Origin of the sequence: Mycobacterium sp. shizuoka-1 (genome assembly GCF_002723835.1) — a bacterium.
In the GTDB taxonomy this organism is placed as follows: Bacteria; Actinomycetota; Actinomycetes; order Mycobacteriales; family Mycobacteriaceae; genus Mycobacterium.
On sequence record NZ_BEWG01000055.1, the window covers coordinates 1 to 57,671 of the forward strand.

The window sequence follows — 57,671 nt, forward strand, 5'->3', positions numbered from 1 at the left end:
CAGTACCAGGGATCGGCGCAGTAGCCGGGATACACCGGGCCGGCAATCGGGGCGGTGGGGCCGCCGCCGCGTACTTCGCCCTGTGCGCAGACCGTGGCGGCGCCGGCGTTGTCGCAGTCGGCCGCGGCGGGGGTGGCGGTCAGCAGGGTGGCGGGCACCAGGGTGATGATCAATCCCAGCGTGATCTGCCGTTGACGTGTGCGCATGGCCACCGCCTCGATTCCCCCGAACCAATTGTTCGGTGATTGTAATCCCCGGCGGGCGGAATCAGAACGCTCCGGGCTCACCCGGTTCGCGCTCGAGTACGTCGCGGCGGTACGACGTCATCATTGCGAAGTACAGCCCGCCGAGCGCGGCGGCTCGGGGCCGTTTGCGCAGGTCTGGATGGTGCGGGTGGCTTCGGTGAGCGACCGCCGTGTTAACGCTCGCGCAGGTGGCGGCGATGTACTGGCTGACAGTGCGGGGCTGTCGTGGGTTGGCTGGACCGTCTCGCGCTGCCGCTTTGCAGGTTGTCGGGTTACCGTGGACAGCTGTCAACTGTCCGCGGGGGTACGAGCAAGGGGTTGTTCATGCGCGCTGGGCGTGTTGCGGTGGCCGTGTGCGGACTCGCGTTGGCGTTGGCGCCGACGGCCAATGCTGCTGACGACCTGATGAGCGGCACTTTTACGGTCCGGGGCCCGAACGAGGTGATGGACACCTGGACCATCTCCAACCTCTGCAACGTGATCCAGGTGGGCTGCCTGGCGAACGTGACCTCGCCGCTGATCGAAGGAAAGGCCGTCTTTCAGGGCGCCCACACCTGGGCGATGAAAGTCGTCGGTCAGGTGCCGGTATGCCCGGACAGGTCCAAGACCAAGGGCGCGATGATCTTCATGTGGAACAGCCAGACTCTGCAGGGTCAGGTGACCGAGATCCAGCAGGGCAACTGCCAGATGACCCGGCCCGGGCAGTCGCAGATTCCGATTACGTTGGTGCCGGCTTAGGGGGCTGGCTTCGCCGGAAAGGCCGCTGATCCGTCGGTCCACCGCATTACTTTGTGCCAATGCGTTGGTACGCCCGCCCCCAAAACGAACCCCTCGCTCTGAGGGTCGCGCCTCGTCTCGCCTCTTGGAACAAAACCGACGATCCAGATCAGGTTCGGCTGCGGGCGTATCTGGCTGACACAGAGGCGCTTCTCGCGGAATCAAGGACAGACGGCGAATGGGCGCTGAGGCTCGACGTTGGGTTGCCCGCGGACCGGGACCTCCTCGGGATGTCAGATCTCGACAACTTCGCCTACCCCCTCGCGTACCACCTCAAGGATCCCGGGTTGGTCTCCGTCTGGTGCACTAAGCAGCATGGCGAGCGGTCCTTTGTGCGGATCGACGCGGCACGTGAGGTAGCTGCACCGTCGACAGCAGTGTTGGTTGCTAAGACGAACGCGTCAGCGACCACCGTTGCTTACAAGGAGCAGATCCACGCCGCCGTCGCACACGCCGCCGAACTCCCAGACGGACCCGTCAGGCTCGAGCTGTCGTTCGTGGTCGGTCGGCGCAGGAATTGGGTGAACCTCTGGAAGCAGACAATCGACTCACTCGATCCCATACTCGGGCGTACCAACCCAGATCGTGCATGGCATCCCCGTGACGGCAGGATCACAGAACTCGGCATGCACGTCGCCGTTGATCCTGCCGCCGGTAACGAAATTGTGGTGGGAATCGCTGCCACGGAATCTACAGCTGGCGACGTAGTGTCGGCGCCTCAACGGAAGGTGGTCTTCCAGAGTCACGGCGTGTGCCTCGGCAGACGCGAGTTGCCGGACGGAAAGGCGACGGCGTGGGATGTCTCGTTCCCGCACTGGCCCGCTGCAATGACGATGTCCACCGGGCAGGCGCAAGCGTTGCGCGATGCCCTGGTCGGGGTTTTCGGTGGCGAGGACGCTCAATGACAAAGTTTCGGTTCGATCTGGCTGAGTGGTTTGCCCGCAACGCGGACCAAGTCCGCAGTGACCTTGTCGGGTACTTCGGAGGAGGAAAGCAACCCTTCACCGGGCGATGGTTTGAACAGTTCGCGGCGATCAGTGACCCCAATCGGTTCGAAGCTTCCGATTTACTCGCAGCTGAAGCCCTCAGCGTGACAGTGCCGACCGAGGCGGCAGCGTCGCTTCTGATTGTTGATAGCGATCGGTTCAGCTCGTTACTCAAGGAGATTCCGCGCGAACAGAACCTCTGGGAGGTGGACCGATCAGATGTGGGTGCAGGAAGTGCCGCCGACAAACTGCACGGAGAGTTGCGGACCTTGTCAGGAATCGGATGGGTTGTCGCGGGCAAGCTCATGGCGGCGAAACGTCCCGAACTGATCCCAATTCTCGACAATGTGGTTCGTGACTATCTGCAACCACCGAAAGGATTCTTCTGGGTGACGATGCGCGACGAGTTGTCGGATCCTGCACGTAGGAAGGTCATTTCCGAGGTTTGCAAGGTTGCCCCGTCACATGTGAGCCTGCTTAGACGGATAGACGTCGCACTCTGGAGGGCAGCGAAGCGTGGCGCCAATCTGTGAGCTCGACTGCCTCGGCGACGTGCCAGGTGGCGTTTGAGCTTCGATGAGCGGCACAAGAACTTTCAGCTCATTTCCGCCAATCGGTGGTCCAGATAGCGAGCGACCGACGGATTGGCGATCAGACGCTTTTTCCCGTCCGGTCCGTGAATCTCCCAGTGGGACTTCGAGTGTTCGACCACAACGGTGTGCAGAGGATCGGTGCCGATGAGCATGCCACGTTTGGACAAGAGCCGCCCGTGTTCGCGGGCTTCTTGACGGGTAGGCGGACGCGTCGATGAACATCCTTGGCAGAGCCACATTCCGCTGACTGGCGTGTCTACGCATCTCTTGCAAATGGCGATACCACAGCAATCGCACCCAACAATGCCGTCTGCGCACGCGGGGCAAACTGGCTGTTGGCAGTAACCGCATTGGGCGGCAACTGATCCGAAATGTCCCTCGCGATCGATTCCGCCCCAATCGAGGATTTGTCTGCTGATCTGATCGACGCGTCGGGCGTCGGTCTGACCGGGCGCGAGGACAACGTGATACCGCCACTCGTGGCCGTCGCTATCAGAGACGGTCTGTGCTACCGATGCGCCAATATCCAGCCGGCTCCGGGGCGCCGGCGGGATCAACTTCTGCAAGAGACTCCGAAGCCCTTGCGGAAGGTCACCGAGATGCGGGATGACGACCAATTGGTCCGGCATCCACGCGGCAAGCGCATCGCTCGTGCCGCTAGCAAGCGACCTTGGACCCGTCTTGATCTGCCCGCGTGGCGCGATATGGATTGAAGTCGCCGTGGCGTTCGAGATGGTGGACAAGGTGACCTTGCTTGGATCGGTGTAGACCCCGACCTCGTCGACATCCCCCAGGTCCATGTGCCGCGACAGCAGGGTTGCTGCGGGAGCGTGCTCCGACGCTGAAATCAGATACCAATGCACCTCCTCGAGTCGGCGAACACCGAGGGCCACCAGGTTCGCAAGGTTCGCGATCACCGCCTCGGTGTCACTTCCAGCGGCCAACTTTCGGACCGTGGGCTGTGGGTTCCATGCATCAATCACCCAGGGCGGCATCAACTCGGTCGCGCCCCACTCTGCGATGACCTCCCGGTCATCCGAGTCATCAATTGTTACTTCGCTGATCCCGTCGGGTGTGACCGCCACCTCGAAACCTGAACGCTCCCAACGCATGATCAGCTGAGTGGTCGAAGGGTGTTCCAGGCCGCTCAGGACAGATTTAAGCCGATTCGGAGTTTGGAGGGCCGCTTCTGGAAAATGTGCCAACGGCGGGAATAGTTCTACGACAGCTGCAGCCACGTTGTCCGCAGGCGACGAGTTCGATACGGGGCTTCTCCCGGAGGCATTGAGTTCTGGTGCCGACCAGACAGATCGGAAACTGCGTGTCGAGTGAACGACGAGCCGGCGGTCTGTCTTTACCGACTCGGGTTTGAGTATCTGAGTGGTGGGAAGGACCTGTGTGTGCAGAGCGCGGCTTGCCGCCAAGCGCACCCGGTACGAGTCGTCGATATGACTGCGGTCGAAAGCAACCCACCGCGTGATGGCGCCGTGGCGGACGATCGCTTGCTCGTAGGCTCGCCCTCGGTTGATGAGCACGACAGCAGCATGGCCGTCTGTGCCGGCGTGAACTGTTGCCCCATGCGCGGCGAGACCTGCCGGGAGTGCTGCCCTCTGCTGGTCAGTTATTGGTGCGATGCTGCTGCAGGCTGGGCAACGATCATCGACTCGGCACGACAGGCACATGGCGCGTTCGCACATCACACAAGCTGTTACCTGCGGGTCGCGACCACAATCCGTACAGGCGTGGTCACTACAGAGAAGGCACCGCAGATTAGACACCTTGTGAGCAGTTGATGCGCACCGTCGGCACACCTCGTGTGAACAGCCTCCGCACGTAAGCGAGGCCAACTGGCCGAACTCGTCACATGCACGGCACGCCCACGAATCGCATGATGAGCACAGTGCCGCAGCTCCGGCGGCGTAGAAGTGACCGTCCCGGCATACTCCGAAATTAGACTGCCGGATCCCGAGGTCGTCGACCTGGGGAGCGAGCGGAAATCCGTCGAAGGTTTGATAAGTGTGCGTTGCGATGCCGTGCCCGTGCCACGTCTCCGAAACTGCCAGGCCGTTGCGCATCGCAGCAGTGAAGCTACGGTTGCTCTTCGTGACCAGAGCCGCGGCGAGTGCACTCGGCAGCGATGCGATACCCCGTAACGCAGACGGATTGGAAAGCACGCCCAAAGCCGCCAGTGATTCGCTGTCAGCCTGCACGATTTCGGCATCGGCCGTGAGCTCGACCAGCTTTGCAACCGGACGAATATCGCGCATTTGGAGCGTGCACTCCGCTGGTGAGGGGAACTCGCCGCCGATCTGAACTACCTCTTTGGTGGTCTTGCCTAGCCTTCCACCCGGCATTCCGATCGAGGAGAGGTAGTCGTAGGCACCCAACTGTTCGGCGGGTGAGAATCCCGGCGGACAACCGATCCACTTAACCTCCCCGGCCCCGTGTCGAGAGGTGACGAGAACTGCCTCGTTCCTTCGTTCCAATGTGACTCGGATATCCGGAAGTTCCGCTCCGCCGATCGTCGAGTCTTCAGTCGAGGGTGTCCGCCATTGAATGTCTGCAGCCCGCACATCGGATACTTGCGGGAAACCTTCATCGTTGATGGAGGAGTTCTCCTGCACGATGCTGTCTGCTTCGAGGTATGTGTCTACGAAATATGATCGGCGAGTCACCAATACCGCTAAACGCGGTGGCGGCGCGACATCGCTGCGCAGCTTTCTTAGCAGATGGGCAATTCCGGACTCCACTTCGGAGACAACAGGAATCGCCGGTGCCGATATCGGAAGGTCGGCTAGCGCCTTACTGTCGATCGAAGAACCACCGTCGGAAGCAACCGACAATTCGACCGCGACCCTTTCTGTGCCAGCTAGCCGCGCACGAGCGTCGCTGTGCTGCAATCGCCGCCCGGTTAAGTCGCGCGTGACCAGACCACAGTCCAACGGCAAGCCGTTCTGTCTCGCATACGCACGTACGCGGGCCCGTTGCGGATCGTCTGCGTCTTCGTCAACAACGACCGTCGAAGTCGACGTTGGCCGAACCAATTCGGCAACTCGTTCGCCCACCCGAAGAATGTTGTGGCCATTGAGCCTCCAGGCAATCGAGTACTGATCGTCCAGTTCGGGAGCGCGTTCGGGCGAGGTGCAGGTTCGGCACAGCCCCCCGGTCTCGCGCCGGCACCTTCCGCAACTTGGCTGTCCGCATGCTGCGCATTGCGCAAAGACTGCGTCCTCGCCGCACGCCTGGCACAGTACATGGCTGCAAGACTCACAGCTGGTCGCTTCAGACTCGTCCACCCAATGCATTTCGGAGCAGAGGGCGAGGATGCCGATGGTATTGCCAGAAGCGTCACTCTCCACGACGATGGGCTCATCAGTGCCCCACTCATATGTGATAGAGGTTTCGTCCCCACTTGGCCCCGCCCAAGTCTCCTCGACCAGCCAGTCATCTTCGTCGAGGGTGACGGCGAGTACTTTCGCTCGAGCGCGGACATCGGGGCGTCGGCTGAGACGATTCTCTTCTGAGCGTAACGCCCGTTGAAGACGAGCGCGGTCTTCCCCGGTCGTGTCGGCGATCTGTGCCTTGTAGCCGCTCACGACGCGCGCGAGCTCTTGGCTTTGTTCTTTTTCAATGATCTTCGAACGTTCGCGGCGAAGCTTCTCGAGTTGAGCTGTCGCTGCGCGTTCGAACTGGGCGATCACCTTCTGCGCAGTACCGAATGAGAGCGGCAGCGACTCGCCGTCGTGGAGTGGGCGCCGAGGCAGCCGACCTTCGTGATGGCCATTGATGTCTGCAGTGATGAGATGTTCTGTCGTCTCTGCCTCGCCGACAGTAGCTCGGAATGTCGCTTGACCATTCCACGATCCAGAGGGAATAAGGCGTCGACGGACCAGCCGGATGGAGGCCGAATGTCGATAGGGACTGGGGCCAATATCGTCGGGGATCACCGGGACGGTGGCATGCATGTCGCCGCGGACGCGGAGGAGGCCGAGCAGTTCGTCGAATACCGGGGAGCCGACGGCACAGAGCTCAGCGTCGGAGTGGTGTTCGAGACCAAACCGGTCGAAGGCCAGATGCATCACCGTTCGGCCACCGAGTTCCTGCTCGAACTCTTCATCGAACTTCGCAGTCAGGAAGGCGCCATCACCGTCGCCGGTGTCGTGCAGGATCTCGGCGTTAAGCGCGTCGAGAACGCTGCGCACCCAAGTCTGTACGCGGCGCTGTCGCATCCGCGCCCGTTCGCTCACCTCAGGTGCGAGCTCCGTGCTGCCAGCCTTGGTGAGCCCCTCGCGATGGTCGAATGCCGTCGCCATCCATTGGCTCATGCCGCTATCGGCGGCAATCAGTTCGGAGGCCTTCTCACGGGCGTGCACCAGCTCGGTGCCAAGCTGGTTGAGGAGGTTTTGCATCTTGGAGTCGTTCTCGGCGAATAGAGCTTCCATGACACGTGTTTCGAAGCTTGCGGTCTTCGAGTCATCGAGTTCGCCCAGAATTGTGGTGACCTGTCCGAACAACAGCTCAAACATGCGCAGTTTGTGGGCTAGCAGTCCGTAGACGCTCTCATCGATCGTTCCTCGCGCGTAAAGGTTGGCAACAAACACCTCGTCCTTAGGCTGGGTGAGGCGGTCCACTCGGCCGATGCGCTGCTCAATTCGCATGGGATTCCAGGGAAGGTCGTAGTTCAGCACGCAGTTGCAGAACTGCAAGTTCTGACCCTCGGCACCAGCGTCGGTCGAGATCATGATTGGCGCGTCACCGGACTTGAAGGCGGCGATAGTCGCAGCGCGCTCACCCGCTGACATCGAGCCATGGAACGACCGGGCGTTGAGCCCCTCTAGTTCCATGCGTCGAAGCAACCCCGTGACAGTGTCGGTGTGCTGGGTGAAAATCAACACCCGGCCGTGTTCTCGCAACCAGTCTCGGGTGATGTCCAGCGCGGTGTCTTCACGCGCTGACTCGTTGATGTCCATGGCGCGATGTCCGATTTCGAGGAGCACTTCTCGAACCCGAGGGTCAGGATGACGCTCGGCCATCCGTAGCGCTGTCGTCCCCATCGCGAATGGGCTTGCGGTGAGACGGAGTGCCAGGCTTCGACGACGCATCGCGTCGCCAGGGTCGCGCATCACCGCGCGCAGCAATTGAGTTGCTAAGACGTAAAGCTCCTGCTCCCGGGAGCCCAGGTTGACGGGAACATCTACCGCGCGACGCACCACTCGGTCCACGCCGGCCTGAGCGCGAGTGGTGCGGATCATCACGCTGCTAATGAGCCGGCGCAGCGCGGCTGGGTCATTTGGCGTGCGGGGGTCGTATCCCTTCATGAACTGGCGCTTGAAATCGGTGACTGAACTGAATGTGCCGGGTCTGAGCAACTCGACGAGCCGGTAAAGCTCGAGTAGGTCGTTCTGTACGGGCGTCGCGGTCAGGAAGAACGCGTAGCGGCATTTCGTCGTCAATGAAGTGATGACATCACGAGTCTTCCGCGCGCCACTACCGGCAGCGCGATGAGCTTCGTCCACGATGACGATGTCCCAAGGCTTCTTGGTGAGTTTCTCAGCATTGCTTCGACCCAGTGTCAGACTGAGGATCAGTCTGTCCTGCTGCTGGATCTCGGGACCACGAGCCGCGATGTCGAAACTCATGTCGAACTTACTGTTCATCTCCTCGCGCCACTGATCGCGCAACGGTGCCGGGCACAAGATGAGCACTCGCTTCGCGAGCCCACGTAGCGCGAGCTCCTTGACTGCTAAACCGGCTTCGATGGTCTTGCCGAGGCCAACTTCATCGGCAAGTACAGCGCGGCCCCGTAACCGAGACAACGCATGCCGCGCAACAGCCTCTTGATGTGGCATCCGGTCGACGTTTGAAACATCGACCGCTAGAAGTTCCTCGAAGTCGTCGAGCGTTGCAAGCTCTTCCCCTTGCAGACGCAGTTCCACCAGGGAGAGTTCATCGAATCCCGCAGCCTTCAGTTGCTCAGCCAGGAGTTCACGTGCGGTGCTGAGGAACCCAATTGTGCGGTCACCACCTGCGCCCCAGTCGTATTCGGTGTCAGCGTGAAACTGGCGGTCGACGGTGGCGCGACGCTTCTTGGCCTTCGCTCCACTCGACTTGGCGATCGGGACAGGCGGTGGCGTAACGATACTGATCTGGCTCGGCGTCCCTGGCGGCAGAAGCTGCAGCCGGTACACGGTATCGACGAGTCGCAGCCGCAACAGGCCACCTTCTTGACCCCAATCTTGCAGACGTTCGGTGAGCAGTTCACCGCTAAGTTGTCGGCTACGTCCGCTCCACTGCGCCAGAAACGGTTCACTCTCGAGTTCGAGCTCGATGGCTGAACTATGTTCCGGCAGTGCTAGCGCTGCCGACTCCCGCTCAGTAAGCGCGAGCAGGCCAGTTTCTAGGATTTGGTGGGTGATTCGCTTCTCGATCATTCTGGCTCCGTCATACCAAGTGATTGCCAGCCGGCAGATGTCAGGGTGAGGGACTGGTAGGAGGACTGGGACCCTTCGCGGACGGCAGTTCGACGTTCGACGAGGCCCCTCTCGATCAGCTTGCTCACCGAGTCGTCCCAGCGGCGTTCGCTACCGCGGACGTGACGCAGCGCACCAAACTGAGGGCAGTTCAACACGCCGGCACCAAGCGGACGTCCCTCGCCCAGTGATTCACGCCCAAGCACTGCTGCCTTGAGACTGGCTTCGCCGTACGCGCCGCCACGAAATCGAGACGCCCACGCGATCGCCTGAAGAACAATAAGTTCGACATTGACCAGCAACTCGGGATCGGGCACCATCCGGTCGGGAAGAGCGGACCATGGTGCCGCCTCGCCGCTGCACACGTCGCACAGTTCGACATCTCGGCTCTTGCAATCCAAGACGGTGTCGCCGAAGTGGCTTCCGACTACCGTTCGGCGGCAGTTAGAGTCGTTGGTCGCGTAATCGATCATTGCCTGGAGACGCCGCTTCTGCCACCACTTCCATTTAGCAGACTCACTTTCGAGCGACTGCTGAGGCGCGACGCGCGACAGTACGCGTACGCGACGCAGTCTCTTTGAGCTGTAGAACGTGATCAGCCGGTCCAGCGACCAGTTGATGAGCTGCTGCTCGAGCTCATCCGGGTCATGGCCGTGCTCGTCCTTCAATTGCTGAAAGTCGAGCTGCACCCGGACGTTCGGCCGAGCTCGGTGCGCCTGGTAGAAGAGCTCACGGAATAGCCGGCGTTCGTCTTCATCGCTGGGATCCCTAAAGCCGACTTCGACAGTGCCTCGTGCCGAGCAGTCCAAACCCTGTTCGATGGCGTGCACGCGTTCCAATTGGGCCAGATGCACGTTGATCTCATCATCGTCGATTCCGAGTTTGTCGGCAATGTCATCGATGTCAAAGACACGGCTGCTGCCACGTTCGGGACACTCCCACAGTGCGGCCAGGAGCTGTTGTGTAATTGCCGCGTCGGCCTTGGTTCCGTGTGCCTCGATGAGCCGGCGACGGCGTGCAAGGTCGGAGTTCGTGTACAGCAACACGCATTCACCGGAGACGTCGCGCGCACGAGCGGCGCGGCCTGCTTCTTGGGCGTACCCGTCTAGAGAGTCTGGGAGGTCGTAATGGGCGACCCATCCGATATTCGGCTTATTGATACCCATTCCGAATGCTTTGGTGGCGACGATGATTCGTGTTGTGTCGGAATCGAAGTCCTCTTGGACCGCATCGCGTTGTTCGGGAACCATGCCCGCGTGGTACGGCCGGGCGGCGTGGCCGGCTCGACGCAAGAGCGCGGCGATCTCTTCGGCGAGCGCGCGTTTGGAGACGTAGATGATCCCCGACTTATCTCCGGCCCATGTCACAAAGCGTAGTAGTTCCCGGGCTCGGTCCCGCTCGTCAGCGCACTTGACCACCCGGAATCGAAGGTTGGGCCGATCGCTTGGCTCGCGGATGGCGATGGGCTCATGCATGTCCAACGCGACCGTGATGTCCTTTTCGACCTCAGGTGTGGCTGTCGCCGTAAGCCCTGCTCGTGGTGGACGGGTCTCGAAGGTGGCCACGGAAGCGGGAACCTGGCGAAACTCCGGTCGGAAATCATGCCCCCACACTGAAATGCAGTGCGCCTCGTCAACGACGACGCGGTTGAGCTGCTGGCGCCCTAATGCACCCCTTAGCACCGGATCTCGGGCTAGTCGTTCTGGAGAGACGTAGAGCAGCCGCACTTGGCCATTCGCCGTGTCGCGCAGTATTTCGGTTTGCAAGACCCGTGATGTTGTGCCTGTGATGCCTTGAACGGGTCTGATACCGCGCCGGCCACGCAAGTCGTTGACCTGATCCTTGATCAAGGCGATCAAGGGGGACACGACGACGGTAGCCCGTGCTTCGGGGGCGAGTAGCGCGGGAAGTTGGAAACACAGCGACTTACCGAAGCCGGTAGGTAGCACGGCTACGACGTCTCTTCCTTCGATGATCGCCCGCATTACTTCAAGTTGTTTGGGCTGTAGTTTGGTGATCCCAAACAACTTCTCTGCGGCCTCGGTGAGTTTCGCGGTGGGATCTTCGCCTTCGACGAGCCTGAGGCTTTCAAGAAGTTGGGTGACGTCATCACGGCCAAAGGAGATGGCGTCGGAGAGGTCGGGTGGTGTGCCCGTGACGAACTCGATGGCGCGGGTCCACGCGTCATCCCGGTCGATGGCTTCGTGGATGGTGGGCTCCGGCAGCGATTCGAGGATCACTCGTTGAGCCAGAGTCGGTGAGTGCAGGCGACGGTCACACACAAAAGCTGCGCCTCTGTCCTTCTCAGAACGAATGAGTCGACCAAACCCTTGGGTGAAGAGCATGGCCGTCATCGGAAGGACGTATTCACGGAACGGGTCCCCACCGCGCTCCGCTATGGCGCGCTGGCGAGCAGACACCAGGGGGTCATCCGGATGGGGATAGGGCGGCTTCTCAAGGAACAGATACGAGAGTGTGTCGCCGGGTGCGTCAAAGCCTTCCCAATACGACTTGAGGCCATAGAGCACAGTGCCGGGTTCTGTTCGGAAACGGTGGGCGATCTGCGCGCGGCCTAACTCACCTTGGACCAGCAACTCGACCCCGCGGTCGGCGAGTTCGACCGACTTCGTTCGAACACCGTGTGCGACGGCCTCCATACGTTTTCGGGCGGCAAAGAGCGTCAGCGTCTTCCCGCCGGATAACGACAGGAATCCAGCTTGGTCGGCAGCCATTTCCTCGCAGAACTCACGCTCGTTGATCGGCACGGGTACGGGTAGGTGGTTGGTAAGCACCACGATCGACTGGTTCTGGTAGTCGAACGGGGAGGCGAGACGCAGTGCTCGAAATGCCTCACCGTCGGCGTCGGGACTGATCTGGATACCGAGCCGGGAGGCGAGGTAGTCGAAGTGGCGCTCCACCGTTAGCGTCGCTGAGCAAAGGACGGTGGAGTGGGTGCGATCGACCACCTGTTGCTTGAACTCAGGGAAGACGTGGATGGGCAGACGCTCGAACGTCCATACTGCTGGGTCGTCTTCTTCGGCGGCGAGGCGGTAGACCCAGAGGTGACTATCGGGGAGTTCACCAACCGCCTCCAGAAGAGCGATGGCGTTGTCGAGGCGTTCGGAGAACCCGCGGAGTCGCTGCTTCGCCGAGGAGAGTTTCTTCATCTCCGCCAGTGAACTTCGAAGGACGGTAACCGCTTTGGCGAGCTGAATAAGCCAATAACGGACGCTCGACGCAGCTTGGCGCAAAGCCCGGAACTCCGGGCGGTTGTTGACCACTCCCGCCTGCAGGACCACGGCGTCGGCTTTACCCGCGTACTCATGGAGATAGGTGTCGATTGCCTCGGACAGTTCCTTACCGGTCGATCGCACTTGGGTAGATGCTGTCGCGATCGACTCCATGGCGTCGCCGACGGCCTGGTCGCCTTTGGTCTTGGTGCGGATGTCTCGCATCAGCCGGGACCGGTTCGCGAGGCTGTTGACAAGAATCTCCAGCTCGAGCGCGTCGACGCGTTCGGTCCAGGCAGCTGTCAACGAGTCCTCGAGTGCATGAGCCTCATCGAAGACCAGGTCGGCCCTACCTTCGGCCAGCACATCACCAGGAGCTCGAGAGCCCTGCTGTTCGAGTTTGATCCAGCTGGCGATCAGTGCGTGATTGACAGATACCACGCCGGGCTTCTTCTCAAGGTTCACCAGCTGCTGCATCAGCGGACACACGGTGGCCCACAGGCAGTTTCGTCGGTCACACCCGCCTGAATTCGTACGCAGGCGCGCGCGGGTTCTGGCGTAGTGGGCATCGGAGCTACTTATCGCGTAGTCGGTGACGTCATCCCATGTTCCCGACGACGACGTTGCCAACGTTCGAGCAGCAACAGCCAGAGCCAGCCCGGAAGCGTCCTTGTCGGTCAGGACGCCTTCAAGCTCCCTCGCGCACACATAATTGCCAACTCCCTGGATCTGTCGGAAAGGCGCGCGCAGTAGGCCGTCTTCATGGAGCCGGGCGGCGTCGGCACGAAGTTGGTTTTGAAGCGCCTTTGTCGCGGTTGCCACGAGGACCGGTCGGCCTGCTTGCGATGCGCGGCCGAGGGCAGGCAACAGGTAGGCGAGGGACTTACCGGTTCCCGTTGGTGCTTCCACGGCCAGACGACCACCGCCGTCAAAGACCTGTGCGACGGCGTGCGCCATTTCCTGCTGGGCAGGTCGGGGCAGCAGGTGGCGTTGCTGATGCAAAACAGGAAAGTCATCACGTACCGCCGACCACGCGTCAGGAGCTGGCGAGCCGGTGGCCTCGAGTAGCGGATCGGCAGGGCGGTCGAGCGTCGACAGGTCAGGCACTTCGGTCAACTGGGGTAGGAGCTTGGCGAGGCTATGGCCGGTCGTTTCGAGTGCAGCGATCGCGAGATTCCAGCTGGGCTCACTCAGGTCTACTGAGGCAAGCAGTTCTCGCACGACTGCGGCGGTCGCGACGGCATCCGGGAGGGCTCGGTGAGGATTGTCGTGGCTGATCTTGTGTGCCATCACGAGGTCGGCGAGCTGGCGGTTGGGCATCGCGACATCGACCAGTAACGACAGCTGCATGCTGTCGGCAACGGGAGGGAATCTGACCGCCTCGACGCCGGCACGTTCAGCTGCCTTTAGGAGAAACGGAAGATCGAAGTCGAGGAGGTTGTGGCCGATCACGAGGTCAACGTCTTCCAGGTGAGCCTGCAGCACCCGCAGTGCCTGGTCGAATGAGACGACGTCGTCGGTGGCCGGCGTCGGTCGCTCAATACCGTCGGGTAGGTCGACTGCGAGGTCGACCAACGGCGTGCCGTCGAGGCGCACGACGGCAATTTCGGTGACGAAGTCTTTTGTGCGGTTCAGACCGGTGGTTTCCAGGTCGAGCACGGCCACGCGGTCCATTCGTACGCGCTCGGGTCCGGGGCGATACCACTCCGCAGTGTCTGAATCCTCTTCGTCGGGCTCCGCCGGTGCCTCGCGATCGGTAGTCGCGATGGAAAGGCGGCCATTGGCGGAAACTGCGAATCGATGGGGAAAACGATCGGGGAGCTGGAGGAGCCGTTCGATGGCGAGTACGAATTGGTCTGACCGCAGCCGGTCGCGAAGTTCCATCGCCGTGAGCGGGCCGTGCTCGGCCAGGATGCGGTGCGCAGCTTCCGCAGCCGGAGGCAGAGGGCGGTTCTCGGTGCTCATGGTTTGTCCGTCACTACGGAACTACGGGTGCGATTCGAGAAGGCGTGGAGTCTGACTGGCACCGTCAGTTGTCTCGATCTCTGCTCGTCGACTCCTCGTTGTCGGACTCGTCTCCTGGCGGCAATGGTGATTTGGCTGGGGACTTCTCGGCAAGGTACTCACCCATCCGAATCAGTCGCTGTCCAGCTGCGCCGACGACTTTGAGTGCCGAGTCCGCGACGGCGTCGATCACGGCCTCCGCAGCGTCCAAGACGTTGGGAGTGTCTGGATTCGACCATTCCTCAATCTGGTGGCGCCGCGCTGTAGCGAAGCGATCTAGTTCGTCACGCAGGGTTGACCGATACTCAGCAAGCTCCCGCACCTTCTGAAAGCGAAATCCCTCTATGGGGGCTGGTTTTGCGAAGTCGTCCAGCAGGCTCTTCGCCTCGCGATAGAGCTTGCCGTCCTCAGCAAGCTGATGGCGGATCAGTTGGTTGAGATCGTCGATTACGCGCTGTCGATGCTGTGGTTCCTTCTCCCCAATACGGGCCAGTCGAAGGAGTTGCCAGCGATACAGCGCATCCTCCGCGACGACCAGGAGGCTCAGGGTTTCGCCGAGCTGCTTCTCCTCGACCGCAGCGCGCAACTTGGCTGCGCGCTCCTGTACAGGCCGGTTGGGTTCGAACGAGTCGAGGACTCGGCTCACGTGGTTTCTGAGTTGCTCAACAGTCACATTGAGTGCTGGTCCTAGGCCAGCCAACGCATCCCAGTCCGCATCCGGTAGCTCGCCGTGTTTGTCGAGGAAGTCCGTTGCCCGGCGGATCGACAGGTGGTTGCCGAGCACATCACCCGCACGGGTCGCCTGGGCGATGTTGAGGACGGACTCGACTTTGCCTTCGACGCGGCGCACGGCGGTCTCGACGTCGGCGATCGCAGACTTGAGCGCCAATTGTGTCGCGATCAGTTGCACGGCAAGCATTTGTGGCGGTGCGATTGGCGTCGGTGCCCACTGCAGCTGCTGCAGGAATAGCCCGTTGTCGCCTCGTGTCATCATCCGGAAGTAGCCGTCTGTGCCTGGTATCCAATTGCCGACCCGCAAGGCGTTGACGCTGTCGGGGTGGAGCCGGACGTACTTCCCGCTATCGGCGAGGATTCCTGCCATTCCGGCCAGGAGGCCTGCGGCGTTGCCGATTGAGGACCGATTGATGCCGGTGACCTGCATTGTCCTCCCGGCGGCGTTTCGCAAACGCGACAAATAGGCTTCGACAGCTTCGGGTTCACCGGAAACGACGAGGCCGCCGGGTTGAACCGATACCTCAACCGCATCGCTGTCCACCGGCGCCGGGAGGTTGTCGGAAGTGTCGTCTGGCATAGCTACTCCTGGTTCTGCGATATCGACGCAAAACGACGCCGGATTCTCAAAATTGCGTCCGTCTCGAAGGTGGTCATGGCGTATACCCGAACTGCTCGAGCCGCCGCCTAGCGATCTCAATCTCGTCCTCGGTGAACAACCCAGAGAACTGTGGCTCAACGACGACGGCCTCCACCGTCAGGTCTAGCCGGCCCCGTTCCCACAACTTGGCAAACCCATCAGAGACCGCTGGCGAAGCCAGTAGCTTGTGGGCTGTTTCCAGCGGACCGTACTGGGAAAGCATGTTCACGTAGTAGGAGGCGTTGTAATCCGCCTCCGAACGGCCTCGTAAGTAGACATTCTTCATTCGATGCGCAAAGGCCGCCTCGATTTCGCTCGTCTCCGAGTCGTTGGCGTTGGCGACAGTAACTTCTTCCTGCGAGCCTGCCGCCATTGCGGCCTCGCTGTCGACGAACCGTAACAGCGCGTCTACTGAGGTGAAGACCCGAATCTTCAACTCTTCCAAGCGGGGTAGGTCGGCATCGTCGGGATCGAGTTCGAGGACGACGGGATCCCCCAACTCCTCCTGAAGACCCTTTGGCCAGAACGCTTCAGCGACGGCAAGAACCGCACCGGTATCAGGGTCTGGAATCTCGGCGTCGACCTCTGGCTCGGCGTAGCCCCTGCGACTCAGCTCCGCGATAAGTGCTTGCACCTGTTCAGCGCGGGGGTCGTCTATCTCCTCATCGGCGACCTGCAGACGTTCCAGGATGACGTCGTCATGCGGCGCCTGCGGATTTCGCAGACTCTCGAGGAAGGATTGTGCAGATGCCGCCAGTAGTTCACGACGCGCGGCCAGAAAGTCTGAATACCGCTCCACGCGCCAAAGTTCCGGGTCAGTCGGAATCCACTGAGACTCAAGCACACCGGGATGCTTAGCCTGCACCTCTGGTAGATACTCCGCCGGATCGCGCATGCCAATCTTGATGTTGGTGTCCTGAGTGAGAAAGCAGAAGTTCGCGAGAGCGTTGATGTCGTTGCGGTCGAAGCCGTGCTCGCGCAGCAGAGCCTTTGGGAAGATGTGATGAACCTGCAGGGAAGTGAGCTTGCCGAGAAGTTCGGCTCGCAATTCGAGCCCGCTGCCGAAATCACGGGCGCCGTCGACTCTGGTCAAGAGGTACAGCAGCGGATAGAACCGTGATCCACGCGTGGATCCGGTGAAGTCGTCCGGGGTGACGACCAGTTTTCCACCCCGGACGCGTTCTAGCGTGGAGATCAGCGCGTCGACGCCACCGCGTTCCACTGCGTCGTAGTCCTGCTGGAGAAAAGTCTCTGTTGAACCGCTGAATCGGCCCCACAGCGCGGAGTGCACGTACCAGTAAAGGACTTTGTCCCGGTGGGTGCTATCGGTGAATCCGCCGCCGTTTGTTTGAAGCAGCCGTGTGACAACGGGCGTGGCATAACGGCCCATCAGCACGCGGTCATGGTCGAGGCCAAGACGGCCGGAGGCGGCGTCGAGGAAAGTACCGACGTGGCTCACCGACTTTGCGAGCGCAGTCTCGAACTCGTTAGCGGACACCTCAGTGAGAGACGAGAACAACGCCCGGCCTGTTGCGACTGCCGTCGCGTTCCGCAATAGCCAATCCAACGAGAATTTGAATCCGACCTTCTTCCAACGGTCGAGGTTGTTTCGCAGCTCTTTTCGGGCGTCGGGCCACTCTGCGCACAGCCGGGCCAGCGCAAGGTCGCCCTTGGATAACTTCGTGCCGCCGGAGTTGACCTTATTGAAGATGTCGACGACCTCGTCGACGGTCTTCTCGGCGCCGGTGATCTTTTCGGAGTTGAAGTTGCGGTTCTCGATCTCCTTGATCCGGTTCAACCGTTCAAGGTAGGTATTGAGTACTTCGCGTTCGACATTGGGGAATGCGGTCAGGTACTCGAACGGCCCCTTCCGGAACAATTCGGTCACGTTTACCCACGTTGGGTCGCCGGCCATCTTGCTTGGTGCGTAGAACTCGAATGATTCGGTCTCGACGTTGAAGTGCAACCCGGTGAACGCGCTCTTGTCACCTTCGAAGAAGGGCGGCGGGGTTCCTCGAACAACCCCGTACATCGATGTGACGCGCTGTTGTCCATCTAGGAGCAGCTGACGTGTGCCACCCCCACCCGATGCCCCGCGAACGGTGATGCCTTCCGACGTGGTCTCCCACACCAGCAGACCACCGACTGGGTACTGCTTGTAGAGCGACCGCATGAGGCCGCGGACCTGGTCGCGGTTCCAGACGTAGCCCCGCTGGAACTCGGGGAGAAGGACTACACCCGAATCGATTTCGTCCAGCAAGGTAGACAAGCGGGTCACTTGAAACTCCTTTTCAGTTCTTCTCAAGGGCGGTCAGGAACGGGCTGGGTTCGCCATGCCAGGTCACGAGCAGTTCTTCCCGCGCCCTGGTGCACGCGACGAACAGCAGGCAGCGCTCGCGTTCTAGGTCTTGTTCGTGGGTGTGCCTGTCCTCATCGATAGGAGTCAGGGCCTTTGCCTCCGGAACGTGTTTTGCGCTGACGCCCGCTACCGTGATGCAGCGGAACTCCAGCCCCTTCATGCGGTGCATAGTGCCGACGCGTACCGACTCGTCGTTATCCGCTGCCTTGGCGAGGTCGACCGATCGAACGCGCGACGTCTTGAGTGCCTGTTGAATTTTCGCGGTGAGCCACTTGGCGCGAACAGCGACGCCAATCTCAGACGGCGCAACGCCTGCGGCAATCCATTTCTTGATGGTGTCGGCGATTGCCTGCGCCTCAGCTTCGGCGTTCGCAAAACTCTGCAACGTGGGGGGCCGTCCGTGGACGTGGGACCTGCAGCCGGCGATGGAGTCCAGGCCGCCCTCCATGTCGTCGATGGCTTGCCCACGCAGCAAGCCAAGACTCCAGGCGAGGATCTCGGCGGTGGTGCGGTAGTTGATGCTGAGCCGTGACGAACGACCGGCGATGTTGATCCCGACTTCGCGCAGGCTGACCCGGTTGTCGTAGATGCGTTGATGGGTGTCGCCTGCGATGAAAATGTCATCTGGCGCTTCGGCAACGGCGGCTCGCAGCAGACGCCATTGGTCGGGGCTGAGGTCTTGTGCTTCGTCGATGATGATGTGTCGGAAAGGCTTCTCGGAGGAATGCTCTAGCAGGTGAGTGGCCTCGCGCCGGATGGTCTCGTGCGTCCAGAAACCCCGGGTGGCAAGAGCGCGTTCGAACTCGTTGACGGCTTGCCAAACCTGGGCTCGTTGCGTGGAACCCAGGGCTCGGCCGCGGCCCGTTCGCTTCGCTGCGAGATACGCGTCGGCCGAGCTGATCCGGCGTGCCAGCACTACTTGTCGCCATTCTTCGGACAGGAATGCTGGAGTGAAAGCTAAGCCAAGCTGATGGATCAGTTCGGCCCACAACGCCTTTTCGTCGTCATGTCCTAGCAATAGGGGTGCGCCGTGGGCCTTACGGAAGACGCGGTGGGCAATCCGATCAACGTGCGACACCTCGATGCGGCTCTGAACATCGTCCTCGACGAGCATGTCGAGCCCGGACTGTAACGTCTCAGACAACGTGGAGGTGAACGTGGTGACGAGGACCTTGCCGTCATTGCGCTTAGCGAGCATGCTCGCCCGGTGTAGCGCGACGACAGTCTTGCCGGTGCCGGGGCCGCCGGTGACGCGGGCGGGTCCCTTGTAGGTGGCGTTGACGACAGTGCGCTGGGTTGGGTGGAGGTACACCCGCCACGTGGCGAACGGGTACGCGAAGACGTCCATCAGCTCGTCGGGTCCGTCGACGAGGACGACGCGGTCATTGCTTCGGAGGATTGCGGCGTCGATGTCTTCGGTGTCGACGGGCTCGTTCAGAATTTGCGTGCCAAGATCGGCCCACACTTCATCAGGAGTGAATCCGGCGGCAAGCCCGAACAGCACATCCCACTGTGTTTCGGGGAGAAAGGATTTCGCAGCGTCGAGCTGGACAGGGTCGGTGACGGTGCGCGCGAACGCGAGGACCTTCTCGTCGATGCCGAGCTTCGTCAGCTCACCATCCTTGATGTTGGCGAAGATCGGTGCGCCGGCAGACTTGGCGGCGTGAGCCATTTCGGGGATTTGGCGTTCGAGTTCGGCTTCGTCACGGATTTCTATGCCGCCGGTCGCGGAGTTGACAGACACATTGCTCCGTTGAGCCCAGGCGTATGCGTCATCGTGGTGTAAAACCTTCAGCAGGGTGTAGACGTCTCCCGTAACGGGCGCTAACACGATGCCGCGCCAGGCTTGGTCGATGCGGATGGATCGGAACCGCGGGTTGCGCGCGTTGGCGATTTTCTCCAGGTGCAACCCCGTGTGGGTGGCAGCGTCGAACTCGTCGAAGACCTCGGTAACCCGTTTAACGACAGGCTTTTCCATCTTGGCGAGGTCGGCGATGAAGCCCTTATCGATGGCGAGTGGCATTGTTCTTCCGTTGCTTGACTATTCGGGGTGACGGGGTCCGTGTCCGGCGGGTGGGTCGGCTAGCGGCTTCCAGCCCCTCCCGCCATTGGCGATGGCATCGGCCATGCGCTCATAGGCTGTCAGGACCAGGCGCTTGGTGCGGTACTCGCCTAAGTCCCGTTCCTCGTGCTTGCGGACAACGAAGAAAGAGTCGAGTACGTGATCGGCTTCGGCACGATCAATGCCGTAGATATGGAGGAAGCCGGCGTCGAGGTCGGCGCGGAGCAGAGCGCGGCGCTCGGGTTCCCATACGAAAGGTGGCCCCTCGTCGCCGAGGTCCATGGCGTAGGACATCATTCGCGTGGAGGTGTACGACAATTCGACGACGTACGGCCTGAGCCATTTTGCGAGGTCCTCAAGGTTGTGCCAGGGCGTAGGCCTTGCGAACTGTTCGGGAACGGGACAGGCAAGTTGCCTGACGATGAAGTACGACATCGAAGCACTGCTTAGCTTCTGGCGGGACACGTAGTCGAAAGCCATGCTGGACCACGTCGCATGAAGGAAAAGAGCTAATGCGGGGTCGTCCGGCGTGGCTAGTAAGAACTTGTGGCCCACCGCTGACGCCGGCAACACGGACGGCATAAAGGTCCGCTCGTCGGATGACCGTGCAATATCGCGCCAGCCCAGCAGCCACTTCCGGTCCCAGCGTTCGGCCAGCCGTGCGTCGAACTCCTTGCGGTCCACCCAATATCTAGCCAGTGGTTCCAGCTCGGGATCGCGGTGCTGGTCGTCGGTCAACCGCGGCAAAGTACCCTTGTTCAATTGAGCCTGGGTTGCGTTTTTATACGTAGCGAATCGGTGATCGAAATGGCTGAGCATCTTTGCTTCGTACAGCGGCACATACTCCTTGTTTCTGAGGGTAAATGACCAGCCGTTGAAGCGGCCGTCTGTGAGATCCTCAGCAGTTTTGAACAGGCCGGAGTCGTTGGACATATCGAATAACCGCTCGAACGATAGCCCCCAAGGATTGCCGTCGAGCTTGTCGTCACGGATAAGCACTGGGTGGCGGGCGTAGATACCTAGCGTGATGTCAGCGTCTTTGCGGCTTCGGAACATAGGGAGGGTGCCGGTATTTGGGTTCAGAGCGAGGACTTCCTCGGAAGTCAACTCGAACCGCTTCTCTGCGATATCCGAGATGCGACGGGCCAGAAAAGCAAATTTCGCGCGTCGCGAAGTGCGGTTGAATCCGGTCATTGTCGTCACAGCAAAGCGAACTCGATTTGTGATGGCAGGAAAGATTTTTGGAGCTTCGTTCTCGAAGTCATAGAACGCATACAGTCGCTGATTACTAAGTGTGTCGGCGAAGAACGGTGAGGTCGTCTTGTCGGTAGCGAGGCCAGTGGGGGTGATGATGCCTGCGGCGCCATCTGGATTGATGACGGTCCGCATGGTCTCGGCGAACACGCTGTAGGTGTTCACATCGCCTTGGCCGGTGAACGGGTAGCGGCCGGACTTCAGCAGCAGGTGCGCGGTACCGTCCGACTGACGCAGCGCCTCGAGGTAGGTCTGATGGAAATCCGGGTCGGTGTCGACGAGTTTGTCGATCATCTTCTTTCGGATGGCGGCGGTGGCTGCACCTTCTATGTCGGATCGCCCGGCGTTGCCGAAGAACTCTTTGTCCTGGATCTTCACCCGCTCCCAAGGAGGGTTACCGACGACGCAGGAGAACCCGCCCGTCCAACCGGTGCCTGCATCGGCGCTTCCGTCGTCGGGCACGGTGAAGATGCCGGGAAACTCCAAGTGCCAGTGGAAGAATCGATACTGTCGAGCGAGCACGTTGATCTGTGCGATCAGAGTGTCGGGTACCGATTCGGGCGTCTCGGAGAGCGTACGGATGGTCGCGTGGGTGATGCCCTGCCCGGATGTAGTGGCCCCGGTCTTGGGTTGCACGAAGGCCGCGCACCACGCATCGGCGACGAGTTTGGCAGCCACCAGATCTGGGTCGGTTTCCAGCCGGCGCCAGGCGTCCGCGCGGGCTCGGAGGGCTGCTACCGAGGCCACGGTACCGGTGTCGGCTTCGCGGGCTGCTTTGGTGAATTGGCTGGTTTCGACGTTCAGGGTCTCGGCGCCGAAACTGAGCGTCAGTTGGTTGTCGTCAGCCTGGCGTTCTTTCTTGTTGCGAGCCTTGAGCTTGGACGTCCACTCTTTGTCGTCCTCACCCAACGGAACGAATGCTGTATCGGGGATGTTGTGCCGCAACAATTCCGGTGTCGTTCCTAGCAGGGCGTTGCCGACGCGGAAGTGCGCATCGAGGAACGGGAATGGTCGGTCGGCGTCGAAGGCTTCCAACCACAGTGCGACCTTGGTGATCTCGATCGCCAAGTCGTTGAGGTCCACTCCATAGACGCACCGCTCGATGACATCGGCGGTAGCCGACCGCAGCGCGGCAGGGGTGGGTTCGGTTTCCCCGGTGCGCACGGTTGCCAGCGCGGAGGCGATCCGTCGAGCCGCTGCGACAACAAAATGCCCACTGCCGCAGGCCGGATCGACCACAGTAAGCGCGAGGAGCGCCTGTTCCGGCTCTGCCTCTCGGATAGCCTCATCGATCAGTGGATCAAGCGCCTCGTCGAGGACAAGCGCGATCAGATCAGATGGGGTGTAGTAGGAGCCAGACTTCTTTCTGTCGTTGCCGGTTGTCACATCGAGTGTGAAGGCCCGTTCATCGGTATGGTAGCGGGGCGTATAGGCCAGCAGGCCCTCGTACATGCCGCCGAGTTCTTCGCTGTCGAGGTTACGGTAGTCGACAGGGCGCGGCAGGCCGGTGACAGGGTCGTCGATCTGTGCCAGCGCCCGTACCGCGGCGAGCAGCGCGCGATTGGGCAGCTTGGCGCCCTCGAGAATGCTCAGTGCCTCCCGCGAGAACAGGCTGGCCCCAAGGCCACTCAACCCGAGATCGGGCAGGCCGTCACCGGCGATCGCGTCGGTGACGATCTGGTGCGCCTCCCATAAATCGGTGTGCCATCCGCCAATCGGCTCCGCCGCCAGTCGGCGTAAGCGTGCCGTTGAGAAGTACTCCGCATACAGGGTGCGAGCACTTTCGGGGATATCAGAGCGGTGCAGCAGATCGCGGTCCTCGACCACGAACAGCACGATTAGCCGATAGGCGATGCGTAGCAGTGCACGCTGCAGATCGCGGTCGGCGTCGGCGGCCCCGGCCAGGGTCTCGCGTAGTGCGGCGTTGGCAGGGTGTGCGACGAAGCCGGTGCCGAGTTCCTGCAGCGCGGCGGCGATGCCATGCTGCAGATTCAGCAGAGCGCGCGCGCCGTCGTCGATGGCGGTGGTGCGCCAGCGTTCTAACCAGCAGTTGTCCAGTTTGGGTCCGGCCTGCTCGACCCCGGCATCCTCACCGGAATCCTCGCTTTCGGTAACGGCTTTGGCCGCTTTGTCGTCCAGGCGTGGCGCGAAGCGGCTGGCGTGGACGGTGAGGAACAGGATGCGAAAATCCGCGTAGAGCTGGTCGGTGAAGATTGCATCGAGGTCGAACTCGACGAAGGACTGCCGGGTGAGGCTCGAGGCATCACGCAGCAGCCGCAGCAGCTTGCCGTTCGACACAATGGCCCACAGGGCACGGTCTTCCCGGTTGAGGTAGTCCTGAACCATGGCTTGCGGCGCCCGTGCAGTCACCCCTGCGGTCTTGGTGTCCAGGTCGATTCCGGCGCCGACGAGGTGCAGCGGCGCCCACGCCGTGGCATTCGACGCCTCAGGCCAGGCGACCCGATGCGAAATGGGGAAGTGCGGTGCCTCCGTCTCGCCAAGCCCAGGAGGTACCGCCAACCCACTGCTGACGAGATCGGGTCGGCCCCAACCGAGTTCGTACAGCAGCGGCAGCAGCCATTTGTCCCGGGTGAGTTTCGTGGCGGCATCACCGTCGGGTAGCCGATCCAGCGCTGCGAGCCAGGCGCGGTGCGCGGCGAGCATGGCCTCCCAAGCGCGGGCGATGGCGCCATTGACCGCCATGCCCGGAGACAACTCGTAGGCCTCGGCGGTTTGGCCGGGCATCCGCAATTCGTTCGCCCGCGGGATGGCCTCGGCGGGCAGTGCGGTGCCGACGGTGCGAACGGCCTTGAAGAGGTTTAGCGCGGTCATCGGGCACCCGCTTCGGGCAGGAACACGTAGACGCCGAGGACGTCGGCGGGCGGCAGGAATTTCACCGCGGGTGTGCGGCCGCCAGCTTTGGATGCGCTTCGTACCGCCTGATGCTCGGATACGAGGTCTTTCGCCGCATGTTCACCGGTCTCGGTGAGGTGCTTGCCGAGCGCGGGTAGACGGCCGAGCGCGCGGCCCAGTTGCATTCGGGCTAAAGCATCGTCGACGTTGCCCGAGGGCTTCACTGTCAGCAGCGCGTCGACGTCGGCCTGCGGCAACCACTGCAGGTCGTCACCCGTCGCAGTGAAGGCGACGAATTTCGCTTCCTCGGCGACCTGAGTGACGGTCGTGGCCGAGCCGGGGATACGGATCTCCAGCCGGTGCCGCACCATGAGCAACGTCGTCACCTTGCTCACTCCGTGAGTGCGCATGACGCCGGCTCGGCGGGCCGGCCGGGCCGCGGAGTCGAGCCGGGAATCGAGTGCGGCGTCGAGGACGTACCGTGACAGCGCGTCGACCGTGGCGTCGGTGCGGGTGAGCACGCTATGCCCCATCGGAACCGGGAGCGAGCGGTGGAAGTGCAGCCGCCCGCCCTTGGTTGGTGGGAGCTGGTCGCGCACCGCGGCGGGAAGTGTGTCCACGATCGCGGTGAATCCATCGTCGTTGTCACTAATCGAAGCGCCCATCAGGGATAGTGCTGCCCGGGTGAAGGTTTCGACATCGGCAGGGCCGCCGAGGGCGCGGCGGACTTCGGTGAGCGCGTGTTCGACGGTGTCGGGTTTGAGGCCGGCCTGCCGGAACCTGGAACGCGACGCCTTCTCCCGTTCGGCAGCGTTGGTCCATTCGACGTCGACCTGTTCGGCCAGCGACTTGGAGGTGGCGTCGGCGAAGTCGAAGGTGAGCTGCTCGGCATCCTTGCCCCGGAGCAGCAGTGACTCCCAGATGGCTTTCATCACGGTGGTGGAATCGACGGGGATCGGCACCGAGACGCCGATGCTGCGTTTGATGTTCTCGTGGCGTCGGATGAGGACCTGCAGCACGATGCCGTCGATGCCGTTGTCCTCGCCGTAGTAGGTCACGGTGCGCACGGTCGGGGCTTGCTGCCCGAACCGGTCGACGCGTCCTTCGCGTTGCTCGTGCCGGGTGGGGTTCCAGGCGAGGTCGTAGTGGACGACCGCGGTGAAGCCGTCTTGCAGGTTGATGCCCTCGGAGAGACAGTCGGTTGCAATGAGCAGACGGGGGCCGTCGTGGGCACTGAGGGTGTTCACGCGGGTTTCGCGTTCCTCCGGCGGGAGAGTTCCGGTTACCGCGTCGATCCTGAGGTCTTTGACCTTCGACAGAGCCGAACCTAGGTGCTCGGCGAGATAGTCGGCGGTAGGGATATAGCGGCAAAACACGATGGGGTGATAGCCCTGCTCGATGAGCTCCTTAAGGAGCGGGATGAGACGCTTCAGCTTGGCGTCCGAGCGAGGACCTTTCAAAGCCGCCGCTGCTGCGGCCAATTCGCGCAGCCGCTTTCGTGATTTGGTGTCGGGCTCATCGGAGCTGCCGGTGTCTGCGCCGACGGCGACGTCCTGGGCTTCCAATGTGTCGTCCAAATCGGTGTCGAGCACGCGAGGTTCGGCATAGGCGTCGACGTCTGCTTCATCTTCGTCAGTGGTGTCGGCCACTGCTGAACGATTGAGAAGCGTTTGTTCCGCCGCAGCTGGGCTGGAGGCCAGGCAGCGAAGCAATGCTATTGCCGACCACCACCGGACGCGCTGCCGCACCGCGGTGAGCTTCGGGTCAGTGACTTGCTCTCGCACGTACTCCATGACGTTGTCGAAAAGCTGTCGGTATCCGGGGGTGAGTTTGTATGCCGTCTCGGTGGTTTCGCGATCGGGGAAAGGAGTGTCCTCGTCGAGGTATTCGCGGATGTCCGCGCGTTGGCGCTGGACCATGAACTTCGCGAGCAGTTTGCGGTCCTCTTCGCGGTCACGCCCCGACAGGTCGGCTGGCAGGTCGCCCAGGCGGTTGTCGAGCAGACCGATCAGTGACTGCCACGCGGTGTCGTCGCCGCTGTGCGGGGTGGCGGTCAGCAGTAGGAGGTGGCGGCTGGGATCGTCGGCAAGCTTGCGTAGCAGTGCATACCTCAGATGAGCTTGCGACGACTTGCCCACGCCCGCGGGCGCCACACAAGTGTGCGCCTCGTCGACGATCACCAATTCGGGGCAGTGCAAGGCGAACTCGTCGCGGCGCGACTTCTGCTTGATGAAATCGGTGGAGATCACCAGATATCGATGATGCTGGTAGACGTTGGAGCCGAACGGAACACTCCGCATCAGACGGTTGACGGTGGACGGCAGGAGCAGCTGCGCGTCGATTCCGAACTTGTGCCGCAGCTCGCTTTGCCATTGTGGCGCGAGCTGGGGCGAACACAAGACGGCCAGGCGCTGAGCCTCGCCGGTTGCGAGTAGCTCCGCGGCGATCAGGCCGGCTTCGACCGTCTTTCCGACGCCGACGCCGTCGGCGATCAGCAGCCGGGTGACTTCCTGGTTGGCTGCCATCATCAGCGGAACAAGTTGGTAGTTGCGCGGTGTGACGGCTAGCCGTGCGAATGAGCGGAATGGGCCGCCGCTGGCACGGAACGACAGCCTTAGAGCGTCACGCAGCAAGCGGGCTCGACTTGCGTCACCACGGTCGTCGACGGTCGGGGGTTCGAAGGTGGCTGCCGAGAAGTTGTCGATCTCGGGTAGGAGCACCGTGGTCTCGTGCTCGTGGCCACCCAGCGGGCGGACGAGGAGCGTGCCGTCAGGGGAGCCAGGTAGCACCAGCCAGTCTCGGCCGCGGGCGTTGACTAAGCTGCCTGCGGGATAGTCGATGGTTGTCATGCGTGGCTCTTCGCTTCGCCGAAGATGCCGCTGTGTTCGGAGATCGTGGTGAGCCAGTCGGCGTCATTGTGGTTGAAGCGCAGCACCATCCAGCCCGCCTCGTCCTCGAGCTTCATGCGCGCCTGCTCGTCCTTCTGCTGCTGATGTGCGTTGTCATGGACCGGGCCGTCGATAAAGATCGCGACGTCCATGCCGTCGGTGTGATAGGCGAAATCTGGCCGAACGTAGTAGCCGTCAACGATCCGTTGAGCATCATCAGGCAGCCGGTAGCCATGCTGTTCAAGCAGAGTGAGGAACTGTTTCTCCAGTTCGCTATCGCACGCCTTGATGAGCCGTTCGAGTTGCGCGACTCGATCTTCACCGCCGGCACCTACCGCTACCGTCGATGTGGCGAGTCGCTGAAGCAGGTCGAGGACGTTGTGGCGGTCCAGATGTTGATGATCCCATTGGTTGCTGTAGGACAGCAGGCAGTCGTAGCAGGCCTGTGCGCAGTCTTCAGTCGCGTGCGGGGCATGCTTGAGGTCATTACCGGTATCCGGGTCGAAGTGCAGAATCTCCAACGCTTTTCGGGCGACCTGGCGGAGTTGGCCGTCTTCGGTGGCTAGCCGGCGTAGCACGCCGGCGCCACCCTCAGCGGCTTCGAAGAACAGCAGCCGCGACCATGCGTGGTCACCCGTGTTACTCGGGAGTGCCTCCACCGCCAGCTCGGAGTTCTCGAGTTGATACACGGCCTCGATTCCACGCTTGAGGGCGTACATCGCCGCCATCCGCTGCTCTTTTGCTATGGAAGGGTCCAAGTGCAGAAGCAGTGCGTTGCGATGGTCCTCGACATGGGGGATCACTCGCTGATACCGGGGGGCCTCGCCGTGCACATTCTTCGCAAGGTCAGCCTCCTTGCACCAGCGGCCTTCCACCGTGTCCAGCACATAACCGCGGACGTCCTTGTCCTTGCGGCGGCGCAGGCCGACGTTCATCCGCCGGATCAGCGCCGTGTCGCCGTAAGTCATGGTGCCGAGTTCGGCGCCGTCCACCGTAATGGTGCTGGTGAGTTGTCCAGCTCGAACTCCATGTGGCACAAAGCGAATAGTGGTGACAATCTCGTGTCCGGCGCGCTGGCGTTCCTCTTCGTCGGCGCTGATCCGGTCGCGACGGCGGGTCTTTACCGACAACAGCCGCATCAGATTGCCCATTGTGGCTTCCGGGGCGAACGGTGCGCCGCAGTGCTGGCAGAGATCAGGATCTGTCGACTCATGTAGGTACCCGCATGCGCTGCATCGTTTGATCTCAGTGATGTGGACACCCGTGCCGTCATCGCGAGCGGGCAGGCTCACACGGTTGACTTCGTAGCGTGCGCCTTCGTGATAAATGAAGGCGCCTGGCCCGAACTCGCTAATCGCCATAAATCGGGGTCGCTGGATGAAGTCACCCTCACCGCCGCTGCGGGTGCGTCGTTCGGCGGGTATGAACGCCGACAGGGGCAACCGCGGAAATGAGTATCCTGGCAGGAAGCCTTCGGATGCGAAGTAGCGGTAGGTGTAGAAGTCACCCTGAAGGATGTCGTCGACTTGCCCCTTGAGGAGGTCAAGGGCCGCACGTGCCTCCGAAATGCGGCCACGGGCACGTTGTTTCGAACTCTCGGATGCACCGATGGTCTTCAACGTCGTATTGGCCTGGTCCAACTCCGTTTGGGCTTCGTTGTATAGCCCGCGCCACCGGTCTGCAGCACGGTTGAATCGTGCGGGTGCTTGCTCGACGGTGTCTGCGATCCACGTGTCCGTCCACCACGGCGCCGAGGTGACCTCAGTAGTCGCTGTGAGCACGTCTGTGACCGCGGCGATGGCAGCGCTTCGACTCGACGGAGAGTTGATTGTGGCGAGCACCTCGGCTCGCAGCGGTTGGCCAGGCTGGTCGATTTCCAACAGGTCGACCATGCTGGCCTTGAGATCCAGCCCGCATTTGACTAGCCAGATCGAGTGGGCGTGTGCGCGTACCAGATCCTGGTTGCCCAACTCCAGCCGTGGCGGTGCAACCGCTCCCGCCACCATGTCCTGACTGCGGCGGAAGTAGTAGGCGTCGTGCGCATTTCCGGTGGCGCAGTAAGTCAGGGCAATGGCGGGTTGACCTGACCGGCCGGCCCGCCCTGACCGCTGCGCGTAGTTGGCCGGTGTGGGCGGAACATTGCGCATGCCAACGACATTGAGGCTCTTGATATCGACGCCGAGTTCCATGGTGGGGGAGCAGTACAGCACCGGCAACCGCGCGTCGCTGAACTCTTCCTCCCGTTTCTGCCGTTTGGACGGTTCGACCTGAGCAGTGTGCTCGCGCGCCTCCAGGCCGACGAGCGCTTTGGCGGTCTCGGCGTAGAGCGCACGGAAATACGGGTTAACTCTGCCTTTGGTTTGATTACTACGGATAGGGTCTGGCGCTCGATGCTCACCGCTGCCGGGATGCCAAGCGATGAGGTCGGCGCGAAGCTGGTAGCCGGTGGGACGTTTGGGAACCGGAATCCGTACGAGGATCCCCGCGTTCGCCATAACGGTCATCAAATTCTCAATGAGCGCGTCGGCATCCTTGGTCTTGAGCGTGTGCTCGAAGCCGGGGAAGCGATTCGCGCGTCGCAGCCAGCGCCCGTATGCGCCAAGCCCTGATAGATAGAGATCGGCGCCGATCCCGGCCGTCCCTTTGGGTCGGCCACCTGGATACGCGAGGCCGCTGTAGGTTGCTTGTTCGGTCTGGGAAATCGCCCACGGGTCTTTGAGCCATTCCCTGCTAGCCCTCCCGATAGCATCGAACTTATCCTCTGTAAGGAAGTCAGTGTCGATGCACAGGTTTCGGCGCAGTTCGTCGAGTAGAACGTGCATTACCTCGCGCCGGATCTCGGCGCTGGCGCTGGCGAGCGGTTCTCCAAAGTCTGCCCATTTGCGGTCGTCGGCCGCCAGCTCGTCGACGCCTTCGTAGGCCAGGCGCAGCTGGCCGGTCTGCTCCAGGTTGGGCATCGTGATACGCCAGCCCCGCTTCAGGTCCGCCCACAGCCGGTAGGTGACGACATCGCGCAGCGCGCTCGCGATCTTCTTGCGTGGGATGTGCTCGTCGGCCGTGTCCTCATCGCGGGCGAAAAACTTCAGGCCGTTACCGCTGAGCGCTTTGACCACTTCGGGGCCGAGGTTCTCGTCGGTCAGTGGTTCCCCGGGGTTGCGCTCCTGGTAATCGTAAGCAGCGCGGTACAACGCCGAGCGGATCAAACCCACCAACACGAAGTCATTGAAGTGACCAGCCTGGAGGCTGGCATCCTGCCGGTTATCGCTGAACGCCAGGAACTTTCGTGCCTCACTATCGAGGTTCGACTCCCCGCGGAGCGTTCTGACGATCGACTGGGATAGCACTGTCACAGCGCTCGCGCGTCCCTCGGTGCCGAGGCTGGCGACTCGGGAGAATTGGGACTGGCGGGCACTTTCGTAGGTGGTCTTGCACGACGGGCAGAACTCAAGCCGATCGAAGAACGCCACCGGCATACCGTCATCGGTGATCGTCCCGAATTCATCAACACGAAGTGAATTTGGCAGCTTCGGGATTCGGGCCTTGTCCAGCACCTGACCGCCCCCGCCTGCCACCACCCAATCCTCGGGGACGAGATCGAGCACCGCAGGATCCTGTGTATCCGGCCAGGGCTGCTCGGTCAGAAACAACAGGCCGTCAGCTTCGGGGTGTTCGACGAGATCGGAGTTCGGAATGCGAGGGCTGAAGCTCTCTCCGCCCCGCTCCAAGTTCACGACGAGAAACTCTTGGCCGCACTCGCGGCAGAACGCTAACGGAAATAGCGGCTGCCCCGGTAGCCGGTTCGGCGCGCTGCGTTGGTACTGGGTGGTCAGGTATCTCTTTGCGGGCGGCTCGAGAGTGGTGTAGACAGTGTCGCCCTTGCCGATGAACTGATGCAGCTTGAATGCGAACAGTGAACGGCCCTGCGGGTCGCGGGCCCTCGACCCAGCGAGCAGCAGTTCCTGGAGCTTCTCCCGGCAGACTGTCTCGTCGACACCTGTCTCCTGGTGAAGTGTCGCCGCCGCGTCTCGAAGCGTCGAGGGTGATCGCCTCGCGAGCTTGCCCTCATCGTCTTTTTGTAGGCCGAAGTGGTGCTCAATCCACACGGCAAGCGGATCGGCCCGAAGTTCTGCCCACTCCGTCGGCGACTGTGCTGCCAGGCGCACTCGTAGTGCGGCCGCGTCCGCCTCGCCTGTTGTGGCGCGTCGCAGCGTTTCCCCGATAATGTTCGCTGCAGGAATCTCGACGCCGAAGATTTTCGTCGCCAACTCGGCGACTTGTTGACGTTGCTCGGCCTTGGTACCCGGACCGGCCAACGTTGCGCTGGTTCCGATGCATTGCACTGCGTTGGAGCTGACCGCGCCGCGTAGGCGGCGGACGAGCATTGCGACATCAGCGCCCTGACGGCCGCGGTAGGTGTGCAGTTCATCTAGTACGAGGAACGACAGGTTCGCCGCGCTGTTGATGAGCTTCTCCCGCTCTTTGGGGCGGGTCAGCATCAACTCCAACATGACGTAATTGGTCAGCAGGATGTCCGGGGGCGAGGCTAGGGTCTGCTCGCGTTCTTCCTTGTTCTCCTGCCCCGTATATCGAGCGAAGCTGACCTTGGGGTTCGTCTTGCCGAGGAACTTCTCCAACTCGTTGCGCTGGCTGTTTGCCAGGGCATTCATCGGATAGACGATGATGGCTCGCACACCCTGGCCTGTGCCCTCGCGCAGTACTCGGTCGACGATTGGCACGATGTAGGACATCGACTTACCCGAGCCGGTACCTGTGGTGAGCACGTAGGACTCGCGGCGGTTGGCAATCTCAAAGGCGTCCGCTTGGTGGCGATGGAATGAGATGTCGGTACCGTCTGGGCCGCGGAAGATGTCGGCAGCCTTCGGGTCGAGGACCCCGCGCTGTGCAAGGTCGCGTGCCGTACCGCCGGATTCGAACGCAGGGTTGAGGGCCAGCCAGGGTTCAGGCCACAGAAGACCGGCGGCGATCTCGGCCTCGACCTTGCCACGAATCTGGTCGTCCTTGATCTCCAGGAAGCCCTTGACGAAGTTCTCGTAGTCGTCCAGGACCTCCTTGAGGACCCCAAACGCGTCCATGACTTCCTCCCCCGAGTCTGCGCACGATAAAACTACTTAGCGGACCATACTTGTGACGCCCGACAAACGACGGCACTTCGAAGTGCAGAGCTTGGCTTGCCTGCTAGCCCGGAACGGGCGCCCCACCGCATCGGCTCGTCTCGCATGTGCGGCGGCGCAGAGGTAACCAGGCTACGCGGTCACCAGCGTCGGCTAAGGAAGCGCGGCAGGAAAAATTTCGAGTATCGCCCGCAAGAACTGCCGTGCCATCATTTCATCAAGTTCAATTATCTGGCTCGGCTTGGGCTCTAATTTGCGTGAATCTGAGCCCATCGTGGCGAACCGAAGAAGGGTCTCACCGTCGCGTGTTCTAACTGATGTATATAAGCAATCGACCTCGGTAGCAGGAGGCCGCGCTGGTTTTTTGTCATGGGCAAGTGAGCGGATGCGTGCCATGGTTCGAGGTTAAAGCGTGATCAAGCGACGGTTTTCGCTATTGGCGCATATCTCAGGCCGACTGTTTTTGGCTCTCGGACCCGCGCGCGGCTTCTAGCCCGACGACTACAGAGATTTAGGGGCTATCGGTGAGGTCCACGGACAACTTGTACAGCAACCACTTGGTCGGCACCTCGTACTTCTCGGACAGAAGTTGAATGCTCTCTTTCAGCGACTCATCAGGCTGCCCGGTGACAATCAGGAGCTGAGCTCCCGGCCTGTGCTCTTTCTTTGCCTGTTGGTTGAGCGCGGTCATGTATTTCTTCGCCTGCGCGACTATCCGTTCATCGGCTTCTCTGGCCTTCAACTCGAAGCCGATTAATTCGCCGGATTTCCTGCTCTCCGCAAGCAGGTCGATTATGCAATTGCCGGCGATGCGAACTTCGGGGCCCCGCAGTTTCAGAGCGTTCTTCCTGGCGTAGGACAGCGCCGCGAAGTTGGCAGTAAGGAATCGCGACATCTGCTTCTCATCCTCGAAGAGAAAGCGAGAAGGTTGAATGCCCTCGATTGGGTGGTTGCGGTCAAACAGGTAGATCCGCGTTGTGCGGCTAATCGTGGGATCAGAGAGGTCCGGAAATGTGCTTAGACCTGCGGCCTGGAGCTTCGCTCCCAGCTCCTCAAGAAACTTCAGCGAGATCCGTTGGTAACCAGCGTCGCGCGCGAGGGTCGAGAGCAAGCTGTCGGGCGTGTGGGTTAAGGACCGCGGCGCACCATGATTTGCGTCGACGCGTCGACGACAGGTAGCAACCAGACGCTCAAGTCGCTCGCCTTTCGTGAGCCGGTGCGCCATCATTCCTCCTCCGGGCAGTGCGGCGGGGACTCAGCGCATTCTCCACTAGTACCGTGCGAGCTGTACCGGCCACCCGCGAAAATCTTGCGGTGGGCCTGCCGTTTCCGGATTTGCTGAGTGCGACCGCGCTGATGCGGATCGCCGCCGCCAAATTTATCTAGTCATGACGCGTTGGCTGATTACCGCAGTTGCGGACCATCTGGCATGACCGAACAACTGGGTTCGGGCGGGCCGCCCCTGCCGTTAGGCCCCGACTACGCTGACATCGCCAACACCACGAAAGGCGAACACCTCATGCGACTGTTCATCACAGGCGTCGATGTCGACGGAAGATCCTGCGTTGTTAGCAAGGGCGAGGTCGAAATCAATGCCGTCGCACCCGGTTTCGGATTGGCCATCCCCTACAACACGAGCCAAACTCCGCCGCCCGCTCGCCCGCAGGGTAACGCCGACCTGATCGACCAATACCTTGAACCGGGACACGTGCGTTGGATGGTCGTCGATCAAGGCGCTAACACCGAGACGCCCAAGCATCACACCGACACCCTCGACCTCGAAATAGTCCTCAGCGGAAGCGTTGACCTCGTCCTCGATGACGGTGCCCATCGCGTCGAGGCCGGCGATATGGTCGTCATGAACGGCGTCGATCACGCGTGGAAAGCCGGCCCCGACGGCTACCGTATGGCTGCTGTCCTGATCGGCACCCCGCCGCCCGCGTCGAGCTAAGTGCGAAGACGGATGACCGTCGGCTTGCCCTCGGTAGCTAACGTAGATGCGATACACGGGAGTTGAGTCGAAGCCATGACAGCAGCTGAGCAAGGATCCGATTCGCTGCTCTCCGCGTTGGCGAAGGCGCGGGTCCCTACAGAAAATCATGAGTTCATCGTCAAGATGACTTCCGCTGCGGGGATTGACAGATATCAAGCAATGTCCCTCGACTCCAGCAAGCCGTATGTCCTCGCGACACGTCGCAACGGGATGCCCGCTCTGCACATCTATTACGGCTACACAAATGGGTTCACCTCAGAAGAGGAAATAGTCGAGATTCTTGGAAGCGAAGTCACTCGCGAACCTAGTTCACGATCGGGCACCTGGTACGTCGCCCACCCAGTCAACGAAATTCGCCCACGTCGTGAGCGGTCCCGTGACGTCAGTCGTGAAAACTCCCAGTTCTGCAAGTGCGGTATCCAACTATCCTTAACCGGAGCCTGCGACTACTGCGATTAGCTGCTGCGTCTTGACTGCATTCCCGCGACGGCCCCACGTCAATGTCTCTTCGAATCGTATGAAGACGCGTATGGAACCCTGGACACGGCCGACGCGCACACGAAAGAATCGATCCATGCGCAAGTGGCTCACGTCAGCAATAGCGCTCCTGTCAGCCGCCGGAATCACCCCAATAGCCCACGCCGACAACCCCACCCCGTCACTGCCGCAGTTCGTCCCGCACCCATCCGACTGGCAGCCCAACGCCAGCGTCTACCCCTACAACCTCTGGCAGACCCGCGTCACCCCCGAGCAAGTCACCGCCATGCGTGACTCCTGCCAGTGGTTCAACGCCCAATACGACACCCTGATGGGCCAAACCCTCGGCTTCCAACACTTCCTCGGCAACGCGCACGACGACTGGACAGCCCCCGGCGTCCAACCAGCCGCAGACACCATCGAAGCCAACCTCGATCAGTCCGCGGCCTTTCTCGACGCCCGCGCCCACACCCTGTTCGTCGTGAATTACCCCGACCAGAGCGAGTATTCGCCTGTCTACAACGGGGATTCGATGTACCACCTCTGGTATCAGCTCACCCAGATCAGCGCCAACATGAAGCAGCAGCTGCCGTCCGGTCAACTCAACGCGCACATCGCCACCGCCAACGTCTACGGCACCACCATCCGTGACTCTCAGGTGTGCGCCGGGGCCTGACCGCTCTCCTAACATCGCTCCTTAGCGCAACCGCCGAGCTTCGGCAGCTAACCTCGACCAATGATGATCGGCGTCGCGGCAGCGCTCCTGGCCTGCTTCGGCTACGGGGTCTCGTCGGTGCTGCAGGCCTACGGGGCACGACGATCGGCGGCCGCCGCCCGCGATCGCGGCGCCACCGGCCACGTCACCGCGACCGGCGGTCCGACGCTCCTGTCGACCATGCACGCCGCGCTGACCGTCGCCTTCATCGTCGGCATCGTCCTCGATGTCATCGGCTTCGCCGGAAGCGCGGTCTCGGCGCGCCTGATTCCACTCTTCCTGTCCCAGACCATCATCAGCGCCAATCTCGTCGTCACCGCTGTGCTCGGTATCGCCGTGCTCGGCATCGGCCTGCATACCCGCGACTGGATCGCCATCACCGCGGTGATCGCCTCGCTGTTCGTCCTCGGCCTCGGCTCTGGTGAGCGCGGCCCGGTGAACCACGACCGGCCCATCCATTGGATCGTCCTCGCAGTGTCGGTGCTCATCGTGCTCGGCGGCATTGCCCTCACCCGCATCCTCGGCTCCCGCAGCGCAGTCATGGCCGGGCTGATCGCGGGTGTGCTGTTCGGCATGCTCGCCGTTGGCGTCCGCGTGCTCGATGGTCTCGAACCACTTCAGCCGTGGATCCTCCTCGCGGACCCCGCGGCGTGGACCGTCGCTTTTGCCGGCATCGGCGGCTTCTACCTCCATACCGTGGCACTGCAACTCGGCTCGGTGAACGGGGCCACCGCAGCCCTCGTCGTCGGCGAGACTGTCGTCCCCGGCGTCATCGGTGTCGTGTTCCTCGGCGACAGCTCCAGGCCCGGGATGGGCTGGGTTGTCGCACTCGGGTTCGTCGGCGCCGTTGGCGGCGCTGTGGCGGTCGCGGTCTTTGGTGCCGTCGGTCACCAGGCAGCGCAGAGGGCCGAGCCACCGAGCCTGAAGTCCTAACCAGTGAACCGAATCGCCGCCAGCTTGTTCACCGCGACAGCCTCGGTGAATTCCTCCAACGTCGGCACCCGGCCATCGCGGAACTGCAGCCCCATCATCCGCTGGGCCCGCTTCGGCCCGTACGCCACCGCACACCGATGGAACAGCGACGCCGTCTCCGCGGGATCCTCGACCAGCTCGCCCCGCATCGTCCGCTCACGCCCGTCGTACAAGACCGACGCGGCAGCCCCACCGCGGAAGTTCAGCTTCCACACCGACTCCACCAGCGCATACAGCTCACCGTCGATGAGATGTGCGGAAACCGGCACCACGAACTGCCGTCCGGTCTTGCGGCCCTTGAACGTCAGCACCATGAACTGCTTGCGCAAGCCGCCTGCCAGCGGGGTGCGCAACAGGTATCGCATCAGCGGGTTGATCGCCCGCATGATCGCGTCCGGTGGGGGCGCCGGCGTCGCCGCTGTCTTATCCACCCGCCCACAGTACGACCGCAGGCCGCATAACCGCAGCTCAATAGGCACACAGTCAACGACAAGGTTGCGTCCCGTCAAAACGGCACGCTTTCATGGACGAATGGATCGACGCCAGATGCTCATGACCACCGGCCTCGGCCTTCTGGTCGCCGCCGCCAAGATCCCGCAGGCCGGCGCCAGACCATCGACATCCGGCCCGCAAGCCCCGGCCCCGCAGACCTACCTCTTCCACGACGAGTTCGACGGCCCCGCCGGCTCGGCTCCCGACCCGTCCAAGTGGACCACCGCCCTGGCCCGCGAAACGATGGAAGACCCCACCTTCTGGGAGCTGCCCGAGAACGTCGGCCAATACCGCGACGACCGCCGCAACGTCTACCTCGACGGCAACTCCAACCTCGTTTTCCACGCCGCCAAGGACGGCCCCACCTACTACAGCGGCAAGATCTTCGGGAAGTGGCAGGGCGGGATCGGCCACACCTGGGAAGCCCGGATGAAGATGGACTGCCTCACCCCCGGCTGCTGGCCCGCCTTCTACCTGTCCAACGAAAGCCCAGTCAACGGCGGCGAAGTCGACGTCATGGAGTGGTACGGCAACGGCAAGTGGGCACCCGGCACCGCCGTGCACGCCAAGCTCAACGGCGGCGAGCACGTCAGCCAGACCATCTCCGTCGACAGCGCCTGGCACACCTGGCGCGTCGTCTGGAACGACGCGGGCATGAGCTTCTCCAAGGACGGCGCCGCGCCCTACTTCACCGTCCCGGCCCGCTCGCTGCCCGACTGGCAGTTCAATGACCCTGGCTACCAGATGTTTCCGGTGTTCGACCTCGCGGTCGCCGGCTCCGGCGGCGGAGATCCGAGCGGCGGCAAATATCCGGCCAACATGCTGATCGACTACATCCGGGTCTGGTAGCTACGCCACCGTCGGGCGGCCCAGCAGCGTGACCTCCATCAGCCGGCGGATCGTCGCCACCGACTCCGGGCCCGACTCCCGCGCGAACAGTCGCCGGAAATCCGCCGTCAACGCGAACGCCGCCCCCACCGCGTACCGGGCCGCACCGATCTTCATCTGCGGCCGCACCGTCGTCACCAACCGCGCCCACGCGTCCATCGTCGAATGCTCGATGGTCTCCAGCACCCGCAGGTCTGCCTCCGGAACATTCTGGCGCTCCGTGTAATACACGTACGGCAGATCCGGCCACTCCATCACCCGCCCGAGGTACTCGTCGATCACCTCGTGCAGGGCCTCCTCGGGATCGGCCGTCCGCGACAGGGCGTCGGCGGTGTCACTGGAATGCCGGTCGGCCGCTCGCCGGTACACCAGCGCCAGGATGTCGGCCTTGCCCGGGAACGACCGGTACAGCCCCGAGGCCTGGATGCCGACCGCCGACGCGATGTCCTCCATGCTGGTGTTGCGGTAGCCGTGCTCGTAGAACAGCCGCACCGCCTCGTACAGCACATGCTCGTACATCCCTGCCGCCGCGCCGACGACGATCGGCTGGGGCCTCGGCGCCGCGCGGCGGCGCACTGGTGGTAGCTCGGCCGCCAGAATGTCCGCGACCATCGCAGTCAGACAGGACCGAATATCGTTGGCCGCCAGTGGGTTCGTGTGGTCGGTGATGCTTCCGATCACCGTCAGCGCCGCTGACGACAGCGTCCACCGCTGGTTTGCCGTCAGCTTCGGGCGCAGTGTCAGCAGCGGACGCTGCGCACGGTGGTTGACCACCTTGAGTTGATCGACCAGCACGGCGCGATCCGGGTCCCGAAGATAGCGGGCCTCCCACCGGTACAGCCCGCCGGCGGTGCGCTGTGCGATCGCGGTGTCGATCAGCGCGGACGTCCACGCCCGCAACGTCATCACCGGATCGTCGTCACCCACATCGTCGGCGAACGCGGTGGCGTCGACCAGCATCTGCCCCAGGCCCAGCACCGCGTCGCGGAACAGGTCGTACTTGCTGGGGGAGTGCCGGTACAGCGCCGCCGGGGTGATGCCGACCCGCGCGGCGATGTCCTCCATGCTGACGGCGTGGTAGCCCTGCGACCCGAACGCGTCGGCCGACGCGCGCGCGATCTGCGCCTTGCGGTCCTTGGGCCGGCGCCGCACGGTGGGCTCCCCCTCTGACGCGGTCACGTTCCGCCGAACTGCGGACGCAGCACCGAACTCAGCGCGGCCAACGGGATATGCGCCTGCACCGTCCCACCGTCCATCGACCACTGCATGATCCCCGGCGTGTAGTTGATCGGCGAATCATGGGCCACCGGATAGTCCGGCATGTACAGGATCAGCTCGTCACCGGACAACGCCCACGCCTTGTACCCACCGGAATACACCTTGTCCGGCCCCCATCGATCCACTACGAACGGATACGTGCCGGGCTGATGCGGTGGTGGCGCCTGATCCAGTGCGTCGATGATGAATGGCTGCCCCAGCGAGGCGATCGCGCCGAAATCCACCCCGGGCTTGAGCATGTCGGCCAGCCCCAGCCGCACCCCACGCGCCATGTCCCAGGTGAACGTGCGAAAAGCATTGTTGGGCTTGGGTCCGTCGGCGTGATAGTCCTCGTGGAACACCACACTGAGCACGTCGCCGCGCTGCAGGATCTGGAAGTTCTCCTCGCCGAAGCTGTCGGCCGCCATGTGCAGGCCGACGCTGCGCCAGTTGTTCACCAGCTGCGTCAGATAATCCCGGATCGTCGGGCCCGTCACCGGGTTGTCCACCAGATCACCCGGCACCGCCACCTTGATGTCGCGGACCGCCTTGCGTTCCGAGAGCACCGAGGTGTGACAGTACTGGCCGTCCCAGTCCGCCCCGAGACCGGTACAGAAGTCCGGCGCCGAGGCCTGTGCCACCGGCGTGACGGCCAACGCCCCGACCGCCAGCACCCCGAACACCACTCGAATCCTCATGTGCGTCAGGGTAACTGGACTTTGCTGGCCCGCCACGCACCGTCGACCTTCTCCAGGGTCATCTTCACCCGGCTGCGGTCGATCCGCGGATCCGGCGCGGCGGTGTTGGACACCGTCTGGTCGACGAACAGCAGCACCACCACCGTGTCCGGGGTCGCCGACTGCACGGCCGAATCGATGACGATCCCGCGCGCGGACGCCTTGTTGTCGACCAGCAGCTGGCGCAGCTGCGCGCTGGATTGCGAGTACATGTCCTTGAATTCACCGGTGGCGCCGTTGAGCACCTCGGCGAAGTTCTGGTCGACGTTGTTGGAGTCGATGCTGGTCAGTATCTGCGCGTACCGCACGGCCGCCGCCTGGCCGTCACGCGCCGCCACCTCGACCCGATGCTCCTGCCACACCTGCCAGCCCAGAAAGCCCGACACACCGAGCAGCGCAACGATCAACGCGCCCAGTAAGACTCGACGGACCAGACGCCACCGCGACGGCTTCTCCGCCACCGGCTCCACGGCGGGCACGGCCTCAGTCTCGGTCTTCGCCGAAGCCTCGGTCTCCACCGAAGAATCGGTCTCGGTCTCGGGTTCAGCCTCGTCAGTCGTCGCAGTCACCGCAATCTCCTTAGCTCGGCGGTTCGATCGGCAGCACCGGGCCGCCATAGGGGGTCGGAATGGTGTAGCGGCCCTTGGGTGTCGGGTCGGTGGTCGCGCCCAGGTCGGCACCCGGCGGCGGTCCGGCGGTGTCGTCGCCGGCCGGCCGCGGGGCGTTCTTGGCGCCGCGGATCAGCACCGCGGGATCGTCGTCGCGGCAGTAGGTGTACAGGTACGGCTCGGGATAGTCGGCCGACGACGGTGGCCGCCGCGGCGTGCCGTAGTCACAGGCGTAGCGCGGATAGATGTCGGCGGTCGCCCACAGCCCGTTGTCGTGCATGATGCTGCCCAGCGCGTCGAGTACCGACCCGCGGTAGTCGGGGAACAGCGCGTTGAGCGCGGGCACCCGCACATACAGCAGCTGCGACGCGGTGGCCATGCTGGTCAACAGCCCCACCATGGTGTCGGAGTTGTCGGCGAACAGGGTGTCGGTGGCCGACAGGGTCTGCGGTGTCTGATCCACCAACCGGCGATACCCGTCGAGCATCCTGTTCACTCCGGTAAACGTGCGGCCCAGATTGCCGGTGGCTACAGCGATCCCCGCGTTCTTGTCCGCGGCGGTGCTCAGCACGATCCGGCTGGTTCGCAGGATGCTGGTGGTCTGCGGCAGCACCGAATCCAGCGTCGACAGCAGGAACGTGCCGCCGTCGATGATGTCGGCCAGCTTCTGCGGGCCCTCCTTGGTCAGGCTGAGCTCTTTCTTGATCAGCTCGAGCTTGGCCGGGTCGACCTGCTTGAGCATGCCGTCGGCGTTGGCCAGCAGCTGCGCCAGGCTGACCGGCACCGACGTGTTCTTCTGCGCCACCACACTGCCGTCGTGCAGATAGGGGCCGGCATCGGAGTCCGGCACGAACTCGATGTATTGCTCACCGGCGGCCGAGAGCCCCGACACCCGCACCGGACTGGCCGCCGGGATCCGCACGTCCGAGCGCACACTGGCCACCGCGGATACCCCGTCGGGCGTCACCGCCAGCGACTGCACCCGCCCGATCGCCACCCCACGCAGCGTGACGTCTTGATTGGGCAGCAGCCCACCGGATTCCGGCAACTCGATGGTCACCCGGTACGCCGATGCGAACGGCGACACCCGCAGCGCCCCGAGTAACACGTAGGCGGTGGCGATCACCAGCGTGAACACCAAACCCGCGGTGGACAACCACAATCGGTGCCGGTGCCCGAACGTGACGACCCGCACCACCTGATTGGCTACGGACCCGATCATGGCGGCGGCTCCGCGGCCGGCGGCGTCGGAGCGACGATCAGTTCGCCGGGATCGGTGGGGCTGGGCAGCACCGGCACCTGCGGCACAGCGGGGCCCTGGCCGACCACCCGCTGCTGCAGCCGCCACAGCGTGTACTTGAACGTGCCGGCCATCTGCGCCCAGTCGTAGCGCTTCGGCCCGTGCAAGCCGACGTCGCCGCCGAACCCGATGTCGGGGATCGAGCCGAGCACCAGCCGGTCGATGCTGGCCCGCACCGAAATCGCGTTGCTGGGCGTCGATTTGATGAACGGCGGCATCAACCGGTTCAGCGCGGCCAGGTTGGCGTCCGGGGCCAGCACCAGGTCGTTCCACGACCGGGCGATGGTGTTGGCATCGCCGATCACGCTGCGCCCGCTGGTGTCGGTGCCCGCGATCGACGGGAATTTCTGCAACTGGTCGCTGGTGGCGCCGACCTGCGCGACGACGTCGGCGATGGTGTCGGCGTTGGCCGCTAGGGTGTCGGTGGCCGGGCCTGCCGCCGCCATGACCTCACTGAGCTTCTGATTCTTGGCGTCGAGAGCCTTGGCCAGCTGCGAGGTTTCGGTCAGCGCGTCGGAGATCTGGTCAGACCGTGCCGTGAGCGTGGACAGCGTGCCGTTGGTCTTGGCGAGCAGGTCGCCAAAGGCCTGCCCCTGGTCGCCGGTCGCCTTGCCCATGCCGTTGACGATGTTGGTCAAGTTGCGCACCGCGCCGCCGTTGACCATCACCGCCGCCGAACTGAGCACCGACTCCACCGTCGCCGCCGCGGTGGTGGAGTCCAGGCCGATGGTGTCGCCGTCCTTCAACAGCGGCGTATTCGGCGCCGCATCCGGCGGTGGTTTCAACGCGATGAACACATCGCCCAGCGGGGTCGCTGAGCGCAGTTCGGCGGTGCTGCCCTGCGGCAGCCGCACCCCATCCATGATCCGAATCGTGGTGACCGCGGTGTAGTTACGCGCCACCATCGTCTCCATCTGGCCGACATCGGCGCCGGCCAGTTTCACCTTGGCCTTGGCCGGCAGGTTCAGCGCATTGGCGAACACCGCCGTCAGCCGGTACCCGCCGCCACCCACCGTCGGCGCCGGCAACGGCAGGCTGGACAACCCGCCCGACGAGCACCCGGTGGCCACGACGGCGACGGCGAGCACGGCGGCGGTGCGCTTGAGCCTCCTCATTTCTGCCCCATCGCAGCCATGCCGTCGAGCACGTAGGTCAACCCGAAGTCCGGCCCGAAATCCTGCAATGTGCCGGTGCTGCAGCCCAGTTGGCGCAGACCCATCATGTTGCAGATCTCCTTGGTGGCCTGGTTGTCGAACAACACCCGGTCGGTGAGCACCCGGGCGCGGGCCGCCCCGTTGTGCTGGTCGATGATGTTGTACAGGTTGTCCAGGGTGAGCGGGGCGACGTCGATGAACTCCTTGAGGTCGCGCTGCCGCTCCACCAGGGTGTTGGCGGTGGTGTTGGCGTTGTTGACGACGGCCTTGATGTTGTCGCGGTTCTTCTCCAGGAAATCGCCGATCTGGGTGAGCAGCGTGTTCATCGTCTTGCCGGTGGTGCCGCTGCCGAAGTTCTCGTCGTTGACGATCTGGCTGAGCTGACGCACGGTGGTGCCGAAATCGCGCAGCGTCGCGTCGTTGTCGGCGGCGGCCTGCAGTAGCGAGCTGAGGTTGCGCACGATCGTGGTCAGCTGATCACGGGTCTGCGCGCCGCCGTCGGCGGACAGCCGCAACGCGTTGGACAGCTGGCCCAGCGCGTCTTTGATCTTCTGGCCGTTGCCGTCGGCGATCGCCGCCCCGGAGTTGATGACGTCGGCCACCGGACCGTTGCCGTTGCCGTCGCCCTTCAGCGAGGTGGAGATCTTGTCCAGCACACCGAGCACCCTTGCGAATTCGACCGGCGTCTTGGTCCGGGACAGTCCGATCGTGTCGTGGTCGGCCAGTACTGGCCCGCCGCGGTAGGGCGGGGTGAGCTCGATCTGCCGGTCGGTCAGGATCGACGTCGAGATCGTCACCGCCTGCGCGTCCGCCGGGATCTGTACACCGCGGTCGACGGTGAACTCGACTTCGACGTAGCCGCTCTTGGGGGTGATCGCGGTGACCTTGCCGACCGGCATCCCCAGCACGGCCACCGTGTTGTCGACATACAGCCCCGCCGCGCTGTCGAACTGCGCGGTCAGCGTGATGTGGTCGGTGCTCGACCGGAAATACGCCCACGCGGCGGTGACCGCCGACGCGATCACCACCACGACCACCGTCGCGATCGCCACCAGCCGGGCTCGCCCGCCCCTCACTTGCAGTCCTTGAAGTACTGGATCATGCCGAACTGCTTGGCGCGCCCACTGATCGCGCACATCCACGAGTCGACGGCCAGACCGTTGGGCGTGTTGAAGTCGAAGGCGTTGCCGGTGCCGCTGGCGTTGGCGAAGCCCCGCAGCGCCACCGGTCCGGCCTGCAGGGTGCTGCGCAGCAGGTCGTCATGCTGGGCCAGCAGATCGGACAGCCGGCGCAGGTTCGTGATCGTCTGGTCCAGCTCGCCACGGTTGGTCACCACTGTGGTGCTCATCGCGTTCACCAGATCGGTCAACGCCGCGAGCATCGCGTGGAAGGTGGCGCTGCGGTCGACGAACCGGCCGATCAGCTCCTGGCCCTGGGTGATCATCGCGGCGATGTTGGCGTGCTGGCGCTCCAGGGTGGAGCTGACCAGGTCGGTGCTTTTCAGCAACGCGCCCAGCTGGTCTCGGCGATCGGCGATCACCGTCGACAGGGTCTGGATGTTGCGCATCGCCTGCGGCACCACGGCGGGCAGACCCTGCATCTGGGTGCCCAGGATGCCCAGCGACTTCGCGAACGCATCGGTGTCCACCTGCTCGTAGGTGGTGGTCACGTCGGCCAGCGCGGCCTGCAGGTCGTAGGGCACCTCGGTGTGGGCCAGGTCGAACGTGTTGTCCGGCAACGTGCCACCCTCTTCGGGCTCCAGCGCCAGATAGCGTGACCCCAGGATGGTGGCGACCTTGATGACCGCCCGGGAGTCCTTGCCCAGCACGATGTCGTCGCGGACCTCCAAGCCCGCCTCGACGTGATCGCCGGCCAGTTTCAGGCTGGTGACCTTGCCGACCTGGATACCGCCGATGGTGATCGGGTTGCCGACTTGCAGGGCGGCGGCTTGCAGAAACTTCGCCGTGTAGTGCCGATGAGAGATGTTGGCGGCGTTGGCGATCAGCATGGCCCCGACGATCACGGTGACCACGGCGACGGCGATCAGCCCCAGCCAGGTCTTGTTGTAACTCTCCAGCCGTCCTCTAACCATTGGCCATGTTCCTGCATCGGGGGCTGTAGGCGGCCTTGTTGCCCGGGGTCGCGGCGTTGACGATGATCGGCACCACGTCGTTGAGGCCGGGGAAGAAGCCGGTGGCGTTCAGATCACACGCGTACGCGTTGCCGAAGGCGCCCTCGTTGGTGATCCGGGCCAGCCCCTTGAGCATCAGCGGCAGGTTGTCGCCGGTGAACGCCAGCTGTGGCTCGATCGTGACCAGATGCCCGGTGAACCCCGGCTCGCGGGTGACCATCTCGTTCAGCGCCGGGTTGACGGTGTCGGAGATCGTGGCCAGCTGGCGGATCACCCGCGCCAGCGACCCGGTCGAGGCGACCAGCTCGGGGCGGCGCGCGTTGAAGTCCGACACCACCGTGCTGGTCTGGGAGATGGCCTTGTCGAGGTTGGAGTTCTGCGACGCCAAGTTGCCCATCACCGTGTTGAGCTGGGTGATGACATCGCCCAGAGCCTGGTCGCGACCGGCGAACGTGTCGGTGAGCGTGGAGGTTTGGTCGACGAGCGCGACGATCGAGGCGTTGTCACCCTGCAGCGACTGGATGACTCCCTTGGTCAGGTTGTCGGCATCGCGCGGGTTCAGCACGCTGAACAACGGCTCGTAGCCGTTGAGCAGGGTGCCCACGTCGAACGACGGGTCGGTGCGCTCGACCGGGATCGTGGCGTGCGGCGCGAGCGGGCCCGGGTCGCCGAGCTTGCCGAGGGACAACCCGAGATATCGCTGGCCGACGATGTTCTGGTAGGTCACCGACGCGACGGTGTTGCCGTAGAGCTGCTGATCGTTCTGGACGACGAACGACACTTTGGCCAGTTTGCCGCTCAGCTCGATCTTCTCGACCCGGCCGACCCGCACGCCGGCCATCCGCACGTCGTCGCCTTCGCGCAGGCCGTACACGTCGGTGAACATCGCGGTGTAGGGCGTGGTGGGCCCCGCGACGTCGCGGCGCAGCGTGACGTACACCAGCCAGGTCAGCGTCATCGCCACCACCATGAACAGCGACAGCCCGATCAACGGGGCACGAAACTTCATCGCGCCCCTCCAGGTGCTTCGGCGGGTAGCGGCGCTGCGGGCGCCGGCGGCGGGGGTGAGTCGGCGGGGTCGGCGGTGCCCGGCACCCGGGGAGCCGGCGAAAGCCATGGCGGCACCGGCGGATTGGGGTCGGCCAAGTTCGGATTGGGGTTGATCAGCGGCGGTCCGACCGCCACCAGGTTGCCGTCCGGGCCGACGACCGTGCCCGGGGTCGGGGCCAGATCCTTGGGCGGCTGGTAGTTCTGCGGCAGCAGCATCTCCGGCAGATCCGGTCGCACCACGATCTCCGGTGCGGTGTAGCAACTCGGCCCGAGCAGCTCGCCGTAGCGCGGGCAGTCGGCGCGTGTGTAGGAGTAGCTCGGTGTCAGCGACAGGTTGATGCGCATGTTGCCGGTGTCCAGCTCGGGGATCCACACCTCGTCGAAGAACTTGCGGGACAACCCGTTCAGTTTCGTGAACGCCGGAACGAACTTGCCGGCGTTCATCGCCAGGCTGCCGATCACCGGGGTGAGGTGGTTGGTGATGCCGGTGAGCTGGTCGATGTGGTTGTCGATCGCGGTGCGGGTGGTGCCCGCGGTGCGCGAGCCGCCGGTGACCAGAGCGGTGAGCGCCGAACGCTTTTCGGCCAGCACCTGCATGGGTTGCACCGCCTGGTGCAGGGCATCGACCAGATCGGGGGCAGTCTGGGCCAGACCGTGGGTGGCGTCGATCAACGCCGAGACCGTCGACGGGCCGTCGTCGGTGCTGACCACCGAGTTCAGCTGGTCGAGCAGCCGGTTGAGCTGGGCACCGCTCGCCAGCAGGGCGCCCCGGCGGTTCTCGGTGGCGGCGTTGACGGCGGCCAGGATGCCGACGCTGCGGTCTTCTCGTCCGCGTCCGGTTGCGGCCAGCACGTCGCGCAGCTTGCTGATCGTGGTCTGGAACAGCACGGTCGGCAGCGTGGTGTCCTCGGGGATGTGCTCACCGGCGCGGATCGCCGGCCCGCTGCCGTCGGAGACCAGCTGCACCGAGGACACCGCGAACACGTTGGACGGCACCACCCTGGCGGTGACCGATGCCGGAATGGATCCGGCGTACTCGGGTTTGAGGTCGATGTGGACGTAGTTGGGGTGGCCGTCGGCCGCGGGCACCACGTTGTCGACCGTGCCGACCAGCACGCCGTGGTACTTCACGTCGGACTTCTGCGGCAGCCCGTCGCCGACGTTGAGCAGGTCGGCGACCACCCGCACGTAACCAGTGAGCCGCCCGGTGGATTTGAGCAGCAGCACCGTGGCGACCATGGCCGCGACCAGCAGCACGGCCAACCCGCACAGTGCCAGTTGCCGGTCGGTGGGGCCGCGCCCGTCCAGGTCAAGGGAATTCGCCATCTATCCGCCGAATCTCGCTCCAGCGTCGACGCTCCACAACGCCATCGTCAGCAGCATGTTGACGATGATCGTGACCGTGATCGCCGCCCGCATGGCGTGCCCGGCGGCGATGCCGACCCCCTCTGGGCCGCCGCTGGCGTAGAAGCCGTAGTAGCACTGGATCGTCGAGGCGATCCAGACGAACACCACCGCCTTCAGCAGCGAGTACAGCACGTCGGTGCCGGACAACATCAGCGTGAAGTAATGCAGGTACGCGCCGTTGGATCCGCCGCTGATGACCTCGACCACGATCTGGGTGGTCAGGTAGCTGACCGCCAAACACAGGACGTAGAGCGGAATTACGGCGACCACCGACGCCATCAGCCGGGTGGTGACCAGATAGGGGATGGGCCGGATCGCCAGCGAGTCGAGCGCGTCGATCTCCTCGGCGATCCGCATGGATCCCAGTTGCGCGGTGAACCGGCAGCCGCCCTGCGTCGCGAACGCCAGTGAGGCCGCGATCGGCGCGAGCTCGCGGGTGTTCACCAGTGACGAGATGATGCCGGTGGCCGGCCCGAGGCCGAGCAGGTTCAAGAAGTTGTAGCCTTCGATCCCGACGATGGCCCCGACCGTCACGCCGAGGACCAGTGCCACACCGGCGGTGCCACCGCCGACCACCAGGGAGCCGTTGCCCCAGGCGATGTCGGACAGCAGCCGGGCGAACTCGGTGCGGTAGTGCCGCAGCACGATCGGCACACCGGCCACCGCGCGGATGAAGAAGACCAGCATGTGGCCCAACCGGACCACGGGTGACAGCAGCGCCTTCGAGATCCGGTTCAGCGGGATCCGGAACGGACTGTAGGCCGATACCGTCACCTCACAAACCCACCCTCGGGAACAGCATGTTGTAGAGCTGGCTGATCACCACGTTGACGATCATCAGGATCAGGATCGACTCGACGACAGCGGCATTCACCGAGTTGGCCACCCCGGTCGGACCGCCCTTGGTGGACAGGCCCTTCTGGCTGGACACCACCGCGACGATCGCGCCGAACACCACCGCCTTGAGCAGCGCCAGCACCATGTCACCCGGTGTGGTGAACGCCGCGAAGGTGGCCACGAAGCTGCCCGGGGCGCCGTTCTGGAAATACACGTTGAACAGGTAGCTGGCCAGGAACCCGACGAAGCACACCACCCCGGTGAGGGCGACGCCGATCATGATGGCCGCGGCGAACCGGGGGACTACGAGCCGGCGGATCACCGAGACGCCCATGACCTCCATCGCGTCGATCTCCTCACGCATGGTGCGTGAACCGAGGTCGGCGGTGATGGCCGAGCCCACGGCGGCGGCCATCAGGATCGCCGCCACCAGAGACGCGGCCTGCCTGATCACGGCCAGCCCGCTGGCCGCTCCCGCCAGTGAGGTGGCACCGACCTGCCCGGCGAGCAGAGCGAACTGGATCGACAGGGTGACCCCGACCGGCAAGGCGACCAGCACGGTGGGCACCACGGCCGTGCCGGCCATGAACGCACCCTGACGGACGAACTCCTGCAACGGGAATCGGCCGGTGACCAGATCGAGGAACAGGTATTGCAGCGTGCGCACGCCGAGCACGAACTGGTGTCCGACCGTCGCCAGCGATGCCAGCGGATGGCGCTTCACATAGCCGACGGTCCAGTCCTCGATGGCCGTGACGCCGTCGGTGCCCGGGTGTTCGGCCGCGGGCGAGTGGTGGCTAGTCATGGGCGGACGTCCTCGGCCGCCATTGCGTCGGTGTCAAAAGCTCTGTGCGCGAGCACTTTTGGCTGCCACAGAGGGAGAAGCAGAAGATGGACGAACTCACATCCCTTCCCTGCTTGATGCCGAGGGTGTCGGCGAAGAGTGCTTGGTGCCTGCTGGACACCGTATGACCCGCCCACTCTCGCAGTCAAGGAGATGGAGAATATTCGTTAACATACTGTTCGAGTGATCAGGGGTGGGAACCCCGAATGGCCGCACCAGTGTGACTGTAACCAAACTTATAGTGCGTATTTTCGCGTGTGTCAGACCCCTGTGGAACGGATCCCGAGCTGTCGGCTGACTGCCAGCCTGCTGTGACCGACGTACATTGCCGATTCACATCTGTGGCGGCTACGGCATGACCAGGGTGCCGGCGTCCGAGGCGGCCTTCAGCAGTTCGGGAATGGTCAACTCGCCGTATCCGGTCTGGACCGGTCCCATCGGTACCCCCAGCCAGGGCACCACGGTGGGGTCCGGATCGACGTCGAGGTTGTAGGCTTGCATCCCGGGCAGATGGTGCATGAAGAAATTGCCGAGGGTGTCGATCATGAACACCAGGTCACCGATCGGGCCGTAACCCCACAACGCCGCCGAATTGAACAACGGTGCAACCGCGTTCGGGTCGCCGATCATCACGATCGATCCGTAATGCGGCTTGGTTCCGCCGCCGGGCACATAGGCGGGCATGAACGGTTGCAGGCCCGGCAAGTCGGTGGAGAAGTACGCGGCCGGATCGCCGTAGGTCTCGATGTTGACGAACCCGGAGTTGGCGCCGTTACCCGCGACGATGGTGTTGATGCCCGGGCTTTCGAATCCGATGCCGCCCAGACCGGTCTGCTGGGCAACGTATTCGGCCTCCCAGCCGCCCAGCGAGTGGCCGGTGACGAAGATGTCGGAGGAACTGTAGCCCTGCAGGGCGGCGTCGGCCTGCACTCGCTGGGCGAAGGCCAGCGCGTGGTGGAACGCCAGCGGGGTGGTGCCGGTGAAGATGATCTGCATGTCGGTGATGATCTGCGAGACCGCGATCAACGGGTTGAACAACAAGTTCGTCCCGCCGGTGGTGCCCTGATAGGCGATGATGATCTGGTTCTCCGGCGTCACCCACACTTGGGCGGATTCACCGGACAGGACGTTGGTGGAGGTCACCGGAACCCCGTTGACGGTGAACGGCCGCAATCCGCCAGGGGTGCCGCCGAGCACGTATTCCGCGGCAGCAGCGTTGAGGAACTGGGCCACCGTCGGCGTCAGACCGGTGGTGGGGCCGGTGTAGATCAGAGCCGGCGGCACCGGTTGCGTCGTCGGCGTCGCGTCCAGTCCCACCGCGTGTTCGATCCTGCGGAACACCGCAAAGACCAGGTCGTTGAACGGTGCGAAGTCGAGCGGGCTCTGCGGGCCGCTGACGGCGGCGGTCATGTCCAGCGCCTGCAGCACGGTGTTGACGACGTGCCCGGGCAGGGCGATCAGCTTGGCGATCGGGGACAGCGGCGCCGGGGGCGTCGGCGTCGTCGTCGCGGTGGTCGTGGGCGCGGTGACCACCACAGCGCGCGGGACGGCCGCCGCGATCGGGCGCGCCGTGGTCGCGACCGCACCGCGCACCGCAGCCGGCGTCGACGCGGCGGAGCGGGCCGGTGCGAGCGTGAGGGTGATCGTGGTCGGTCTGGTCGAGTTGCGCTGCGGGGCAGGCGAGTCGGGGCGGATCGCGGCGCGGTGGCTCGACGCCACTGCGCGATGACTGGCGGCCGGTCTCTTCGGCCCGGCCACCCCGGTCTGACTCGACGAGCTCGCCGAACTCGACGACGCGTGCCCGGTATCGGCCCAGGCGACCGCTTGTCCGGTGACGGTCCCGAAACTCAATCCGATGCCGACAGCGATCGCGGCCAGGCCGGCGCGGTACGGCGTACGTACGGTCATGTGTCCCCTGATTGCTCGTCGCGGCGTCCCGGTTGGCGACCGCGATTCGGCCCAGATGGGATACCTTGCCGTCGACCATATGACTACGCGTGATGTCAGTCTCGGTTTTGGCGCCGAACCCCTCCGCTCGGCAGCCCGCAAAACAGCTCGACCTGCGGCATTGCTGGCAAAGGTGAGGTAGCTTCAATCGACGGTCGGAGCCTTGCCGAGGAGTAGATGGTGGATGCGACACCATTCGGGCACTATCAGCTGCAGGAGCTGATAGGTCACGGCGGCATGGGCGAGGTCTACCGCGCCTACGACACCAAGACCGATCGCGTGGTCGCCCTCAAGGTGCTGCCGGCCCGGCTCGCCGAGGACACCGTCTTCCAGCAACGTTTCCGCCGGGAAGCCCAAGCCGCCGCCGCGCTGAACGAACCGCACGTCGTCCCCATCCACGGATACGGCGAAATCGACGGCCGGCTGTATCTGGACATGCGCCTGATCGAGGGCCGCACGCTGGACGCGATCCTGTCCGACGCCGGCCGCCCGTTGTCCCAGCCGCGCGCGGTCGACATTGTCGAACAAGTCGCCGCCGGCTTGGACGCCGCCCACGCCGCCGGGCTGATCCACCGCGACGTCAAGCCCTCCAACATCCTGATCACCCCCCGCGACTTCGCCTACCTGATCGACTTCGGCCTGGCCCGGACGGCCAGCGAGGCTGGGTTGACCACCGCCGGAAGCACGCTGGGGACCCTGGCCTACATGGCGCCCGAACGATTCAGCGGCCGTCAGGCCGACCTTCGCTCCGACGTCTATGCGCTGACCTGCGTGCTCTACGAATGCCTGACCGGCTCCCGGCCGTATCCGGACGACAGCCTGGAACAGCAGATCGCCGGCCACATGACCACCCCGGCCCCACGCCCATCGGACAAGGATCCGAAGCTGGCAGCATTCGATGCCGTCGTCGCCAAGGGCATGGCCAAGAAACCCGCCGAGCGCTACGGCAGCGCCGGCGAACTGGCTGCCGCCGCGCGCCGGGCGCTGAGCGCGCGGGGGCGCAGGACCGGCGGCTCGGGACGCCACGCGCTGGCCGGCACCCCGCAACGGCATCGACGCCGCGCGCTGCTCGCGGCCGGGGCGGCGATGCTGCTGGTGGCGGCCGCCGGCATCGGGGCATGGCAGTGGCGCGGATCCGAGACCGGGTCCAGCGGCGCGACCAGTCTGGCGGGCACGCTGTCCAGCTCGGAGCCGGTGCCCGCCGCCGCGGGTGCGGTGCCCTCGATCGCGGCCACCGTCCCGCAACCCATCCGAGACTCCGGCCGGTTGATCGTCGGCGTCAACATCCCTTATGCGCCAAACGAATTCATCGACGCCTACGGCAAGATCGTCGGCTTCGACGTGGATTTGATGAATGCCGTCGCCCGCACCCTGGGCCTGACGGCGGAATACCGGGAGACCGCGTTCGAGGCCATCATCCCCTCGGTGCGCGCCGGCGACTTCAACCTCGGTATGTCCTCGTTCACCGACACCAAGGAACGTGAAGGCGCCGCCGACTTCGTCACCTATTTCCAGGCCGGCACGCTGTGGGCCCAGCGGCCCGGCGCTGCGGTCGATCCCGACGACGCCTGCGGGCTCAAAGTCGGTGTGGCATATGCCGCCATCCAGGAGACCACGGAGATCCCGGCCAAGAGCGACGCCTGCGTGGCGGCCGGCAAGCCGCCGATCAAGAAGGTGGTCTATACCCGCCAGGACGATCTGAACACCGCGTTGATGGCCGGCGAGGTCGACGCGATGTCGGCCGACTCACCCGTCACCGGGTTCGCGATCAAGACCAGCGGTGGGCAGCTCGAGGCCGCGGGCGAGGTGTTCGACTCCGCGCCCTACGGCTGGCCGGTCGCCAAGGACTCCGGGCTGGCGGAATCGCTGCGGCTGGCGCTCCAGCATCTGATCGACACCGGGGAGTACCGCACCATCGCGACGATCTGGGGTGTCGAGAAGGGCATGATCGACAAGCCCGCGATCAATGCCGCCGTGCGCTGACGCCCGCATCGAGATTGAACTCTCGCAGACGTCTACTCGCACTTTCCCTGCGTGAATTCAATCTCGGCGAACTGTCGGTGGCTGCGCCCATGATGGCTCGATGGGTGAGGTCTTCATCGGTAGTGAAGCCTTGGCCAGCGGTGCCCTGACGCGACACGCGCTGCGGCGCTTCCATGACCGGCTGCTACCCGACGTCTATCAGCCTCGCGGTCAGCCCGTCTCGCTGCGGGATCGCACGATCGCCGCATGGTTGTGGTCGCGCAGGCGGGCTGTCATCGCCGGCGCCGCAGCAGCCGCCCTGCACGGGTCGCAATGGATCAACCCGACCGAGCCCATCGAGTTGATCTGGGACAACGGGCGTCCGCCGGAAGGACTGATCGTCCGCAATGAATCCCTCGCCGACGACGAGGTCACTCGAGTGGCCGGCCTTCCCGTCACCACCTTGGCGCGCACCGCATTCGATGTCGGCCGCCACCTTCCGCGGGCACGAGCGATTGCGCGCTTGGATGCGCTGATGCGCGCCGAATCGTTCTCCAGCGAGGACATCCTGTTGCTGGCCAAGCGCTACCCGGGTGCGCGCGGGATTCGCCGCCTCCGTGAGGTCGTGCCGCTCGTCGACCGTGGAGCGGCATCCCCGAGGGAGACATGGCTGCGGCTGTTGTTGATCGACGCGGGCTTGCCCATCCCCACGACCCAGATTCCCCTCTATGACGACTGGGGTTTGGTCGCAGTGCTCGACATGGGCTGGGAGGAGTTCATGGTCGCCGCCGAATACGACGGCGACCAACACCGCACCGACCGCGGTCGGTACGTCTGGGATCAGAAGCGGGCCCGCCTGGTCGCCGGTATGGGTTGGAACGCCGTACGCGTGATCAAAGAGGACCGCCCTGATGACGTCATCGCTCGAGTGCGGGACGCCCTGATGTCGAGGGGATGGCGGCCATGACTACGCCGAGATTGAATTCACGCAGCCGGCTACTCGCACTTTCGCTGCGTGAGTGCAATCTCGGCGTTGAAAGCGCCGTCAGTCCTCGTCGATGACGTGCATCGCGGCCTCCTCGGCCGACGCCGCGCCGCCGTCGATGCCGACGTCGGAGGCGAACAGCTCCGGGTCGTCGTCCTCGCCGAACCCGGCGTCGGGGGCGACCAGCCGGCCCGACCGCGCGCCGCCGACCTCGTCGTCCTCAGGGAACTCCGCCTCGCGCTCGGCCTCGTCGCCGCCGTCGAGTTCGTCGAGCACGTTGCCCAGCCGCGCGACCGGGTCGGGCTCCTCCTCGGCGAGCAGCTCGTCGAGCGTCTCCGGGCCGGGATGGTCGAGGACCGTGCGGGCGTACGGCCGTTCCGGCGGCGAAATGCCCTCGTCGAGGATGTCGTCGACACCACGGTCGACCAGAGTGTCCTCGGGTTGGAGCTGGTTGTCGTCGTCGACGCTGTATTCGCCGCTATCGGTGCTGTCGTCCCAGTTGCTCACCGCTCCAGAATGTCACGACGGCGCGGCAACGCCACGGGGACTTTCGTCACCAGTCGCCGCGACCTAACCGGCGCTCAGCCAGTTCTTTGAGCGCTTAAAGAATCGGACGCCACCATCTCTGACATGGATTCACCCCGTTCCGGATTCCGCCGTGCCGCCATCACCTCCTGGGCGCTGGCCGGGATCGGTGTCGCCGGAGTCGCCGGCGCGTCGGCCCTGGCCTACGGCGACACCGTCAAGCCCGCACCGGTCGAGATCCCGGCCGTCGACACCGCGGCCACCGACCTGCCGCCCGCCCCGGAACCGGTCGCCGCCCCGGAACCGGCCGCACCCGCATCCGCCCCGGAGTCGACGCCGCCACCGGCCCCGGAGTCGACGCCGCCGCCGGCCCCGGAGCCGACGGTCACGCAGGCCCCGGCCGAGGGCCCGGCCTACACCCCCAAACCCAGCTACACCCCGAAGACCGTGCAGCAGCAGGCGCCGCCACCGGCCGCCGCGCCGAGCACCAAGTCCCAGCCCGCGTTCCCGATCCGGCAGAGCCATGTCCCACTCGGCGGCGGTGGCACCTCCGGCGGCAACAGCTTCTCGCCGCACGTCACCATCTCCCGCGGATCATGACCAGTGAAGCGTTGTGGGCGCTGGGTCGCGGCAATGGCATCGTCGCGCTGGCGTTCATGACGATCTCGATGGCGCTGGGCATCGCCACCAGGTCGGGCCGTCCGCTGCTGGTGCTGCCGCGCTTCGCGGTCTCCGACGTCCATCGCTTCGTCGCGCTGGCCGCCACGCTGCTGGTGGTGCTGCACATCGGCCTGCTGTTCCTGGACCCGTACGCCAAGCTGAAGGTCATCGACTTCGTCGTCCCGTTCCTCGGTGCCTACCGGCCGCTGTGGCAGGGCCTGGGCACCGTGGCCGTCGACGTGCTGGCCGTCATCGTGGTCACCGGCCTGCTGCGGCAACGGATCGGTCCGCGGGTCTTTCGGGTGGTGCACTGGGCCACGTACCTGTTGTGGCCGATCGCGATGGCCCACGCCCTGGGCAACGGCACCGACACCGGCCGGGTCTGGTTCCTGGCGTTCGCCGGCTGCTGCGCCCTGGTGGTGGCCGCGGTCCTGGTGTGGCGGTTGCGTGCCAATTTCAGCGAGTACGCCGATGCCTAGACTGCTCGCCGCCCACGGGCCCAGCCTCACCGAACACCAGGATCACTTCGGCGCACCGCCCGAACACTCGCGCGCACAGCTTGTTTCGCTGCTGGAGGACGCCAAGCTCACGGGCCGTGGCGGTGCCGGCTTTCCGACCGCGCGCAAGATCGCCGCGATCACCGGCGGCGGCGCGGTGGTGATCGGTAACGGCGCTGAGGGAGAACCCTTGAGCCGCAAGGACGCTCTGCTGCTGGGCAGGGCACCGCATCTGGTTCTCGACGGGCTTCACATCGCGGCCGCGGCGCTCGGTGCCGACACCGTCTATCTGTACGTGCATGTCGATGCCGTGGCAGCGGTGCGCGCGGCTCTCGACGAGCGACGGGCGGCCGGCCGTGATCCCTACTCCGTCACCGTGGTGACCGCTCCCGACACCTTCGTCGCGGGGGAGGAGTCCGCCGCGATCCGGCACATCGAGGGCGGCCCGGCCCTGCCCCGCGACCGGGTCGTGCCGACCGCGATCTCCGGGCTGCGCCGGCGCCCGACCCTGGTCAACAACGTCGAAACCCTGGCTCACATCGCGCTGATCGCGCGCTTCGGGCCGGACTGGTTCCGCTCGGTCGGTGACCGGGAGGAGCCGGGCACCATGCTGGTCACCGTGTCCGGCGCGGTGGACACCGAGGGCGTGATCGAGGTGCCCACCGGCGTCCGGCTCACCGAGTTGATCGACGCGCGGTCGGTGTCGGCGGTGCTGATCGGTGGCTATCACGGAAGTTGGTTGCCTGCATCGGCATTCGAGGGTCTGCGGCTGTCGCGGGCGGGGCTGCAGGCGGTCGGGGCCACACCGGGCGCCGGGATCGTGCACGCCCTGGGTGCCACCGAATGCGGGCTGGCCCGCACCGCCGAGATCGTCGGCTATCTGGCCGACGAGAGTGCTCGCCAGTGCGGGCCGTGCCGCAACGGCCTGCCGCGGCTGGCCGAGCTGTTCGAGGAACTGGCCTACGGGCGGGCCAATGACCCTCTGGTGAAAGAGGTTCGGCGGATTGCCCGGCTGGTCGACGGGCGCGGGGCGTGCCGCCATCCCGACGGCACCGCCCGGATGATCCGCAGTGCGCTGCTCACCTTCGCCGCCGATGTCGAGTTGCATCGCCGGGGCCGGTGTGCGGCCGCCGACGCCGTGGCGTCAGAGGCTCGCTAACCGAGGGGCGCCCGGCGCCGCCGCCTCGAAGATCCCGAGTCCGCGACCGGCGGTCTCGCTCAGCAGCAGGATGCTGACCAGGCCAAGGACCGTGAAGCCGGCCATCATCGCGGTGATCGCCCAGCTGCCGTACTCCGACAGCAGCATCGGGGACAGCACCGGGGGCAGCGCCCCACCGACGATCCCGCCGATGTTGTAGGACAACCCGGCGCCGGTGTAGCGGTAGCGGGTGGCGAAGATCTCCGGGATGAAGGCGGCCAGCGGGCCCATCATGACGCCGATGATCGCGTAGGTCCCGATGATCGCGACGCCGTAGCGCACCGGATCGCCGGACTGGATCAGCGGGAACAACACCAGCGTCCACGGCAGGGCCAGCACCGAGCCGAAGGCCAGCACCCGGCGGCGGCCATAGGTGTCGCTCAGCGTCGCCGCCGCGGCGACGGTCGCGATGCTGGTCAGGCCCCCGATCACGCCGACGAGCAGGATCAGGTTCTCGTTGTAGTGCAGGTGGTTGGCGGCGTAGTTGGGGAAGTAGGTGCCGGCCTGGAAGGCCAGCATGAACATCCCGATCACCGCACCGGCGGCCAGCACCACTTCGCGCCCCTGGTTGCGGACGGCCTCGGCGATCGGCACTCCGGTGTGGCCCGCGGCGGCCGACTCGGCGAACACCGCACTCTCCTCGACGTGCAGCCGGATGTAGAGCGCGACGGCCAGCAGGACCGCGCTGAGCAGGAACGGGATGCGCCAACCCCATTGCAGGAAGGCCGAATTGGCTTCGCCGAACGCGCTGTGGACGCCGAGGAACACCAGGTTGCCCAGCACCAGCGCGGTGCCCAGGCCGAGCTGGGT

The 57,671-nt window shown here is 64.1% G+C and carries 39 protein-coding genes (1 of these 39 running past the window's edge); 13 read left to right on the plus strand and 26 right to left on the minus strand.

All coding sequences use genetic code 11. From position 1 onward, the window contains the following. Positions 1–206 (minus strand): hypothetical protein (locus MSZK_RS16120; RefSeq protein WP_099249484.1); only part of this gene is annotated, 206 nt, incomplete at its 3' end. Positions 207–569: 363 nt separating this feature from the next. On the opposite strand from MSZK_RS16120, the gene MSZK_RS16125 reads away from it, so the two are divergent. The 3 genes from MSZK_RS16125 to MSZK_RS16135 are packed head-to-tail and all read left to right on the plus strand — an operon-like array spanning position 570 to position 2,541. Further along, on the plus strand, positions 570–983 hold the full coding sequence (locus tag MSZK_RS16125) for a hypothetical protein (protein ID WP_142389941.1): 414 nt from the start codon (positions 570–572) through the stop codon (positions 981–983). A gap of 59 nt (positions 984–1,042) precedes the next feature. Beyond that, on the plus strand, positions 1,043–1,927 hold the full coding sequence (locus tag MSZK_RS16130) for a hypothetical protein (RefSeq protein WP_199203364.1): 885 nt from the start codon (positions 1,043–1,045) through the stop codon (positions 1,925–1,927). After that, positions 1,924–2,541, plus strand: coding sequence for a DUF6308 family protein (locus MSZK_RS16135; RefSeq protein WP_099249488.1), 618 nt, complete (start codon positions 1,924–1,926; stop codon positions 2,539–2,541). Before MSZK_RS16130 ends, MSZK_RS16135 begins: the two co-directional genes overlap by 4 nt. 62 nt (positions 2,542–2,603) lie before the next feature. Here MSZK_RS16135 and MSZK_RS16140 read toward each other — a convergent pair whose 3' ends face one another. The 10 genes from MSZK_RS16140 to MSZK_RS16185 all read right to left on the minus strand — a co-directional run bounded on the left by MSZK_RS16140 (position 2,604) and on the right by MSZK_RS16185 (position 33,450). Then, on the minus strand, positions 2,604–9,032 hold the full coding sequence (locus tag MSZK_RS16140) for an SNF2-related protein (RefSeq protein WP_099249490.1): 6,429 nt from the start codon (positions 9,030–9,032) through the stop codon (positions 2,604–2,606). Then, entirely contained in the window at positions 9,029–14,266 is a 5,238-nt protein-coding gene (locus MSZK_RS16145; RefSeq protein WP_099249492.1) for a RecQ family ATP-dependent DNA helicase, read from the minus strand. The genes MSZK_RS16140 and MSZK_RS16145 overlap by 4 nt, the downstream gene beginning before the upstream one ends. A 64-nt stretch (positions 14,267–14,330) precedes the next feature. Then, positions 14,331–15,617 carry a hypothetical protein gene (locus MSZK_RS16150; RefSeq protein ID WP_233211346.1) on the minus strand — a complete coding sequence of 429 codons (1,287 nt, stop codon included), beginning with the start codon at positions 15,615–15,617 and terminating at the stop codon, positions 14,331–14,333. A gap of 73 nt (positions 15,618–15,690) precedes the next feature. Then, positions 15,691–17,955 carry a DUF262 domain-containing protein gene (locus MSZK_RS16155; protein ID WP_099249494.1) on the minus strand — a complete coding sequence of 755 codons (2,265 nt, stop codon included), beginning with the start codon at positions 17,953–17,955 and terminating at the stop codon, positions 15,691–15,693. A gap of 13 nt (positions 17,956–17,968) precedes the next feature. After that, positions 17,969–20,059, minus strand: coding sequence for a UvrD-helicase domain-containing protein (locus MSZK_RS16160; protein ID WP_099249496.1), 2,091 nt, complete (start codon positions 20,057–20,059; stop codon positions 17,969–17,971). Positions 20,060–20,077: 18 nt separating this feature from the next. Further along, positions 20,078–24,184: an Eco57I restriction-modification methylase domain-containing protein gene (locus tag MSZK_RS16165; RefSeq protein WP_099249498.1), complete on the minus strand. Its 4,107-nt coding sequence runs from the start codon at positions 24,182–24,184 to the stop codon at positions 20,078–20,080. Then, entirely contained in the window at positions 24,181–27,054 is a 2,874-nt protein-coding gene (locus tag MSZK_RS16170; RefSeq protein ID WP_099249500.1) for a helicase-related protein, read from the minus strand. The genes MSZK_RS16165 and MSZK_RS16170 overlap by 4 nt, the downstream gene beginning before the upstream one ends. Then, a complete protein-coding gene (locus MSZK_RS16175) occupies positions 27,051–32,186 on the minus strand; it encodes a DEAD/DEAH box helicase (protein WP_099249502.1) in 5,136 nt (1,711 codons plus the stop codon). Before MSZK_RS16175 ends, MSZK_RS16170 begins: the two co-directional genes overlap by 4 nt. Positions 32,187–32,378: 192 nt before the next feature. Then, the gene (locus tag MSZK_RS16180) at positions 32,379–32,621 is read right to left on the minus strand and encodes a hypothetical protein (RefSeq protein ID WP_099249504.1); all 243 of its coding nucleotides are present in this window, start codon (positions 32,619–32,621) and stop codon (positions 32,379–32,381) included. Positions 32,622–32,736: 115 nt separating this feature from the next. Next, positions 32,737–33,450 carry a hypothetical protein gene (locus tag MSZK_RS16185; RefSeq protein ID WP_142389942.1) on the minus strand — a complete coding sequence of 238 codons (714 nt, stop codon included), beginning with the start codon at positions 33,448–33,450 and terminating at the stop codon, positions 32,737–32,739. Positions 33,451–33,654: 204 nt separating this feature from the next. Between MSZK_RS16185 and MSZK_RS16190 the strand changes: the two genes are divergently transcribed. From MSZK_RS16190 to MSZK_RS16205, 4 genes are all read left to right on the plus strand, one after another. After that, positions 33,655–34,176 (plus strand): cupin domain-containing protein, encoded by a 522-nt coding sequence (locus tag MSZK_RS16190; RefSeq protein ID WP_233211347.1) that lies wholly within the window; start codon positions 33,655–33,657, stop codon positions 34,174–34,176. Between the two features lie 75 nt (positions 34,177–34,251). Further along, on the plus strand, positions 34,252–34,677 hold the full coding sequence (locus tag MSZK_RS16195; RefSeq protein ID WP_099249508.1) for a hypothetical protein: 426 nt from the start codon (positions 34,252–34,254) through the stop codon (positions 34,675–34,677). Between the two features lie 115 nt (positions 34,678–34,792). Continuing rightward, positions 34,793–35,371: a hypothetical protein gene (locus MSZK_RS16200; RefSeq protein WP_099249510.1), complete on the plus strand. Its 579-nt coding sequence runs from the start codon at positions 34,793–34,795 to the stop codon at positions 35,369–35,371. A 60-nt stretch (positions 35,372–35,431) separates the two neighbouring features. Next, positions 35,432–36,343, plus strand: a complete 912-nt coding sequence (locus tag MSZK_RS16205; RefSeq protein ID WP_099249512.1) for a hypothetical protein — start codon at positions 35,432–35,434, stop codon at positions 36,341–36,343. Here the strand turns inward: MSZK_RS16205 and MSZK_RS16210 are convergent. Next, positions 36,340–36,768, minus strand: coding sequence for a hypothetical protein (locus tag MSZK_RS16210; RefSeq protein ID WP_099249514.1), 429 nt, complete (start codon positions 36,766–36,768; stop codon positions 36,340–36,342). The genes MSZK_RS16205 and MSZK_RS16210 overlap by 4 nt on opposite strands. A gap of 145 nt (positions 36,769–36,913) precedes the next feature. Between MSZK_RS16210 and MSZK_RS16215 the strand changes: the two genes are divergently transcribed. Further along, positions 36,914–37,723: a family 16 glycosylhydrolase gene (locus tag MSZK_RS16215; RefSeq protein ID WP_233211348.1), complete on the plus strand. Its 810-nt coding sequence runs from the start codon at positions 36,914–36,916 to the stop codon at positions 37,721–37,723. On the opposite strand, the gene MSZK_RS16220 is transcribed toward MSZK_RS16215, so the two are convergent. The 12 genes from MSZK_RS16220 to MSZK_RS16275 all read right to left on the minus strand — a co-directional run bounded on the left by MSZK_RS16220 (position 37,724) and on the right by MSZK_RS16275 (position 50,995). After that, complete coding sequence (locus tag MSZK_RS16220; RefSeq protein WP_099249716.1) at positions 37,724–38,914, minus strand: TetR/AcrR family transcriptional regulator; 1,191 nt, start codon at positions 38,912–38,914, stop codon at positions 37,724–37,726. It abuts the gene before it with no gap. Between the two features lie 23 nt (positions 38,915–38,937). Then, positions 38,938–39,717 (minus strand): mannan-binding lectin, encoded by a 780-nt coding sequence (locus MSZK_RS16225; protein ID WP_099249518.1) that lies wholly within the window; start codon positions 39,715–39,717, stop codon positions 38,938–38,940. A gap of 5 nt (positions 39,718–39,722) precedes the next feature. Next, positions 39,723–40,325 (minus strand): DUF3329 domain-containing protein, encoded by a 603-nt coding sequence (locus MSZK_RS16230; RefSeq protein ID WP_371411345.1) that lies wholly within the window; start codon positions 40,323–40,325, stop codon positions 39,723–39,725. Between the two features lie 10 nt (positions 40,326–40,335). Beyond that, positions 40,336–41,586 (minus strand): MlaD family protein, encoded by a 1,251-nt coding sequence (locus MSZK_RS16235; RefSeq protein ID WP_099249520.1) that lies wholly within the window; start codon positions 41,584–41,586, stop codon positions 40,336–40,338. Continuing rightward, positions 41,583–42,779: an MlaD family protein gene (locus MSZK_RS16240; protein ID WP_099249522.1), complete on the minus strand. Its 1,197-nt coding sequence runs from the start codon at positions 42,777–42,779 to the stop codon at positions 41,583–41,585. Before MSZK_RS16240 ends, MSZK_RS16235 begins: the two co-directional genes overlap by 4 nt. Further along, positions 42,776–43,846, minus strand: a complete 1,071-nt coding sequence (locus MSZK_RS16245) for an MCE family protein (RefSeq protein WP_371411349.1) — start codon at positions 43,844–43,846, stop codon at positions 42,776–42,778. Before MSZK_RS16245 ends, MSZK_RS16240 begins: the two co-directional genes overlap by 4 nt. 44 nt (positions 43,847–43,890) lie before the next feature. Continuing rightward, positions 43,891–44,910, minus strand: coding sequence for an MCE family protein (locus MSZK_RS16250; RefSeq protein ID WP_099249524.1), 1,020 nt, complete (start codon positions 44,908–44,910; stop codon positions 43,891–43,893). Then, complete coding sequence (locus MSZK_RS16255) at positions 44,903–45,958, minus strand: MCE family protein (RefSeq protein WP_099249526.1); 1,056 nt, start codon at positions 45,956–45,958, stop codon at positions 44,903–44,905. The genes MSZK_RS16250 and MSZK_RS16255 overlap by 8 nt, the downstream gene beginning before the upstream one ends. Continuing rightward, complete coding sequence (locus MSZK_RS16260; RefSeq protein ID WP_099249528.1) at positions 45,955–47,325, minus strand: MlaD family protein; 1,371 nt, start codon at positions 47,323–47,325, stop codon at positions 45,955–45,957. The genes MSZK_RS16255 and MSZK_RS16260 overlap by 4 nt, the downstream gene beginning before the upstream one ends. Then, on the minus strand, positions 47,326–48,180 hold the full coding sequence (locus tag MSZK_RS16265) for an ABC transporter permease (RefSeq protein ID WP_199203366.1): 855 nt from the start codon (positions 48,178–48,180) through the stop codon (positions 47,326–47,328). It abuts the gene before it with no gap. 1 nt (position 48,181) lies between these two features. Continuing rightward, positions 48,182–49,048, minus strand: a complete 867-nt coding sequence (locus MSZK_RS16270; protein ID WP_099249530.1) for an ABC transporter permease — start codon at positions 49,046–49,048, stop codon at positions 48,182–48,184. A 387-nt stretch (positions 49,049–49,435) separates the two neighbouring features. Beyond that, a complete protein-coding gene (locus MSZK_RS16275) occupies positions 49,436–50,995 on the minus strand; it encodes a hypothetical protein (protein ID WP_099249532.1) in 1,560 nt (519 codons plus the stop codon). 219 nt (positions 50,996–51,214) lie between these two features. Between MSZK_RS16275 and MSZK_RS16280 the strand changes: the two genes are divergently transcribed. Both MSZK_RS16280 and MSZK_RS16285 read left to right on the plus strand, forming a co-directional pair. Continuing rightward, positions 51,215–53,017, plus strand: coding sequence for a bifunctional serine/threonine-protein kinase/transporter substrate-binding domain-containing protein (locus MSZK_RS16280; protein WP_099249727.1), 1,803 nt, complete (start codon positions 51,215–51,217; stop codon positions 53,015–53,017). Between the two features lie 100 nt (positions 53,018–53,117). Next, a complete protein-coding gene (locus MSZK_RS16285; RefSeq protein ID WP_099249534.1) occupies positions 53,118–53,963 on the plus strand; it encodes a hypothetical protein in 846 nt (281 codons plus the stop codon). 78 nt (positions 53,964–54,041) lie between these two features. Here the strand turns inward: MSZK_RS16285 and MSZK_RS16290 are convergent, their stop codons facing one another. Continuing rightward, complete coding sequence (locus MSZK_RS16290; RefSeq protein WP_099249536.1) at positions 54,042–54,488, minus strand: DUF5709 domain-containing protein; 447 nt, start codon at positions 54,486–54,488, stop codon at positions 54,042–54,044. 123 nt (positions 54,489–54,611) lie between these two features. On the opposite strand from MSZK_RS16290, the gene MSZK_RS16295 reads away from it, so the two are divergent. From MSZK_RS16295 to MSZK_RS16305, 3 genes are read left to right on the plus strand one after another with little or no spacing between them, the layout of a single operon-like run. After that, entirely contained in the window at positions 54,612–55,106 is a 495-nt protein-coding gene (locus MSZK_RS16295; RefSeq protein ID WP_099249538.1) for a hypothetical protein, read from the plus strand. After that, positions 55,103–55,645, plus strand: a complete 543-nt coding sequence (locus MSZK_RS16300) for a ferric reductase-like transmembrane domain-containing protein (protein WP_099249540.1) — start codon at positions 55,103–55,105, stop codon at positions 55,643–55,645. Before MSZK_RS16295 ends, MSZK_RS16300 begins: the two co-directional genes overlap by 4 nt. After that, the gene (locus tag MSZK_RS16305) at positions 55,638–56,822 is read left to right on the plus strand and encodes an NADH-ubiquinone oxidoreductase-F iron-sulfur binding region domain-containing protein (protein WP_099249541.1); all 1,185 of its coding nucleotides are present in this window, start codon (positions 55,638–55,640) and stop codon (positions 56,820–56,822) included. The genes MSZK_RS16300 and MSZK_RS16305 overlap by 8 nt, the downstream gene beginning before the upstream one ends. Here MSZK_RS16305 and MSZK_RS16310 read toward each other — a convergent pair. After that, positions 56,808–57,671, minus strand: partial view of an MFS transporter gene (locus tag MSZK_RS16310; RefSeq protein ID WP_371411346.1) — the 3' portion only. The gene runs 462 nt beyond the window's last position; only the last 864 of its 1,326 coding nucleotides appear in the window; the start codon falls outside the window, past its right edge; its stop codon occupies positions 56,808–56,810. The genes MSZK_RS16305 and MSZK_RS16310 overlap by 15 nt on opposite strands.

Coding starts and splice junctions, on each gene's coding strand:
- MSZK_RS16275 (WP_099249532.1), bottom strand. CDS start 50,995: ATGACCGTACGTACGCCGTACCGCGCCGGCCTGGCCGCGATCGCTGTC.
- MSZK_RS16150 (WP_233211346.1), bottom strand. CDS start 15,617: ATGCCAGACGACACTTCCGACAACCTCCCGGCGCCGGTGGACAGCGAT.
- MSZK_RS16295 (WP_099249538.1), top strand. CDS start 54,612: ATGGATTCACCCCGTTCCGGATTCCGCCGTGCCGCCATCACCTCCTGG.
- MSZK_RS16240 (WP_099249522.1), bottom strand. CDS start 42,779: ATGAGGAGGCTCAAGCGCACCGCCGCCGTGCTCGCCGTCGCCGTCGTG.
- MSZK_RS16175 (WP_099249502.1), bottom strand. CDS start 32,186: ATGGACGCGTTTGGGGTCCTCAAGGAGGTCCTGGACGACTACGAGAAC.
- MSZK_RS16160 (WP_099249496.1), bottom strand. CDS start 20,059: ATGCCACTCGCCATCGATAAGGGCTTCATCGCCGACCTCGCCAAGATG.
- MSZK_RS16190 (WP_233211347.1), top strand. CDS start 33,655: ATGACCGAACAACTGGGTTCGGGCGGGCCGCCCCTGCCGTTAGGCCCC.
- MSZK_RS16285 (WP_099249534.1), top strand. CDS start 53,118: ATGGGTGAGGTCTTCATCGGTAGTGAAGCCTTGGCCAGCGGTGCCCTG.
- MSZK_RS16250 (WP_099249524.1), bottom strand. CDS start 44,910: ATGGTTAGAGGACGGCTGGAGAGTTACAACAAGACCTGGCTGGGGCTG.
- MSZK_RS16255 (WP_099249526.1), bottom strand. CDS start 45,958: ATGAAGTTTCGTGCCCCGTTGATCGGGCTGTCGCTGTTCATGGTGGTG.
- MSZK_RS16205 (WP_099249512.1), top strand. CDS start 35,432: ATGATGATCGGCGTCGCGGCAGCGCTCCTGGCCTGCTTCGGCTACGGG.
- MSZK_RS16130 (WP_199203364.1), top strand. CDS start 1,043: ATGCGTTGGTACGCCCGCCCCCAAAACGAACCCCTCGCTCTGAGGGTC.
- MSZK_RS16235 (WP_099249520.1), bottom strand. CDS start 41,586: ATGATCGGGTCCGTAGCCAATCAGGTGGTGCGGGTCGTCACGTTCGGG.
- MSZK_RS16300 (WP_099249540.1), top strand. CDS start 55,103: ATGACCAGTGAAGCGTTGTGGGCGCTGGGTCGCGGCAATGGCATCGTC.
- MSZK_RS16305 (WP_099249541.1), top strand. CDS start 55,638: ATGCCTAGACTGCTCGCCGCCCACGGGCCCAGCCTCACCGAACACCAG.
- MSZK_RS16215 (WP_233211348.1), top strand. CDS start 36,914: ATGGATCGACGCCAGATGCTCATGACCACCGGCCTCGGCCTTCTGGTC.
- MSZK_RS16270 (WP_099249530.1), bottom strand. CDS start 49,048: ATGACTAGCCACCACTCGCCCGCGGCCGAACACCCGGGCACCGACGGC.
- MSZK_RS16165 (WP_099249498.1), bottom strand. CDS start 24,184: ATGACCGCGCTAAACCTCTTCAAGGCCGTTCGCACCGTCGGCACCGCA.
- MSZK_RS16200 (WP_099249510.1), top strand. CDS start 34,793: ATGCGCAAGTGGCTCACGTCAGCAATAGCGCTCCTGTCAGCCGCCGGA.
- MSZK_RS16260 (WP_099249528.1), bottom strand. CDS start 47,325: ATGGCGAATTCCCTTGACCTGGACGGGCGCGGCCCCACCGACCGGCAA.
- MSZK_RS16195 (WP_099249508.1), top strand. CDS start 34,252: ATGACAGCAGCTGAGCAAGGATCCGATTCGCTGCTCTCCGCGTTGGCG.
- MSZK_RS16125 (WP_142389941.1), top strand. CDS start 570: ATGCGCGCTGGGCGTGTTGCGGTGGCCGTGTGCGGACTCGCGTTGGCG.
- MSZK_RS16185 (WP_142389942.1), bottom strand. CDS start 33,450: ATGGCGCACCGGCTCACGAAAGGCGAGCGACTTGAGCGTCTGGTTGCT.
- MSZK_RS16140 (WP_099249490.1), bottom strand. CDS start 9,032: ATGATCGAGAAGCGAATCACCCACCAAATCCTAGAAACTGGCCTGCTC.
- MSZK_RS16135 (WP_099249488.1), top strand. CDS start 1,924: ATGACAAAGTTTCGGTTCGATCTGGCTGAGTGGTTTGCCCGCAACGCG.
- MSZK_RS16145 (WP_099249492.1), bottom strand. CDS start 14,266: ATGAGCACCGAGAACCGCCCTCTGCCTCCGGCTGCGGAAGCTGCGCAC.
- MSZK_RS16225 (WP_099249518.1), bottom strand. CDS start 39,717: ATGAGGATTCGAGTGGTGTTCGGGGTGCTGGCGGTCGGGGCGTTGGCC.
- MSZK_RS16180 (WP_099249504.1), bottom strand. CDS start 32,621: ATGGCACGCATCCGCTCACTTGCCCATGACAAAAAACCAGCGCGGCCT.
- MSZK_RS16210 (WP_099249514.1), bottom strand. CDS start 36,768: ATGCGGGCGATCAACCCGCTGATGCGATACCTGTTGCGCACCCCGCTG.
- MSZK_RS16170 (WP_099249500.1), bottom strand. CDS start 27,054: ATGACAACCATCGACTATCCCGCAGGCAGCTTAGTCAACGCCCGCGGC.